Annotated in this window: 49 protein-coding genes and 2 pseudogenes (1 of these 51 running past the window's edge); 33 read left to right on the top strand and 18 right to left on the bottom strand. The window is 44.7% G+C overall.

Annotated features, from left to right (window positions below; translation table 11 throughout):
* The 4 genes from helD to C400_RS0101750 all read left to right on the top strand — a co-directional run.
* Positions 1-1,219, top strand: the 3' portion of a protein-coding gene (helD, locus tag C400_RS0101765; RefSeq protein WP_017425790.1) for an RNA polymerase recycling motor HelD. Its footprint begins 1,142 nt before the window's first position; the window shows 1,219 of its 2,361 coding nt (coding positions 1,143-2,361); its start codon lies beyond the left edge, outside the window; the stop codon is at positions 1,217-1,219.
* Positions 1,220-1,323: 104 nt separating this feature from the next.
* On the top strand, positions 1,324-3,165 hold the full coding sequence (locus C400_RS0101760) for an adenine deaminase (RefSeq protein WP_017425789.1): 1,842 nt from the start codon (positions 1,324-1,326) through the stop codon (positions 3,163-3,165).
* Between the two features lie 124 nt (positions 3,166-3,289).
* The gene (locus tag C400_RS0101755; protein ID WP_017425788.1) at positions 3,290-3,871 is read left to right on the top strand and encodes a Crp/Fnr family transcriptional regulator; all 582 of its coding nucleotides are present in this window, start codon (positions 3,290-3,292) and stop codon (positions 3,869-3,871) included.
* Between the two features lie 82 nt (positions 3,872-3,953).
* Positions 3,954-4,295: a darcynin family protein gene (locus C400_RS0101750; protein ID WP_013370578.1), complete on the top strand. Its 342-nt coding sequence runs from the start codon at positions 3,954-3,956 to the stop codon at positions 4,293-4,295.
* 130 nt (positions 4,296-4,425) lie between these two features.
* Here the strand turns inward: C400_RS0101750 and C400_RS0101745 are convergent, their stop codons facing one another.
* Positions 4,426-5,178 carry a copper amine oxidase N-terminal domain-containing protein gene (locus C400_RS0101745; RefSeq protein WP_332829168.1) on the bottom strand — a complete coding sequence of 251 codons (753 nt, stop codon included), beginning with the start codon at positions 5,176-5,178 and terminating at the stop codon, positions 4,426-4,428.
* Between the two features lie 340 nt (positions 5,179-5,518).
* Between C400_RS0101745 and C400_RS0101740 the strand changes: the two genes are divergently transcribed.
* Both C400_RS0101740 and C400_RS0101735 read left to right on the top strand, forming a co-directional pair.
* Positions 5,519-6,796: an ABC transporter substrate-binding protein gene (locus C400_RS0101740; protein WP_017425786.1), complete on the top strand. Its 1,278-nt coding sequence runs from the start codon at positions 5,519-5,521 to the stop codon at positions 6,794-6,796.
* Positions 6,797-6,827: 31 nt separating this feature from the next.
* A complete protein-coding gene (locus tag C400_RS0101735) occupies positions 6,828-8,531 on the top strand; it encodes a methyl-accepting chemotaxis protein (protein ID WP_017425785.1) in 1,704 nt (567 codons plus the stop codon).
* Between the two features lie 63 nt (positions 8,532-8,594).
* Here C400_RS0101735 and C400_RS0101730 read toward each other — a convergent pair whose 3' ends face one another.
* On the bottom strand, positions 8,595-9,869 hold the full coding sequence (locus tag C400_RS0101730) for an oligosaccharide MFS transporter (RefSeq protein ID WP_017425784.1): 1,275 nt from the start codon (positions 9,867-9,869) through the stop codon (positions 8,595-8,597).
* Between the two features lie 558 nt (positions 9,870-10,427).
* Between C400_RS0101730 and brnQ the strand changes: the two genes are divergently transcribed.
* Positions 10,428-11,780: a branched-chain amino acid transport system II carrier protein gene (gene brnQ / locus C400_RS0101725; protein WP_016819201.1), complete on the top strand. Its 1,353-nt coding sequence runs from the start codon at positions 10,428-10,430 to the stop codon at positions 11,778-11,780.
* Positions 11,781-11,898: 118 nt separating this feature from the next.
* On the opposite strand, the gene C400_RS0101720 is transcribed toward brnQ, so the two are convergent.
* Positions 11,899-12,828: a helix-turn-helix transcriptional regulator gene (locus C400_RS0101720; protein WP_017425783.1), complete on the bottom strand. Its 930-nt coding sequence runs from the start codon at positions 12,826-12,828 to the stop codon at positions 11,899-11,901.
* 181 nt (positions 12,829-13,009) lie between these two features.
* Here C400_RS0101720 and yicI point away from each other — a divergent pair, with 181 nt between their 5' ends.
* Complete coding sequence (gene yicI, locus C400_RS0101715) at positions 13,010-15,334, top strand: alpha-xylosidase (RefSeq protein ID WP_017425782.1); 2,325 nt, start codon at positions 13,010-13,012, stop codon at positions 15,332-15,334.
* Positions 15,335-15,476: 142 nt separating this feature from the next.
* On the opposite strand, the gene C400_RS0101710 is transcribed toward yicI, so the two are convergent.
* The gene (locus C400_RS0101710; RefSeq protein WP_017425781.1) at positions 15,477-16,427 is read right to left on the bottom strand and encodes a serine hydrolase domain-containing protein; all 951 of its coding nucleotides are present in this window, start codon (positions 16,425-16,427) and stop codon (positions 15,477-15,479) included.
* A gap of 277 nt (positions 16,428-16,704) precedes the next feature.
* Here C400_RS0101710 and C400_RS0101705 point away from each other — a divergent pair, with 277 nt between their 5' ends.
* Positions 16,705-18,423, top strand: a complete 1,719-nt coding sequence (locus tag C400_RS0101705) for a methyl-accepting chemotaxis protein (protein WP_017425780.1) — start codon at positions 16,705-16,707, stop codon at positions 18,421-18,423.
* Between the two features lie 90 nt (positions 18,424-18,513).
* Positions 18,514-19,830 (top strand): MFS transporter, encoded by a 1,317-nt coding sequence (locus tag C400_RS0101700; protein WP_016819206.1) that lies wholly within the window; start codon positions 18,514-18,516, stop codon positions 19,828-19,830.
* 119 nt (positions 19,831-19,949) lie between these two features.
* Here C400_RS0101700 and C400_RS0101695 read toward each other — a convergent pair whose 3' ends face one another.
* The 3 genes from C400_RS0101695 to fsa form a co-directional block, all read right to left on the bottom strand.
* Positions 19,950-21,149 (bottom strand): MFS transporter, encoded by a 1,200-nt coding sequence (locus C400_RS0101695; protein WP_016819207.1) that lies wholly within the window; start codon positions 21,147-21,149, stop codon positions 19,950-19,952.
* Position 21,150: 1 nt separating this feature from the next.
* Positions 21,151-21,606, bottom strand: coding sequence for a MarR family winged helix-turn-helix transcriptional regulator (locus C400_RS0101690; RefSeq protein WP_016819208.1), 456 nt, complete (start codon positions 21,604-21,606; stop codon positions 21,151-21,153).
* Between the two features lie 233 nt (positions 21,607-21,839).
* Complete coding sequence (fsa, locus tag C400_RS0101685) at positions 21,840-22,487, bottom strand: fructose-6-phosphate aldolase (RefSeq protein WP_013370592.1); 648 nt, start codon at positions 22,485-22,487, stop codon at positions 21,840-21,842.
* Positions 22,488-22,671: 184 nt separating this feature from the next.
* On the opposite strand from fsa, the gene C400_RS0101680 reads away from it, so the two are divergent.
* On the top strand, positions 22,672-23,382 hold the full coding sequence (locus C400_RS0101680) for a CBS domain-containing protein (RefSeq protein ID WP_017425779.1): 711 nt from the start codon (positions 22,672-22,674) through the stop codon (positions 23,380-23,382).
* Positions 23,383-23,404: 22 nt separating this feature from the next.
* Positions 23,405-24,025 (top strand): TraX family protein, encoded by a 621-nt coding sequence (locus tag C400_RS0101675; protein ID WP_017425778.1) that lies wholly within the window; start codon positions 23,405-23,407, stop codon positions 24,023-24,025.
* 87 nt (positions 24,026-24,112) lie between these two features.
* On the opposite strand, the gene C400_RS0101670 is transcribed toward C400_RS0101675, so the two are convergent.
* The 3 genes from C400_RS0101670 to C400_RS0101660 all read right to left on the bottom strand — a co-directional run bounded on the left by C400_RS0101670 (position 24,113) and on the right by C400_RS0101660 (position 30,839).
* The gene (locus tag C400_RS0101670; RefSeq protein WP_017425777.1) at positions 24,113-25,111 is read right to left on the bottom strand and encodes a polysaccharide deacetylase family protein; all 999 of its coding nucleotides are present in this window, start codon (positions 25,109-25,111) and stop codon (positions 24,113-24,115) included.
* 118 nt (positions 25,112-25,229) lie between these two features.
* A complete protein-coding gene (locus tag C400_RS0101665) occupies positions 25,230-28,925 on the bottom strand; it encodes a non-ribosomal peptide synthetase family protein (protein ID WP_017425776.1) in 3,696 nt (1,231 codons plus the stop codon).
* A 144-nt stretch (positions 28,926-29,069) separates the two neighbouring features.
* Entirely contained in the window at positions 29,070-30,839 is a 1,770-nt protein-coding gene (locus C400_RS0101660) for a methyl-accepting chemotaxis protein (RefSeq protein WP_016819213.1), read from the bottom strand.
* Positions 30,840-31,306: 467 nt separating this feature from the next.
* Here C400_RS0101660 and C400_RS0101655 point away from each other — a divergent pair, with 467 nt between their 5' ends.
* The 10 genes from C400_RS0101655 (at position 31,307) to C400_RS0101610 (ending at position 39,680) form a co-directional block, all read left to right on the top strand.
* A complete protein-coding gene (locus tag C400_RS0101655) occupies positions 31,307-31,777 on the top strand; it encodes a GNAT family N-acetyltransferase (RefSeq protein WP_017425775.1) in 471 nt (156 codons plus the stop codon).
* 60 nt (positions 31,778-31,837) lie between these two features.
* Positions 31,838-32,506, top strand: a complete 669-nt coding sequence (gene rpiA / locus C400_RS0101650; protein WP_016819237.1) for a ribose-5-phosphate isomerase RpiA — start codon at positions 31,838-31,840, stop codon at positions 32,504-32,506.
* On the top strand, positions 32,506-32,955 hold the full coding sequence (locus C400_RS0101645) for a VanZ family protein (protein WP_017425774.1): 450 nt from the start codon (positions 32,506-32,508) through the stop codon (positions 32,953-32,955). Before rpiA ends, C400_RS0101645 begins: the two co-directional genes overlap by 1 nt.
* A gap of 197 nt (positions 32,956-33,152) precedes the next feature.
* Positions 33,153-33,614, top strand: a complete 462-nt coding sequence (locus C400_RS0101640) for a MarR family winged helix-turn-helix transcriptional regulator (RefSeq protein WP_013309820.1) — start codon at positions 33,153-33,155, stop codon at positions 33,612-33,614.
* A 182-nt stretch (positions 33,615-33,796) separates the two neighbouring features.
* Positions 33,797-34,861 (top strand): cobalamin B12-binding domain-containing protein, encoded by a 1,065-nt coding sequence (locus tag C400_RS0101635; protein ID WP_017425773.1) that lies wholly within the window; start codon positions 33,797-33,799, stop codon positions 34,859-34,861.
* A gap of 49 nt (positions 34,862-34,910) precedes the next feature.
* Positions 34,911-36,644 (top strand): ATP-binding protein, encoded by a 1,734-nt coding sequence (locus C400_RS0101630; RefSeq protein WP_017425772.1) that lies wholly within the window; start codon positions 34,911-34,913, stop codon positions 36,642-36,644.
* Between the two features lie 34 nt (positions 36,645-36,678).
* On the top strand, positions 36,679-37,932 hold the full coding sequence (locus tag C400_RS0101625) for an MDR family MFS transporter (RefSeq protein WP_017425771.1): 1,254 nt from the start codon (positions 36,679-36,681) through the stop codon (positions 37,930-37,932).
* Positions 37,933-37,953: 21 nt separating this feature from the next.
* The gene (locus tag C400_RS0101620) at positions 37,954-38,508 is read left to right on the top strand and encodes a nucleotidyltransferase family protein (protein WP_017425770.1); all 555 of its coding nucleotides are present in this window, start codon (positions 37,954-37,956) and stop codon (positions 38,506-38,508) included.
* 41 nt (positions 38,509-38,549) lie between these two features.
* Positions 38,550-38,972 carry a GNAT family N-acetyltransferase gene (locus C400_RS0101615; RefSeq protein WP_017425769.1) on the top strand — a complete coding sequence of 141 codons (423 nt, stop codon included), beginning with the start codon at positions 38,550-38,552 and terminating at the stop codon, positions 38,970-38,972.
* A 69-nt stretch (positions 38,973-39,041) separates the two neighbouring features.
* Positions 39,042-39,680 (top strand): GDSL-type esterase/lipase family protein, encoded by a 639-nt coding sequence (locus C400_RS0101610; RefSeq protein ID WP_017425768.1) that lies wholly within the window; start codon positions 39,042-39,044, stop codon positions 39,678-39,680.
* A 108-nt stretch (positions 39,681-39,788) separates the two neighbouring features.
* Here C400_RS0101610 and C400_RS0101605 read toward each other — a convergent pair whose 3' ends face one another.
* The 4 genes from C400_RS0101605 to C400_RS0101590 form a co-directional block, all read right to left on the bottom strand.
* Positions 39,789-40,466: a tetratricopeptide repeat protein gene (locus C400_RS0101605; protein WP_017425767.1), complete on the bottom strand. Its 678-nt coding sequence runs from the start codon at positions 40,464-40,466 to the stop codon at positions 39,789-39,791.
* 287 nt (positions 40,467-40,753) lie between these two features.
* The gene (locus tag C400_RS0101600; RefSeq protein ID WP_016819247.1) at positions 40,754-41,125 is read right to left on the bottom strand and encodes an iron chaperone; all 372 of its coding nucleotides are present in this window, start codon (positions 41,123-41,125) and stop codon (positions 40,754-40,756) included.
* A 33-nt stretch (positions 41,126-41,158) separates the two neighbouring features.
* Positions 41,159-41,683: a GNAT family N-acetyltransferase gene (locus tag C400_RS0101595; protein ID WP_017425766.1), complete on the bottom strand. Its 525-nt coding sequence runs from the start codon at positions 41,681-41,683 to the stop codon at positions 41,159-41,161.
* Positions 41,684-41,948: 265 nt separating this feature from the next.
* Positions 41,949-42,983 (bottom strand): stalk domain-containing protein, encoded by a 1,035-nt coding sequence (locus C400_RS0101590; RefSeq protein WP_017425765.1) that lies wholly within the window; start codon positions 42,981-42,983, stop codon positions 41,949-41,951.
* A 246-nt stretch (positions 42,984-43,229) separates the two neighbouring features.
* On the opposite strand from C400_RS0101590, the gene C400_RS0101585 reads away from it, so the two are divergent.
* The 3 genes from C400_RS0101585 (at position 43,230) to C400_RS0101575 (ending at position 45,650) form a co-directional block, all read left to right on the top strand.
* Entirely contained in the window at positions 43,230-44,381 is a 1,152-nt protein-coding gene (locus C400_RS0101585) for an iron-containing alcohol dehydrogenase (RefSeq protein WP_017425764.1), read from the top strand.
* 192 nt (positions 44,382-44,573) lie between these two features.
* Positions 44,574-44,996 (top strand): MarR family winged helix-turn-helix transcriptional regulator, encoded by a 423-nt coding sequence (locus C400_RS0101580; RefSeq protein WP_016819252.1) that lies wholly within the window; start codon positions 44,574-44,576, stop codon positions 44,994-44,996.
* Positions 44,997-45,068: 72 nt separating this feature from the next.
* Complete coding sequence (locus C400_RS0101575) at positions 45,069-45,650, top strand: NAD(P)H-dependent oxidoreductase (protein WP_017425763.1); 582 nt, start codon at positions 45,069-45,071, stop codon at positions 45,648-45,650.
* Between the two features lie 88 nt (positions 45,651-45,738).
* Here C400_RS0101575 and C400_RS0101570 read toward each other — a convergent pair whose 3' ends face one another.
* A complete protein-coding gene (locus C400_RS0101570) occupies positions 45,739-46,260 on the bottom strand; it encodes a hypothetical protein (protein WP_016819254.1) in 522 nt (173 codons plus the stop codon).
* A 328-nt stretch (positions 46,261-46,588) separates the two neighbouring features.
* Here C400_RS0101570 and C400_RS0101565 point away from each other — a divergent pair, with 328 nt between their 5' ends.
* Positions 46,589-47,419 (top strand): DegV family protein, encoded by an 831-nt coding sequence (locus tag C400_RS0101565; RefSeq protein ID WP_019686966.1) that lies wholly within the window; start codon positions 46,589-46,591, stop codon positions 47,417-47,419.
* A gap of 73 nt (positions 47,420-47,492) precedes the next feature.
* Here the strand turns inward: C400_RS0101565 and C400_RS0101560 are convergent, their stop codons facing one another.
* The 3 genes from C400_RS0101560 to C400_RS0101550 all read right to left on the bottom strand — a co-directional run bounded on the left by C400_RS0101560 (position 47,493) and on the right by C400_RS0101550 (position 51,650).
* Positions 47,493-48,119, bottom strand: a complete 627-nt coding sequence (locus C400_RS0101560; RefSeq protein ID WP_017425761.1) for a BclA C-terminal domain-containing protein — start codon at positions 48,117-48,119, stop codon at positions 47,493-47,495.
* A gap of 209 nt (positions 48,120-48,328) precedes the next feature.
* Positions 48,329-49,555: an MFS transporter gene (locus tag C400_RS0101555; RefSeq protein ID WP_016819257.1), complete on the bottom strand. Its 1,227-nt coding sequence runs from the start codon at positions 49,553-49,555 to the stop codon at positions 48,329-48,331.
* A gap of 67 nt (positions 49,556-49,622) precedes the next feature.
* Complete coding sequence (locus C400_RS0101550; protein WP_017425760.1) at positions 49,623-51,650, bottom strand: beta-galactosidase; 2,028 nt, start codon at positions 51,648-51,650, stop codon at positions 49,623-49,625.
* Positions 51,651-51,787: 137 nt separating this feature from the next.
* On the opposite strand from C400_RS0101550, the pseudogene C400_RS0101545 reads away from it, so the two are divergent.
* From C400_RS0101545 to C400_RS26520, 7 genes and pseudogenes are all read left to right on the top strand, one after another.
* Positions 51,788-52,623 (top strand): annotated as a pseudogene (locus C400_RS0101545) (helix-turn-helix domain-containing protein).
* Positions 52,624-52,816: 193 nt separating this feature from the next.
* Positions 52,817-54,634 carry an APC family permease gene (locus C400_RS0101540; protein WP_013370622.1) on the top strand — a complete coding sequence of 606 codons (1,818 nt, stop codon included), beginning with the start codon at positions 52,817-52,819 and terminating at the stop codon, positions 54,632-54,634.
* A gap of 164 nt (positions 54,635-54,798) precedes the next feature.
* On the top strand, positions 54,799-55,917 hold the full coding sequence (locus C400_RS0101535; RefSeq protein ID WP_017425759.1) for an acyltransferase family protein: 1,119 nt from the start codon (positions 54,799-54,801) through the stop codon (positions 55,915-55,917).
* A gap of 170 nt (positions 55,918-56,087) precedes the next feature.
* Positions 56,088-56,720, top strand: a complete 633-nt coding sequence (locus C400_RS0101530; protein ID WP_016819261.1) for a hypothetical protein — start codon at positions 56,088-56,090, stop codon at positions 56,718-56,720.
* Positions 56,713-57,228, top strand: coding sequence for an accessory gene regulator ArgB-like protein (locus tag C400_RS0101525; protein WP_016819262.1), 516 nt, complete (start codon positions 56,713-56,715; stop codon positions 57,226-57,228). The genes C400_RS0101530 and C400_RS0101525 overlap by 8 nt, the downstream gene beginning before the upstream one ends.
* 5 nt (positions 57,229-57,233) lie before the next feature.
* Entirely contained in the window at positions 57,234-57,356 is a 123-nt protein-coding gene (locus C400_RS26525; RefSeq protein WP_013370626.1) for a cyclic lactone autoinducer peptide, read from the top strand.
* A gap of 166 nt (positions 57,357-57,522) precedes the next feature.
* Positions 57,523-57,671 (top strand): annotated as a pseudogene (locus tag C400_RS26520) (IS5/IS1182 family transposase); the annotation flags it as partial.

The following is a 57,671-nucleotide window of genomic DNA, read 5'->3' as shown; positions in this document are numbered from 1 at the left end:
ATTTGACTCGGCTGTGCGGCTGGCGAACAGATTGGAGCTGCTGCGTGATTGGATGCTCAAAGAACTGGCTCGCTTTGGTAAGGAAGAATGCTCCGCTCCTTGGGTGGACCAGCAGATGGATCTGATGGAGCCGGAGGATTATCAGCGTGCATATAACCGCATGCGCCGGAAATCCAAGAATAAAGGCGATACCTTCGACGACTTTACGCGTGAAAGAGAAATATTGGCGCGTATGGTGGTCAGTGATCGCTTAAAGCCCCTGCGCAAGTGGATTAAGGCACTTCGCTTCGTGGATACAACCCGTCTATACAGCGAGCTGTTTATGAACGAGACGTTATTAAGCGAACTGTCGAATCATGCAGAGCTGCCCGTCAACTGGAGTGAAATTAGTCGGCAAACTCTGAAACGCATTCAGGCTGGAGAACTAGCGTATGAGGATGTGACGCCCTTTTTATATTTGCGTGAGCTGATGCTGGGCTTCCGCTCCAATAGCAACATCCGTCATGTGTTTATTGATGAGGCACAGGACTATTCACCATTCCAGCTGGCGTTCTTCAAACGATTATTTCCACAGGCTAAAATGACAGCACTGGGCGATTTTAATCAGGCTATCTATGCCCATGCTTCGGTGCTTCAGGATGCAGAACCATTGTATGACCTGTATGGAGCAGAACAGACTGAGATGATTTCCCTGACACGCAGCTATCGTTCCACACAGGAGATTGTAGAGTTTACCCGGGGGATGGTAGCAGGAGGGGAGCATATTGTTCCGTTTAACCGTAAGGGTGAGAAGCCTCTGGTAACCGAGGTGAACTCGCGTGAAAAGCTGCATCAACTGATAACTGAGAATGTTACAAAATTGCTGGCAGAGGGTTATGAATCCATAGCGGTGATCTGTAAAAATGCTGATGAAAGCGCGGCAGCCTACGAAGCACTAGAAGGACAACTGCCAGTAAAGCCAAAATTAATTAAGAAAACAACTCCCGCTTTTGAAAAGGGGATTCATATTATTCCGGCCTATCTGGCGAAAGGCGTGGAGTTTGATGCGGTTCTCATTTATGACGGATCGGCCCAAGTATACCAGCGTGAGAGTGAGCGTAAATTGTTCTACACGGCCTGTACGCGAGCGATGCATTTGCTGCATATCTATAGCATAGGGGAGATTACGCCATTCGTGAGTTCGCAGGAATCGGAGACGTATATCCGTAAAGTGGAATAAAGTGACCAGGTTCTTTAGGGGCGGCTGGCAATATTGAGCGTATTCCAGTAACATAAGCAAATAAGCCAAACAGGTAAGAAGCATAAACGGAGGTTACAAACGTAATGGACATGAAAAGAGTATTTCAACGCCCACCGCTGGCGGACTGTGTGCCCGAGTTGGTAGCTACAGCTAGAGGGGAGCGCAAGGCATCGCTGGTGATCCGCGGAGGAACGCTGGTCAATGTGGTATCGGGCGAATTGTTACCGGGCATGTCTATTGCTGTGCAAGGCTCTCGTATCGCCTACGTCGGTAGAGACGTTAGCCATACGATTGGAGAGGACACCGTAATCATTGAAGCGGAAGGCCGCTATATGGCACCGGGTTTACTGGACGGACATTGTCATATCGAAAGTACGCAGCTCACCGTAACTGAATTTGCTTTGGCTGTACTGCCGCTGGGCGTGACGGGCGGTTTTTTTGACCCACATGAAATTTCCAATGTGCTCGGTCTAAAAGGGCTTCGTCTAATGCTGGACGAAGCCCGCACGACACCGCTGGCTGCTTACATGCAGGTAGCTTCCTGCGTGCCTTCCACAGGCCCAGAGCTGGAAACGACCGGTGCCTCTTTCGGTCCGGCGGAAGTCGCAGAGGCTCTAAGCTGGGGCCCAGATATGATTGGACTGGGCGAAGTAATGAATTTCCCTGGCGTCGTCTATGGTGACGACGTGATGATTGGGGAAATTCAGGCCACGCTGCGCGCCGGCAAGGTGGCGGACGGCCATTTTACATGGGCCTCCGATGATTGGCGGCTGCCGGTCTACGCAGCCGCAGGAATTACGGGCGATCACGAATGTGTCACGCCCGAGGATGTAGCCGAGCGCATCCGGCTCGGCATGTATGCCAAGATGCGGCAAGGCTCCGCATGGCATGATGTGGCCGAGACGATCCGTGCCAGCACGGAAATGGGTCTCGACACGCGCCGCATGATGCTGGTGACGGATGATCGCAGTGCGGAATCCCTGCTCCATGAAGGGCAGATGGACTTCGTGGTGCGTCATGCGATTGCGCAGGGCGTTAAACCCGTGACTGCCTTTCAAATGGCAACGCTGAATACGGCAGAGCGCTTCGGCGTAGCACGGGACATTGGCTCGATTATTCCCGGTGCGATTGCCGATATTATCCTGCTTGATGGCCGCTTAGCCGAAGTGAATGTGACGGCTACCATCGCAGCGGGCCAACTGGTGGCTGAGTACGGACAAATGGTCGCCGACTGGGAAGGCTTTGTTTATCCTGCGGAAGTGATGGACACGGTCCATTTGGGTCGAGAGCTGAGTGCTGCAGATTTTCGTATTGCGGCTCCAGTACAGGAAGGGAATGTACCTGTACGGGTAATTCGTGTCACGGAAAATCATGTGGATACGAAGGAAGTGCGGATGACCGTTCCGGTGCGTGATGGTGAAGTTGCATCAGATCCTGCGCAGGATTTGTGCAAAATCGCCGTTTTCGAGCGGCATCATGCCAGTGGCAGCCACGCGGTGGCGCTTGTGACAGGCGTCGGCTTCACCGAGCCGGCTGCAATTGCCATGACCGTAGCGCATGACAGCCACAACCTGCTTGTCATTGGTAATGATGACGAGCTCATGACCCAGGCGGCGAAGCAGGCCGTTGCTCTGCGTGGCGGCGTGGTGGTTGTATCCGCCTCGGGTGATACGCGCTTCCCGCTCCCAATCGCTGGGCTGATGTCCCCAGCTCCGTTTGCAGAGGTGGCTGCGCAGTCCGAAAGTATCAGCCGGGCACTTCAGCAATCCGGCTGCATGCTGAACAACGCGCTGATGACACTGTCGTTGCTCGCACTGGTCGTAATCCCTGAAATCCGCCTGTCGGATCAGGGACTTGTCGTGATCGGAGCCGACGGTATACGCAAGGTGTCTCTTTTCGTGGAAGAGGATGCTACGGAAGCCTGATAGAATACGTCGCTGGGGGTTGTCCTGCAGGTCTACCCAGACCTGAGGGATAGCCCCTGTTTTCTTATATAGTCCGAAAGGTATCTTTAATTCCTTAATCAACGTTTTGTGGGGTGGTGAGCAGATGCAATTATATTATCGTTCATTAGAAAAAATGGCTCATCAAGCCTCAATTATAGATCAGGATTGGAACAGGTTTGTAGAGCAAACCCGTGTGAGGCATGTTCAGCAGGGTACATATCTTATTGAAACAGGGGAACCTGTGAAACATGCTTATTTTTGTTCGGAGGGATTATTCCGGTTGTTTTATACTTTGGCAGATGGTAGAGAATATAATGTTGGTTTTTCACCAGAAAATGATTATGTAACCTCTTATGGCGCTATGGTTCAAGGTAAACCATCCACTTTTACGATTGAGGCCATGGAAGATTCGGTTGTTATTGAAATTCCATATCATGTCCTGAAGGAGCTTATGGATACAAGCCATATGTGGGAAAGATTCGTGCGTAACAGCGTGGAGAGACTATACATTCGCAAAGAGGAACGGGAACGTGAATTGTTGTATCTTTCAGCTAGGGAACGTTATAACGCCTTTCTTCTCAAGTACCCCGGATTGGATAAACGAGTTGCACAATACCATATAGCTTCGTACATAGGCGTATCCCCCGTCTCACTTAGTCGTTTGCTGCGCAGCGATCCGCATTAACCTATGTTAATGCGGTTTGGCAGACAAGTGGCGTACAATAACGGTAAATCCATTCAAGCTTCACAAAAAAGGAGATAGGCATATGCGTTATATGATGATTGTATTGTTGGAATTCTACCCTTCCTGGTTGGCTCTACCCAGGGAAGAACGCCGAAAACATGCGGGGGCCTTGCAGGCTCGCATTCAGAAATATAGTGAGCATGTACAGGTTCGTTTTTTTGATGCAGAAGCGCTGCCTGGAAAGGACTATACAGATTTCGTTGTATGCGAAACAGAGGATATGAAGCAATATCACTATATGTGGGAAGAAATTCGTGATTCGGAGCCGTATACTAAAGGGTACATGAAGATTAAAGATGTAGTAATGGGGATGGAAAATGCATTTCAGTCCTATGAGTCCGAAATGCTACAGATGGACAAATAACCCATCATACTCCCTTACTATGTAAAAAAGTTCAGCTTGTATAGGATTTATACAAGGCGAGTTCCCAGGCTTTTCTATTAGCTGGGAATTCGCCTTTTTCTATTAAAGACGCTAATAAGACAAAATCGCATTATACAACGGTATCACTTATAACCTTCAGAAATCCATTATTTGTTGCATTATTAATTAACTGATTAATAGATTTTGCTGCGCTATCGCTAAACAAGTACCACTCATCTTTGGATACGTCATGAATCAAAAACTTGGGATACCCGACTAAAACTTCGGATGGAAAGGACTGGATTAAAGAATACACGTCAAAACGAGCTAAGCTTTTCCCCTTTTGGTCTAAGAAATCGTATTGTGCATTTTTATAATAAGACCCAAGAGTGTCAATAGTGAAGCTCCAAGAATAGTTTTCAGGTGCTTCAACCTTTTCACCTTTGTTTTTTGCAAACATATTATAAATGGTTTTGTTATATGCATTGCCGTGAATTTGCTGAACTACGCCGCCCATGATCATATGGTACTCCTGTTGAACTGCCTTTACTTGTACACCGTTTATGAACAATGGTTCAGTAGTAATAGTCACTATAAGGTTGCTGTAATTGACTTTACATCCGAACGCCTCTGCAATAAAACGAAGTGGAACATATATGCGATTATTTTTCACGTATGGTTTTACATCAAGCAGTATCTTTTTACCGTTTTTCTCCGCTATGCTTCTGTTTATTGCTAATTTTACTTTCATATCGCTCTTAGCGAGAATAACCCCGGAATCGGACCACTCGACGCTAGCCCCCAAACTTTCGCTAATAACACGTAAAGGTACCATTGTACGTTTGTTCTTCATTTCTGGCTTCGCATCGGTTGCAATAGCCACACCGTCAATTTTGATTTGATTTTGTGCTGCATATGTAGTGGACGATGAAATACATAAAAAGATAGCAAGAAAAAAAAACAAAGAATGCTTTGTTCATAAATGACTTCTCCTTTTTTAAATAAATTTGTTGCGTAGCAACTTTTCACCATATTCAGACGCGACTGGATAAAATTCGTTGCGCTTTCCTATTCATTAACTGAACGTAACAACCAGTTTGTACTATTCAATCTGATTTCCGATATTTACCAACTAAAAACTTCTAATCTCCCTGGGGAATTATGTCGATAACATTGAATATTGTTCATAAAATTTACAAAGTAAATCTTTAGGGGGAAAGTTAATGAGAAAACAGCTAAAAGTTGCGATTTCTCTAGCATGTTTATTGATGTTTATAGGTTGTTCAGCATCACCAGTATCAGAGCAGACGACTAAGATTACATTTTTGAATTCCAAATCTGAAATAAAAACCCAATTGGAAGAAGTGGCAAAACAATACAATCAAGAGCATCCGGAAGTATCTTTAGAAATTATTACTGCTCCAGAGGGAACGTCTGCATATCAAAAGCTGATGTCGATGTACGGCTCAGGAAGTCCAGCAACGATGTCGATGCTTGACCCGGGAGACACGCAGACATTCCTGGATAAAGCCGTTGATTTAAGTAAAGAGAAGTGGGTAGCCGATACGATAGAAAATGGACTTGACGCTGTTAAGAAAAACGATGCTGTGCTGGGATTTCCATTTGCAGTGGAAGGCTATGGATTAATCTATAACAAAAAAGTATTGGACAAGGCAACAGGGGGTTCTTTTGATCCTTCTTCGGTGCAAAGTAGAAGCAGCCTTAACTCATTAATGGCTAAGATTCAGCAGTCGGGAGTAGCACCGGTCATGCTTTCACCAATGGACTGGTCTCTCGGCTCTCATCTTTTAGCTCTGTCTTATTCTGTTCAACCCGAAGGTTTTCCAGAGTTTGTTAAAGGTATGCAGAACAACTCCATCGATTTGTCCCAAAACAGTGTAATGTCTGGATGGGTACAAACTTTAGACCTGCTCAAGGATAACAGCATCAATAAGCACTCGCCTTTGGACAGTACGTATGACGATGGAGCCAAAGCTTTGGGAGAGGGCAAGGTAGGGCTTTGGTTTATGGGTAACTGGGCTTGGAATGGAATAAAGAGCAATGATACGGCAAATGAGGAATACGGTTTTTTGCCTCTTCCGTTAAATGATAATACGAATGATCCAAACAATTCAAAGATCACAGTTGGTGTGACAAAGTATGTATTCATCGACTCCACAGCTACCACGCCTCAGCAGCAAGAGGAAGCCAAGAAATTTTTAAACTGGCTGGTATACGAAAAGTCCGGTCAGGAACTTTTGGTCAACAAGGCCAATGTTATACCGGCCTTCAAGAGTATTGACTTGGTGCCTACCGATCCCTTGAGTAAATCGATCAAGTCATATTTGTCGAGCGGAAAGACGCTGCCGTTTATGGCAACACTTCCACCTGATCATGGGGCCATCACAGGAGCATCTATCCAAAGCTACATTAGTGGAAAGATAGATAAGACTGAGCTGTTGCGCCAAATACGCATATACTGGAAAGCTCAGCGGGGATGATATGAGACCAGTCACGGGAAGGAAGATAAGGATGTTTAAATTAACGTTAAAGAAAAAAATAATTAGTGCAGCTCTCATACTGGTTGTCGTACTGTCCCTTTCAAGTGTTATAGGCGTCATTAAGATGTCGGAAATGGGAGAGGCTTCTGATAAGGTAAATAACAGGTCTTTACCTGCGGTTATTCTTCTTCAGGGTATGGATAAGCAGATTACAGAAATCGATAGACTAACTGTTCGATTGATACTCGAAGAGGATGAGGCTATTCGCACCACTTATCAAGAAGAACTAACCAAAGCTACAGCTTCAATGGATAAGAGTGTAAATAAATATCAAAGTTTAGCCTCTACAGCGGAGGAAAAAGAACTGTTCACCAACTTTTATGGTCAGTGGGCAATGTATCTTCGCCATCTAAAGGTGGTTTCCGCTGCCATGGAAGAAAACGACAAAGTGATGGCCTACATGATCGTTCATGGAAATTCTTCTATTTATAAGGCGGCATTAGACGATGTAAATAAACTGAAGGTGCTTAATGAGCAGTATGCCACTGAGGCAGCTAATCAATCGAGTCAATCTTACCATTCAGGTAGACTTTTGATGATTTCTTTGACTATCATATGTACGATCCTGGGAATTATCGGTTCTTTTTTACTGGCTCAATCGTTCACTAAGCCCATATTAAGGATAGCGGAACAGATAAAGCTGGTAACGAGGGGGAACCTGCAAGTGGAACCTCTTAGGGTCCGATCCAAAGATGAGGTCGGGGAATTGGCATCCGATTTTAATGAAATGTGCGATTCACTGCGCAACCTTTTAAAGGAAGTTGTGGATAATTCCTTACTGGTTGCTTCTACGGCTGAACAGCTAACAGCCAGTGCAGAACAGACAAGCATTGCTACCGAGCAGATAGCTATAAGTGCCACTCAAGTCGCAGAGGGATCTCAGACACAGCTTGCAGATATTGCTGAAACGCTGAATTACACGGTAGGTGTTTCTAAAAGTGTAGAGAACATAACCAATCGCTTTGTGAATGTAGCTAATCTCACAATCCAAGCACAAGAAAAAGCAAACAACGGGAAAACCCAAATGTCTTCCACTGTCTCTCAAATAAGAGATGTGCATACCAAGGTAACTCAATCCGCTGAAGTAGTAAATATTCTAGGAGAAAAGTCAGCGGAGATTAGACAGATCACAGCTATGATCAGTGATATAGCAGCCCGAACCAACTTGCTTTCACTCAATGCGAGTATAGAAGCTGCAAGAGCGGGAGAGCAGGGAAAAGGATTTGCGGTTGTCGCTTATGAAGTACGCAATTTGTCGGCACAAGCAAGTGAAGCAACCGGTAAGATTTCCTCTCTGGTCAACGAAATCGCATTAAGAACAGACGAAGTTGTCATCTCGATGAATGAAGGTGTTCAATCACTAAATGAAGGTATGATGCTTGTCGAAGGTGTCGGTAACGTCTTTTCTGAAATTGTCGGTGCCGTTGAAGAAGTGAGCGGTGAGGTAGACACTGCGGCTGTAGAAGCAAGATCCGTAAATGAAGGAACCGTTTCTATGGTGGAATCTATGAAGAAAATTGCCGAAATCTCCGAACGTGCAGCCGATTCTACTCAAACAGTCGCAAGCGTAGTCGAGGAAACTACTGCTTCCATGCAGGAAGTGTCTGCAGGTGCTAACATGCTTGCCAAGCGGGCGGAAGAGATGAATCAAACGGTGTCTGTATTCAAAATTTAAAGTAAGTTGGCGGTAGCCTTGGACGAGAAAAACAAGTCCTAGACTACCGCTGTTACCATTAGATTACGAGTGAACGGCTTCAGCTTTTTTAGCAGATCTTTTCAGATCCTGTTTACGGCGTTCCTCTAGGTACCGTTCTCCATTTTTCTTGTCAGCTGTCAGCGTAAAGCAGGAAATGATGGTGAACAGACCGGCAATGGAACCCAAAATAACATAAGTGATCGGGAAATTCAGAACTTCATACATATGTCCGACAATAGGTGAGAACACAGATACCACCAGGGAGCCCATAAACAAATAGAGCAGGTACATGGTGGACGATAAGCGCTGGTCAAAGTTGACGGTAATGTACTTGAAGATGGCGACCAGAATCAGCGGTTTCTCCAGAGAGTGAATCATTTTCATCGCAGCCACCCATATGGAACCGAACGGCAGTGAAGAACCGATAATACGCAACGACATGATCGTCCCGGCAATAATCAATGCCCATTTGGCAGTCGTTTTGTTCACAAACCATGGGGTAACAAACAGGAACACAAATTCCAGGAATACTTGCACAGCACTTAAGTCGCCAAGGAATTGATTTCCTTCTGCTTTAGAACTGAACTGAGATACGAAATAGGTGGCAAATTGCTGGTCATATACCTCATAAATTTGGGTCACGCCAACCATGAATAGCATTAGAAACCAGAACTTTGTGGTGCGTACGAGATGCAGTACGTCAATGAGCTTCAACGATTCAGTTTTCTGCTGCTCCTGTCCGGAAATTTCGACTTTGGTCAGGAAGATGCAGATCATGGCAACAACGGCAGATACGGAGGCAATCCAGAAGGTCAGATTTACATTAATATTGATGACCCGTCCCGCAACAAAGGTAGCAGCTGCCCATCCGAGTGAGCCCCACATACGAACTCGTCCGTATTCAAACCCATATTTGCGTGACACTTTGTCCATATAGGAATCGACGACACCGTTACCTGCATTAAACACCAGGCCGATAAATAGGGCGCCGACAATGGCACCAATGACGAACTGTGTTTGAAGCAATGGACCGTACACATAGATAAAGAAGGGTCCGACGAGCAAAAGAATCGTAAAAAGTATGTACAGCAGATGTTTTCTCAAGCCCAGCTTGTCGGATAAGTACCCAAACAGGGGTTGCATGATCAAGGCGACGATAGAGTTTGCCGCGTATAAAAACCCTGTGTAGGTTTCTGAAATCCCCAGGCTTTGTCCTAGCCAAATGACAAAAAAAGACATGGCGGCAGACCATGTAAACAGATAAGCGAAGTTAAAAACGCTCAAAGACCAGTAGTTGCGTTTTGCCAAATTCCTCATGTATAAGCACCCCTTCAAATTGTAGCTGCTCAATGTGTTGACAACGTCATTAAGCATTGTCTGTACTATTAATTGTAAGGAGGATTGAATTGAATCCATAGGGCATTTTCCCAAGATTTCCTGTGCTTATTGCAATCAATTGCCAGGTTGGGTTGTACATAACTTTTCTCATCTTGTAAGAAATAAGTCCTACGTGTAAAATTCTTTATAGTTCATTGAGCTCATTTAGTAGGAGGAGAAACACGGCAAGAAGTAGAATTGTTCTAAGGTCTGGCTGACATGGTCATACTGATAGCACAATAAATTGCTAAAGCAAGGGGATGAAGTGGTTCTTTCGCAAGTACAAAGTTACTTGATACCGTGAACGTATATAGAGTATTGTGTAATGATGAGTTATCGAACCCCACATCTTGAATAACGTTTCACACCGATCGCGAAGGGTTAGCGGATGGCTATCCCTACTTGGTGCTGCTATAACCCTATGAGCATGTACTACACAAAATAAAAAGAAAATGAATGATAACAAACTGTTGTGATTTCATGGTTGGAGGATTTATTATGTCAAAAAGTGTTTCTTCGTCCTTTATTATTATTATAGGATCGATGCTATTTGCCTTATTTTTTGGTGCAGGGAATCTAATCTTCCCACCTATGCTTGGTCAAATGGCTGGAAAGAATGTGTGGATAGCCAATGCGGGTTTCTTGGTTACCGGAGTTGGCTTACCGTTACTAGCCATCACTGCCTTTGTTTTTTCAGGCAAAAGCAATTTACAAACTTTAGCGAGTCGTGTACATCCTGTATTCGGGATTGTCTTTACAACGATTCTTTATCTAGCCATTGGCCCGTTATATGCAATTCCAAGAACCGGTAGTGTGTCGTTTGAAATTGGAGTCAAGCCTTTTTTTTCAAACCATACAGATCATCCTGTCGCACTTTTTGTATTTACCATTCTTTTTTTTGGGGTTGCATGCTTGTTATCACTTAACCCTACAAAAATTATTGATGTGATCGGAAAGTTTTTAACACCCATTAAATTGACATTCATTGGGATTCTGGTGGTCGTAGCCCTTATTCACCCCATAGGAGCCTTCCAAGCACCTGCCGAAGGCTATACTTCGCACGTCTTTTTCAAAGGCTTTCAAGAAGGTTATTTAACATTGGATGCTCTTGTAGCCTTTATTTTTGGAATTATTATTGTGAATGCAATTAAGGAAAGAGGAGTTACTGCCAAAAAAGAGCTGATGATTATTTGTGCCAAATCGATAACCATTGCGGTTGTCCTCTTAGCATTTATCTATACGTCTCTTGCCTACATGGGAGCTTCTAGCGTTGAAAAACTGGGTGTTTTAGAAAATGGTGCTGAGGTGTTAGCCAAGGTTTCATCCTATTATTTTGGATCTTACGGCTCCATTTTATTAGGCTTAATGATTACAGTAGCGTGTTTAACGACAAGCGTAGGGCTTATTACGTCCTGTTCTTCCTTTTTTCATACCTTGTTTCCGAAAGTTTCTTATAAAAGAATTGCTCTCATGTTATCCATATTTAGTACCATTGTAGCCAATATAGGTTTAACACAGCTCATTAAGGTTTCAACACCAGTGTTAATTGCAATATATCCTATTGCGATTTCTCTAATATTTTTAACATTTTTACATTCCGTGTTTAAAGGAAAATCAGAAGTATATCAAGGCAGTTTAATATTAACCTTCATTGTTAGTCTATTTGACGGCTTGAATGCTGCTGGAATAAAAATTAAAGTAATTAATGACTTTTTTACTCAAATTCTTCCGTTATATGATGTAGGATTAGGCTGGTTAATTCCCTCTGTTTTAGGAGGAGTAGGGGGGTATATATTCTACTATATTAAACGAAGAAAAATTGTCCTTATACTTATGAAGCCCAAAAAATAAATGATTTGCTTATTCGGTGAATTGGACATGTATAACCAAAAGAAAGAACGAACGGAGAACTTGATCTTCTGTTCGTTCTTTCTTTTTGTAACTTTACGCGCAGCTATTCAAAACAAAATCATAAATTTCCGTCTGTTATAGAAAGGACAGCAAGCGCCTGATCTGCTTCGTGCTGCTTGCGGTATAGCGAAGGAGTCAGACCGTTCCATTTTTTAAAGGTTGCAATAAAATAGCTTAGATTTTCAAATCCCACATCCAGCGCAATATCAACTACTTTGCGGTCACTTTGCTCTAGCAACCTGCAAGCCTTCTGAATCCGCTGATAGTTGATATATTCAACCGGACTTTTCTGCACCATCTGCTTGAAGAAACGACAGAAATGTCCCTCACTCATCCCAACCTCATCTGAGATCTCTCGCAAACGAATGGGCTCATGCGCATGGCTGTTGATGTACGCCAGTGCTTTTTTGATCCGTTCGACCTTGTTGCGTTGACTCGCCATAACCACGTCCTCTCCGCTAGCCGGAGTCATGTGCGGGAACAGGCAGGCAATTATGCTATAGAGCTGCGCCTTGGTCGCCAGTTCACGGGCAGGCGCATTCTGTTCATGGCTAGTGATAATACGTTTCAACGCGGTCAATAGCTCCTGCTCCCAAGGCTGCACACCGCGAATGTGAGGGGGAGGGACGAGTTTTTTATTGATAAATGGTTCAATAAACTGCGTCTGAACTGTATCTTGCGTGCGGCTGTGCAGCATATCCGGGTGAAACACCACCGCAGAAAATACACAGCGAGGACTTTTTTGTAAATAACCAGCGTGAAGCTCGCCACTGTGTACAAAAAGGGCTTCACCTTCGCTAACCTCCGTATAGACCATATCCGTCTGAAATATAGCGCTCCCCTGTTCTACTACGATAAACTCCATTTCCTCATGCCAATGGGACTCCAATATACTATTTCCGTTCAATTGCTCTACGCTCGGATATACGCTGACTGGATACATGGGATTGCCGTGAATACGGTTTTCTCTTAACATTTTCCTTTGCATTTCACTGATTCCTTTCGGCACACTGATTTATATAGAAAACATCAAAATATTGATACTAAACGTCAAAATAAAAGAAGTAAACCCTTACATAAATCAATATTATTATAGTAAGGATTTCGAAAAAATCCAATCAGCGATTTGGGAACAAGGAATATAAAAGTCGAGATGGAGGAAGAGACAGATGAAATTTACTGATGGCTATTGGTTGGTTCGCAAGGGCTATGAAATACAAAATCCTGCTGACATCCGTGATATCGTGACGGACGATGCTTCCATGACGGTATATGCAGCAACCCACCGGATCGAGCACAAAGGGGATACGCTAAATGGAGCGTTACTGAAAGCGACCTACAGCTCTCCCATGCCGAATGTTATTCGGGTGCGTCTGAACCACCATAAGGGACGGGTGCATCATGGACCAGATTTTGAAATTCACACCTTGCCGACAGAGGTGGATATTACGGTGGGTGAGGACGTAGCAGTACTGAAGAGCGGCGATCTGAGTGTGCGAGTCGGTCGTGGAAAGAGCTGGGACGTAGGCTTCTATGTCAAGGATCGTAAAGTCACGGGCAGTGGGCATCGGGGACCCGGCTATATTACAGACCCGCAGGACCAGCCATTTTTCCGGGAGCAGCTGGAGCTGGGTATGGGGGAGTACGTATACGGCCTTGGAGAGCGTTTCACTCCATTTGTGAAAAATGGTCAGGTCGTTGATATTTGGAATGAAGATGGCGGGACCAGCAGTGAACAAGCATACAAAAACATTCCATTTTATTTATCCAATAAAGGGTACGGTGTATTCGTCAATCATCCGGAAAAGGTATCTTACGAGATTGCATCGGAAAACGTTTCGAAGGTACAGTTTAGCGTTGCTGGCGAATCGTTAGAGTATTTTATTATTGGTGGAGCTAATCCTAAGGAGGTACTGGACAATTATACCAAGCTGACAGGCAAACCTGCATTGCCACCGGCCTGGACCTTTGGTTTGTGGCTGACCACTTCGTTTACGACCGATTATGATGAAGCGACAGTAAACCATTTTGTCGACGGGATGGCTGAACGGGATCTGCCACTCTCGGTATTCCATTTTGACTGCTTCTGGATGAAGGAATACCAATGGTGCGATTTCCAGTGGGATCAAGATATGTTCCCAGACCCAGAAGGTATGTTGCAGAGATTGAAGGCTAAGGGACTCAAAATTTGCGCATGGATCAATCCGTATATTGCAGAAAAGTCCATTTTGTTCGATGAAGGTATGGAGAATGGCTATTTGGTCAAAACAGCTGATGGCAGCGTGTGGCAATGGGACATGTGGCAGGCGGGGATGGGGCTGGTTGACTTCACGAACCCGGCTGCAGTTGCCTGGTATCAGGATAAGCTGAAGGTGCTGATCGATCAAGGCGTGGATTGCTTCAAAACCGACTTTGGTGAGCGTATTCCAACAGATGTAGTTTATTATGATGGCTCTGATCCAATGAAAATGCACAATTACTATACGCATTTGTACAACAAAGCTGTGTTTGATGTGCTGGAGGAAAAGCTGGGCAAAAATGAAGCCGCATTATTTGCACGTTCTGCCACAGCCGGGGGACAACAGTTCCCAGTTCACTGGGGCGGAGACTGCTCGTCCACGTATGAGTCGATGGCAGAGTCCTTGCGGGGCGGATTATCGCTTGGTTTGAGTGGCTTTGGCTTTTGGAGCCATGATATTAGCGGCTTTGAACTAACGGCTGCGCCGGACTTATACAAACGGTGGGTACAGTTTGGATTGTTATCCTCCCATAGCCGTCTACACGGAAATGTGTCATACCGTGTTCCTTGGCTGTTTGACGAAGAGTCAGTCGACGTGGTGCGCAGCTTTACCAAACTCAAATGCTCACTGATGCCACACCTGTATGCTTCTGCTGTGGAATCCTCGGTGAGGGGACTGCCGATGATGCGGGCTATGGTATTGGAATTCCCGCAGGACCCAACCTGTGCAACGCTGGATTTACAATACATGCTGGGGGATTCCATTTTGGTAGCCCCGATCTTTAATAAAGAAGGCAATGTAACCTATTATGTACCCGAGGGACAATGGACGAATTTGTTAACGAATGAAATCGTGTCTGGTGGTCGTTGGGTCAACGAGCATCATGATTTTACAACCTTACCTGTGCTCGTGAAGCCAAACACATTGTTGGCCATCGGTCATGAGGATCGTCGTCCGGATTATGATTATGCAGATCAAGTGACGCTTCATTTGTTTGAGCTCGGCGAAGGGCAACAGGCTCGTTCGGTTATCGTGAATACATCAGGCGAAGAAGAGCTCACGGTTACTGCCAGCCGTAAGGATTCTGTCATTACGGTGAAGGCAGAAGGTGCCGTTAAACCGTGGTCGTTAGTACTGCGCGGTATCCATAAGGATGTTCAAGTGGAGGAAGGCAGCAGTCTGGCAGGAGAACAGGGGGTAATCATTACACCAGCCTCCAGCGGACAACAAGAGCTTACTATTCACTTGGGCTAGATCAGGAGTCCATCTGTAGATGGATAGATTATAATATAGCGATTATATTGCGAAAAAAAAGGCTTGCCTGATACAAACCAGGCAGGCCCTTTTTGATGTGTCATTCCGATAATATCTTCAACTTTAGCTTTGATATCAAACCCTATGCATTCTGCGGAAGTAGTAGTGGTATAAGGTACTGCCGGAAAATATCCACAGGAGTCCGCTTCTTTTTAAATGTATCAGCCGTGAGGACAACTACCAAGTCATAGGACGGGACGACAATAATATATTGCCCACCAAAGCCTAGTGCGTAAAAATAGTCTATTTCCGTTCCAGTCTCTTCATCAGAAAAGGAAGAAGCCCACCAGTGACAGCCATAATATGCTTTTTGTGGTTTGGAGGCTGGAAGAAATGGACGAGTCGAATATCGGACGGTCTCCGTCTGGATGATCTGCCGTCCTTCCCAGCTTCCTTCGTTCAGATAAAGGCGTCCGAATTTGAGCATGTCCAGCGGTCTGAGATGCAGCCCGAAGCCTCCGGTGTGAGTGCCTTGCGGATCGGTTTCCCAATGATAGTTATCGATACCGAGCGGCTGGAATAATTGCTCCTCGGCAAATTCAGCAACGGCTTGTCCAGAGGCAGAACGCAGCAAGGTGGCCAAAAGTTGAGAACAGCCAGAGCTGTACTCCATTCGCGTACCTGGTAAATCCGATAATGGCTGTGAAAGCACAAATTGCACCCAATCGGACGTTTTGCTCATGGTAGGAAAAGAATTTTGTCCCCCAAATTCCGTCCAGTTAAAGCCAGCAGACATCGTCAGCAGGTGTTCAATCGTAATATCACGCTTTCGAGGGTCACTATCTTTGGCCAGCCGGGGGAAAAATTCGAGGATCGGTGTCTCTGGTTTGGGTACCAGTCGTTGATCCATAGCAATACTAACTAATGCGGAAATCACACTCTTGGTACAGGAATTTATTTTATAGAGTTGGTTGGCAATTTGAGGTTCACGGTAGTAATCCATGATCATGTTTCCCTGCTGCTCAATAAGACAGCTGCGGGTTTCCAACTCGTTAAGTACGTGAATAAGCGGTTTGAGCTCCAGACTTTTCATGCAGTTCCTCCTTGAGGCTTTTAGCATACCATTACATAGTATATCATTTTTAATCTTCCGAATCCGACAAGTACAAACGGATAATAGTTCTTATCTTTTACCTAATTTTTAATTTTTTTTGTTTTTTGATATTAAAAAACATATATATGTTCACTTAATAGACACAAATACATTTAAAAATCTATACACTTTTCCGCTTTCATTTAAAAAAACAGACCAATAAAACGATATATAGTAAGTTGAACATTTTATTTTGAAACAACTGGGGGACCAATTCATGAACTTAACAATTAAGGCCAAAATGATTCTCAGCGCGATACTGATCCCAAGTGTGATTGCTGCCATGCTGCTGACCAATTACATTTTAAGTATACATAGTGAGAACGAGTACAAAGATATTATGAATCGTGAAGAGACGATTGCGTATAACTCCAAGTCTCTTCAATTTTTATTAAACGGGATATCCAATGATGAGCGGGCATATTTGCTGACTCGTGACGAACAGTATGGGAACGAGATCGGAAACAAGCAGAGTGAAGTTGCAAAGTTGCTACAGGAGACAGAAGCTCTACTCAATACAGGTAATGAGGATACAAAGAAGAAGATGACTGATCTCAAAACAGGGATTAATACCTATATGAATCAGGTTCATAGTCTACTGACTACAGCGGGGTATAAGAGTACAAGAGATGATGCTTTCCCTCCATTTTCTGAATTGCTCGATGATTTTGAAAACGAACGGGTTTTGCGTAAGCAACTGGATACCAAGGTGGTAGCATTTGTCAAGGCGCAGGAAGATATGGTAACGGTGAAAATACAGCAGGCGCACCAAACGATGACGAATACAACTTTGATTACGAGCATTGTAGGGCTTTTGGTTATTATTTACAGCATTGCTCAATCTATCGTTTTGATTCGTTCGATTCGTCCATTACACCATATGAATGAGCAGTTGTTGCAAATGTCTCAAGGTGGAGGAGATTTGCGAAGTCGACTGGATATTACGTCCAAAGACGAAATCGGTATGATTGCGAGCTCCTACAACAAGCTTATTGAAGGGTTCCGCAGTATCATTGTGGATGCTCAGGATACGGCTCGTACATTAACGGTAACCGCAGAGCGTGTTAACGTCAGTACTGAGGAAATGAATCAGGCCAATCGTCATACCTCCGGTGTAATGGAAGAGCTTGCGACGGGCATGGAGCATCAGGTCGATGATATTACACAAACTACAGATACCATGAAAGAACTTGCCTACGAGCTGGAACAGATTGCTGCCACAAGCGAGCAGGTATATGAATTGTCTGATACCGCCGCTAAAGATGCAGAAGCAGGGGAACAATCGATAGGTCAGGCTATGCGTCAGATGGAGAAGGTAAGCGAAAGTGTAGACAGCTCTGCACGTGCTGTACGTTCACTTAGTGAACAGGCGGAGCAGATTGGCATGATCGGATCTGTTATTACCGGATTTGCCAAACAGACTGGAATGCTGGCGCTTAACGCATCCATTGAAGCGGCAAGAGCGGGAGAACAGGGCAAAGGATTTGCTGTTGTGGCCTCTGAGGTAAAAAGATTGTCCGAGCAGGTATCGGTTTCAGCAGCAGAAATCACACAGTTTGTGCAAAACATTCAGGAGCATGTTGGGCATGTCGCTTCCACCATGCAGTCTGGAACAGTTGAAGTGCAATCTGGCGTAAAGGTCATGCAATCCGCTGAAACTGCATTTCGCCAGATTGGAAGTTCCATTCAACAGGTCAGCGAGCAGATTCACAGTGTTAATCGGTCTGTAGAACAAATGTCCGATGGATCAGAGCGAATGGTGAAGGCGGCGGAACGCATACGTGAAGTAGCGGAGCAGACGGCAGGAGGAACCCAAAGCGTCAGTGCGGCGGCTGAAGAGCAACTGGCTTCTATGGAGGAAATTGCATCGTCCATTCACACTCTGGCGGATATGTCGCAATTGCTGAACGCAAGGGTCGGTGGTTTTAAAGTATAGTCGTATAAATTCCCACCAATGTAAACACAATAACATCTGTTGAACGAATCTGGACAGCTGTGTTATTACTTTTGCAAAGGTGGTAACGGGATGCAACAAAATAAAGGGAATCTGGTTGCATTAGGTTCCATCCCGCTGATGATGACGCTGGGTAATTCCATGCTGATTCCGGTTTTACCGGAAATCGGACGTAAGCTACATGTAAGCTCCTTTCGGATTAGCATGTTGATTACAGTGTATGCGGTGGTGGCCATTTTACTGATACCGATTGCTGGCTATCTATCCGACCGTTTTGGCCGTAAAGCGGTGATTGTTCCCTGTCTGATTCTGACTGTGATTGGAGGGGGCATTTCTGCGGTTGGAGCATGGCTGCTACATGACCTGGCAGCTTACTGGACCATTATTGCAGGTCGTCTACTTCAGGGCGCGGGAGCGGCGGGGGCTTTTCCTATAGTCATTCCACTTGTGGGCGATCTGTATGAGAACGAGGATGAAGCCAGCAAGAACCTGGGGGTAGTCGAGACCTACAACACATTCGGTAAAGTATTAAGTCCGATTCTTGGTGCTGCGCTGGGAGCTGTACTATGGTTTTTGCCATTGGCAGTGATTCCGGGCCTCTGTCTGATTTCGCTTATTTTGGTCATTTGGCTGATCCATGTACCCAAGCGTAAAAACCAACCGATTAGGTTTCGAGAATTTGTGGGGAATGTGAAGCAGGTGCTTGCCGAAAAGGGACGCTGGCTCTATGCTATTTTTGCTATGGGCGGTATTTGTATGTTCGTCATTTTTGGCGTCTTGTTCTACTTATCCGACATACTGGAAAGTCGTTACAACCTCCATGGCGTCTGGAAGGGCTTTGTGCTAGCCATACCGCTTATTTCCCTCTGTCTGTGCTCTTATTTAGGTGGCAAGGTTATTGGCAAGCACAAAAAGCGTATGAAATGGATCGGTTTCGGTGGTTTGGCCATATTGACGATCAGCTTTGCTATTCTCGGATTTTTTCAACATATTTATGCTGTGATTGGCCTGTTTACGCTAGGGGGCGGTGGTATTGGGCTCGCACTCCCTTGTTTGGATGCACTGATTACTAAGGGAATTGAAAAAGAAGAGCGCGGAACCATCACTTCCTTGTACAGCAGTATGCGCTTTGTCGGAGTATCTTTAGGCCCTCCGGTTGTATCCTTGCTGATCGGCAGCAGTGGGCATGGTCTGCTTTTTGGCGTCATGGCCGCAGTGGGGGGGATTGCGGCTCTGCTTATGCTATTTGCGGTCAAGCCAGAGCAGGATGAACCCGCAGGGGGCAAATCCAGTGATCGTAGCCATAAGACTGAGGGAATGACATACGTGTCTCGAGAAAAGCCTCTTTCTTCTAAGCTAAGACACAAAACTCCTGCGAAATATAAATAAATTGCAATTGAAAAAGCTTTGAAATAAAAAAAAGCACCCGTTTTCCATGTAAAGCCATGGTAACGGGTGCTTTTGATATTTGAGCAAATATAGATGGATACTCATTTTAAAGAATAGTCTTACCCCTCCAGAGGGACATTTGTTTTAGGCTTGCGGCTTGCGATAATCTGAATGACGTAAATCAGCAAGAACAGCACAACAAACAGCGACGAAAGACGATACATCCATGCATAATCACTGGCTTTGGCGATAACGCCAAGTATAAGTGCTCCGGCTGCGACTCCAAAATCGAGGGAATTGAGAAACATACCGTTTGCCATGCCCCTCTGTTTAGGTGACACGACCTGAATCATCCAGGTTTGCAAGGTTGGCTGCATAACACCAAACCCGATACCGTAGCAAAGAGCAGACAGATACATAAAGGCGTCACTGTGTGCGTAAGAAAGCAGAATCAGACCACCAATGAGAAACAGGGAACCAGGGATGAGCAGTGCCTTTGCCCCTTTTTTGTCATAAATACGGCCCGAGAAGGGGCGCACGATCAGTACAGATACCGCATTAAACAGGAAAAAGTAAGCCGGGTGCGCCAGATTAGCTTCATCTCCATAGAGCGCCATAAAACCGAGCAACCCGCCATATGTGATAGACATCAACATGTTCAACAAGGCGGGAATCCACAATTTACGGTTGAATGCCGGTTTGCGCCCTTCCTCCAAAGGGACCATAGGTGGTTCGACATGCCCCTTAGGCAGTGTGCGAATGAGCCAGTAGGCTAGAGGGAAAATGACAACAATGACAGCAGATGTCGAATAGGCAAGCAGGTTAAAACTGCCGTATTGCAGCATCGAAATACCGATGGTTGGCCCAATAGACATGGCTAAACTAGTGGACAGACTAAAAAATCCCATTCCTTCACCGAGACGTTTGGGAGGGATGACGTCAGTGACCATTGTTGGAAAGGCAGTGCTGCTCATACCAAAGCCAATCCCAAACAGCATACGCATGAGCAGGAGTACCGCAATTGTCGGTGAAACACTGTATCCCAGCGTTCCTGCTAATGCAAACAGCAGTCCAACGAAGATCAGGGCGCTGCGATGTCCTTTTTCCAGCATACGGGCAGAAAAAAGTCTTGCGACAATTGCACTTAATGCGAACAAAGTCGTAACAAGACTGACCTGCACGGAGGTAGCATGGAATGCATTTTTCACATAGGAAGGAATGGAAGATACAATCATCTGTAGTTCCAGAAACAAAAATAAATTGGAAACCGTAAGAACGATAAATTCCTTGGTCCAAAGAGGTTGCTTGCCTTGTTGCATATTAATCGTTCTCTCCTTGTTTTTCTGATTCAGTCATGTTGGTATGAATTTGTAAAAGCGTTTGGCGGAATTGCTTCAGATCTGCAGAGGAAATACCTTTTACAAAATCGTGGTTGGCATCTCGTTCGACGGGGAGAGTCTCCTTCACAAGCTGTCGGCCTGCTTCAGTCAAATGAAGCAAATAAGCCCGGCGATCCTGTGGGCTGTTCACACGCTGTACCCAGCCCTTCTTGTCCAACAAATCAATAATACGAGTCGTGGTGGGCTGGTCCTTTACAGCCTTAGCTGCAATTTCTTTCTGATTTAAACCCTCGGCCTGATAGATTTGGTACAGAACCGACCATTGCTCTGGGGAAATATCATAAGGTTTAAGCCGATGCGAGAGCTGTTGACTCATTTTGCGATGGGTGATTCCAAGCAACATCCCAATAGAGCAATCGGGAGGCAAATTATTCATATGACACTCCTTTCTAATTTTCCGCACAGGATACTTTGAAATTAATTAGTTGTTATAACAATTATATGGACAACAAGTTGTTTTGTCAAAAGAAGTTGTGCAGCGTTTTGTAAACATACATTCCTTTTCCACTTTACTTTTACTTGTCTATGCGGGAAAAAGAGCAAAAAAACAGCCCGTAAAAAACGGGCTGTTCGGGTTTTAGTACAATATAGTTTGCCATGACTGGCGAATTAAGCTTTAGGTACGGTTTCCCAATCCTTAAGGAAACGTTCGATACCGCTGTCTGTCAGTGGGTGTTTCCACAGGGAAGGAAGCAGGGAACCCGGAATGGTGGCGATATGTGCACCAGACAGAGCAGCATCTTCTACATGCTTAATGTTGCGGATGGAAGCAGCGATGATTTCGGATTTCAAACCATGAATGTCCAAAATTTGTCTCAGATCACGGATCAGCTTCATGCCGTCAACGGCGATATCATCCAGACGTCCCACAAACGGGCTGATAAAAGTAGCACCAGCTTTGGCTGCCATCAAACCTTGAGCTGCGGAGAAAATCAATGTTACATTCGTTTTGATTCCGTTCTTGGTCAGCTCGTTACAAGCGTACAAACCGTCTTCGGTCATAGGAAGCTTGATCACCACGTTAGGTGCCCACTTTGCGATGTCATAAGCTTCTGCGAGCATATCTTCAGCTTTCAGGCCAATTACCTCAGCACTTACGGGACCCTCAACGATACTGCAAATCTCCTGAATGACTTCCTTGAACACTCGACCTTCCTTAGCGATCAGGGAAGGGTTCGTTGTTACACCATCAACCAGACCCAAACGTTCAATACGTTTGATTTCTTCAATGTTACCAGTATCCAAGAAAAATTTCATTTGATTTTCCTCCTCAGGGTTATATAGTACATAATACATATCATATGGCGTACATTAGCTCATTTAAATGTAGCATATTGCACACGTTAAACTTATAATTAGTATGTATTACATTTTTAATTGTGACACATTTTAAATTTGAAAACAAGCGGTCTTTGATTAAAATTTGATGAATTGTCGAAACATGCTGAAATTGACCGACCTAAGCTCATTAATAATGTATACTACCCCATTCCATAAGGAGGTAATCATTATTCAACTGTCAGAAAGACAGCGGGAAATTGTAGATATTGTCCAGCGTCTGGCGCCTGTTACAGGGGATAAAATTGCTGAAGAGCTGGGACTATCGCGGCCGACTTTGCGTTCTGACCTTGCTTTGCTCGTTATGCTCGGGCTTGTAGATGCCAAACCAAAGGTGGGTTACTTGCCAGGGCGTTATCCAAACTATGATAGCCATATTGGCAGTATGCTCAAAAAGCTGACTGTGGCAGATATACTGAGTGACCCGATTTTGATATCAGGTGATGCTACCGCCTATGATGCGGTGTTAATGCTATTTCAGCAAAATACAGGCACGCTGATGGTCACGGGGGAGGAGCAGGAGCTCATTGGTATTGTTACCCGCAAGGATTTGCTGAAGGTCATGCTGGGACATACTGATCTTCACACTGTCCCGGTGACCATGGCTATGACTCGCCGGGCCCAAATGACGACGCTTGCTCCAGGAGATTCTTTACTGGAAGCAATATCGAGACTGATCCGGCATCAGATTAATTGTCTTCCTGTTTTGGACGAGCCATGTACCTCCTCGGCTCCAATTCAGGGGCTAGTAGGGCGGGTTACGAAAACGGATATTATGAACGCCATTCTGAATTTGACGGAAGAAAAGACCTAAAACATGAATAAGGGGGCCTTATATGTACTGGTTGGCCATGCTGACGATGCTGATTGACCATGTCGGACTTGTGTTTTTTCCGACAGATCCGGCTTGGAGAATTGCCGGCAGGCTTGCTTTTCCAATCTACGCGTACGCCCTCTATATGGGCTATACCCGTACCCGAAATATGCGGAGTTACATGCTTCGCCTGCTAGGGCTGGCCTTGATCTCCCAGGTGCCCTATATGCTGGCGTTTGATGTGTATAGACCCAATGTGATCTGGACGCTACTGGCGTCGTTACTCGCGCTGGCTGCTGCATCTCGCATGAAGCATTGGGTGGCTGTATCGGGTCTGTACGTCCTCACAGCCCTGTTCATGGAGCTCAGCCAGATGGATTACGGAGCCTATGGTCTGCTGCTTGTTCTCATCTATCGATACACCCGTTCATATCTGATGATTGCTGCCCATTTTGTTTTGAATGTTGTGTATGATATGGTACACCATGCGAATATTCAGCACTTTAGTCTGCTGTCCAGTATTCTGATTGTATGTTTTGCCACAGGGGAGAGCGGATTTTATCGTCGGGTACCGCGTTGGTTGTGGTGCAGCTTTTATCCCGTACATCTGGCTGTTATTGCGCTAATTCGTATCTGGCCCTGAACTCGAATCCATACAACAAAAGAACCTTTACAACCACGACTTATAGTGGTTGTAAAGGTTCTTTTTATCCTAAATATACTATGCTGTTCAGGATACTTTGTTGGGACCTTGGGCAAAAGGAAGTGGGCGAAGTGGAGCCCCTTCTTTCATATATTGCACCAATACTTCGGGAATATTGTGTATTCCTCCTGCATTGACGCGATAGCCGTTCGTTTGCCCTGGTGAGTTAATTCCTCGTTTCACCGTAAACGTAACGTCAATTCCCAAGGAGCGGCAAATTTCCAACGTCTCCTTGGTATACCCACCATAAGGGAAGGCCAGCACATTCTGATCATTGTGTAGATGTTTAAACAGCTTCTTGTCAGCCATGTCCAAATCGGTATAAACCCGCTGTTTGAACTCGTCCTCGGTTTCCATTCGCCCCAGCTTTTTCGAATACACCGGACCCATCAGAAGTGGTTTTTGTTTGGTGCGCTTTGTGTTGGAGTATCCGTAAGCATGCTGGTCATTGGTATGATTGTAAAAATCAATGCCCTCTGCATGCATCTGATGAATTTGATCCCATGTCAGCTTTGGTATACCAATATGTTTAGGATTGCTGATTGTGGATGTAATGAGAAAATTGGTAGCCGGAACATGATACTTCTTCAACACGGGAAAAGTATCCGTATAAAAGGATTCATATCCGTCGTCAAATGTCATAAGGACCGCATTAGCGGGAACCTTGCCTTTATGTAAAATAAAATCCGTATACTCTTTCATGGTGATCCAATGGAAGCCATTTGCTTTCATTTCGTCCAATTGTTTCGTTAAATTACTAAGCTTGAGAGCACCGGGATCAGGTGGAGTCTTGGTTACTTCATGATACATCAGGACAATTACTTTGTTTTGGTAATATACCTTATCTGGCGTAGGCGTCAGTGAAAATAAATGGCGTACCAGTCGATCTGCATTAGCAGTGCGTGTACGATGAGTTCCTTTGACTACAGGTGTGTGATAAATGTTACGTGCTTCATGCACCAAAATCCCGAGAATAGCTACCAAGCTTATGATGAGCAATGTTCTTTTTAAAAAAGTGTGTTTCATTGAATGACATCCCCCGCATGCAAAAAATTCTGAAAGTATAGAGGTTTATACTAAATATGAAACTAGCAAAATCTAGTCTATCATACCGAAAACACGCGGGGGAAATATCACAACTTTGTTACCTCTGTGTTGCTTGTACAGATACCGAAGATGAGGCCGGGAAGTAACCGATCTCGACCGCATGCTGGATCATATTGCGAATAAACTCCAGGTTGGTTACCGGACACTGTACGCCAGCTTGTTCCAGCAGAGCTGTGGTTACAGAGCAGCCGTAACGGTAAGCTGAATCCTTGGCACCATCACCTTCGAGTTGTCCCATAGCAAGGTGAAGTGCATCTTCCTGAATGCCAGAAGACGGATTCAGCAGCCAAGCGCTGTAATCGTCAAAAGGCAGCGTTTCTACTGCGTAACCAAGCTGGTTTACCATAGCGATCAGTTCATCATATGGCAGTGGGTTCGGATTACAGATATGGAAAATGCGGTTCGCACTTTTTTGTTTGACGGACAGTTCTACGATAGCACGGCTGGCGTAATCAATTGGTGTAAAGTCTGTATGCCAATCGGCTTGTGGAGCTTTGCCCAGCAGCAGCATCGCCTTCATCATACGATAATAAGCATTGCTATCGATATTACGTTGGAAGCGTCCGTTGGCCGAATGGGCTGTCAAATTACCCGCACGGTAGATCGAGACAGGTGTACCTGCTTGAGCTGCTTGGAACAATAACTTCTCTGCCGCAAGTTTACTGTTCGTGTACAGGTTGTCCACGTTCAGTTCATCTGGGAAGGCAGAGAACTCTAATGTCGATTCCCATTTTCCTTCGTTTGCAAGATCCTCAGGTATTCCCATGGTGGAAACATGATGGAAGGAGACTCCTGGCTTAGCTTGAGCGATTTTTAGCAGTTCCAGTGTTCCGGTCACATTCGTGCGATCGAAGGTTGCCGAATCACCAAAATGGCGAACGTCAGCGGCGCTGTGAATGATACCGTCGATGTGGTGCTCTAGCATATGGCGATCGACAGAAGAGAGACCCAGATCCGCTTGCTCTAAATCGCCATAGACAGCCTTGACCCGTCCTTCCATCAAGCTGGAGATATCTTGACCAAAATATCCTGTCAATACGGATTGAATACGCTCAAAGCCAGATGGACCGTCCTGAGAAGGGCGTACCATTGCGTATACTTTGGCTTCTGTCTGGTGGAGCAGGTCATACAGAATGTGTGAACCCAGATATCCTGTGGCTCCGGTTAACAAAATCACGCGCAAGTCGCGGATTTCAGCTAAATCTGAAGCGCCAGGCAACTCAATAGGATGTTCATTCAAATCTGTTTTTTCCCGAGAAATCGCGAGTGACTTGCGCTGCGGCGCTTGTTCTGTACCTAATTGCTCCACGTATTCAGCAAGCTCACGAACAGTTTTGTAGCGGAAGAAGTCTCCAATACGCAGCGCGCCATAACGCGGCTTCAAAATAGCCAGCACATGAATGACACGAAGCGAATCGCCTCCGATCAGGAAGAAATCATCAGTCGCGCCAATGTTATGTTTACCAAGCACTTGTGTCCATGCTTCGGCAATGAGTGTTTCAGTTCCTTCACGGAGAGGTTCTCCGCCGGACGTAAGATCAGACACTTCAGGAAGTGGGCGCAGAGCCAACTTTTTACGATCGATCTTGCCAGTTGGTGAAATAGGCATAGCTTCCAGGTGAATGACATGGGTTGGTACAAAATAGGAAGGCAGCTTGCCTCCAATATAAGACTGTATAACGTCCTGTGGAATGGACTGTCCGTCCGAAGTGGTGAAATAGCCCACTAACATGTTCTGATCTGTGTGATCCTTGACGGCGACAACAGCTACGTCCTGAACACCTGGATGTTTGGAGAAATGGTCTTCAATTTCTCCTATTTCAATCCGGTTCCCCCGAATTTTGAGCTGCGAGTCCTTCCGGCTTACGTATTCAATCGTACCGTCTGGCAGCAGCTTGGCAATATCACCTGAACGGTACATTTTTTCACCTGGGACAAAAGGATTGTCCACGAACGATTGGGCTGTACGCTCCGGCTGATGGAGATAGCCGTGGGCCAACGCAGGCGTAGCAATACATACTTCACCCGGAATATTGACTGGGCAAAGCTTGTTATCGTCGTTAACGATGTACACTTTGTAATTGTAAATCGGCTTGCCGATCGGGATATTAACGACATGTTCAGGGACGGCACCGCGGACCCGATGGGTCGTCGTCGCTACGGTGCATTCGGTTGGTCCGTATACGTTGACGATGTCTGTGTCTGTACCGAATTTGCTTTGGAACGCCCGAACTTGTGAGCCATACAGCGCTTCGCCTGCCACGGTAACAATCCGAACATTTGCGAGCTTGCGATAACCTTCGTCTGACAAGTACGTCGATAGCTGATTAAAGAATACAGTTGGCAAAATGGTAATAATCGTCGTGCCCGTACGTTCGATGGCTTCAGCGAATTCTTCCACAGATACGCGCTCTTCGGAAGACAGCAAGTACAATTTTGCACCGTAAAACAAGGCTCCAATCGTATCCCATACAGAAGCATCGAAGCTATAGGTGGCGAATTGGGTCAATACATCCTGAGGCGTAATGTCACAATCGCGTTGTACGACAGCTCCTAGGTTAACGACACCGCGGTGAGCGATCAGGGCACCTTTTGGTTTGCCTGTAGAACCGGAGGTGTAGATGACATAAGCTAGATCATCTGGACTTACTTCAATGTTTGGATTGCTTGCTGCATAACCTGCCAGTGGTCCGTCAATAGCTAATATTTCTTTTACGGTTTCAATGGACCCGCATAGTTCAGCCGCTTGTTGGGTGAGTGCGGAAGTTGTTAAGACAAATGGAGAACGCGTGTCCTCGACAATGTAGCTACTCCGGTCAGCAGGGTGAGCGGGATCAACAGGAACGTACACGCCTCCGGCTTTTAGGATGCCGAGCAGGGAAATAACGGTCTCCAAGCTTCGTTCCATGAAGATGGTCACGAATTCACCTTTGGTGAGACCTTTGGATAACAAAACACGTGCGACTTGGTTAGCACGCTCGTTCAATTCACGGTACGTATACTCCCCAGTATGGGAAGCAATAGCTGGACGATCAGGGTACTGGGAAGCCGCTTCTTCAAACATTCCGTGAATCGTCTGATGCTCAGGATATTTTACGACGGTATCATTTAAAGCTTCGTGAGCAGCTCGATCTGCGTCCGATAATATGTCAATGGAATTTACAAGTGCATGGCTGTTGTTGAGCGCGCCTCGCAGAAGGGTTGCAAAGTATTCTGCGTAGCGAATCACCGTTGTTTCCAGCAAGAGTGATTGATCATACCGAATCTGTAATTGATAAGTGCCATTGTTATCACGAACAGCCCAGTCCATAATACGGGATTCTACACCGCTGTCTGTAGGAAGTGTTGTTGAAAATGAAGTATCAGCTTGCGGTTCTGCCAGGAATGCATTAGGCTCACGGAGCATCTCCTGAAATAAGCTTGCCAGTTCATGAAAAGTCGTTTCCTTTTCAACTGTCAACGATGCTGTAAGCAGACCGGATTGAGGCACAAAAGTAGAGAAAGAAACTTCTTCCTCTGCGGATAGACGATATAACCATGCAGTATACGCTGATAAGAGCACTGCTTGTTTGTCTTCCGCAGTGTTTTGTTGATTCAGTTGTTCCGAGATGGATGTTTCTAACTCTACTTGATAAGTAGAGGATGTATACTTGCGCTGTATACGTGCAAAATCCAAGGGAACTAGGAATGGGGATGGAGCTGTCTGTGTGCTGTTTTGTAGTAATGAAGCCATTACGCTAACCTCCTGAATGTTTGATGTTTCAATATAAGTGATGAAGCTAATAAATGCCTCCGATCCCTTCAAATGGATGAACAGGAGGGAGGCATCACCGAACGACTTACTTATGAAATATGCATTGAAATCGATAAATGGATATTATGATTTGGTACGGTTTGTGTCTGCAATTTTGAAATAAGATGTAATTTCTTGAAGCTCTTCAGACATGGACGTCAACTTATGGGATGACTCAATGATAGAATCCAAAGAGGCTTTTTGTTCCTCTACCGTTTGCATAATGTGAACACTGTTATTGGCTGTTTTGGTTACGGTGGAGGAAAGATCGTCTGCTGTCGCGGTCATTTCCTGTGTCCCCGCAGATATTTGCTCAGTAGCACTGGATACTTCTTGGATTTGCCATGCTAGATTTTTAGTTGCTTGAAGAATATCATTGAACAACTCGCCTGCTTGTCCAGCAACGACGATACCGTTTTGAACTTCAACGTTCCCTTGCTCCATCGAATTCACAGCTTGTCCGATTTCACTTTGAATTTCTTCAATCAGAGACGTAATTTGTTTAGTTGCCTCCGCAGATTGTTCTGCCAGCTTACGTACTTCATTGGCCACAACGGCAAAGCCTTTACCTTCTTCACCGACACGCGCAGCTTCAATAGAAGCGTTCAGGGCGAGCAGGTTCGTTTGGCTAGAAATTCCTGAAATGGTGCTAATGATATTGCCAATTTCCTGTGAACGGCTGTCCAGCAACTTGATGATACGGGAAGTATTCGTTACTGAATCGGTAATCAAATGCATTTGGGATGATACCTTATCTACAATCTCGTTACCTTCATTCGAACGCTTCTCTACCGAATTGGCTTCTTCCGCCACATTGGAAGAACTTGTAGCAATATTTTGAATGACTGATGCCATTTCAGCCATAGCTCGTGCACTATCGCCTGTCGCTTTTTCCTGTGAACGGATATTATCCGTAATTTCATTGATATTTTGGTTGATGATGTTGGAATTGATTCCGTTTTGCTCACAGATTGCGAGTAATTCCTTCGCAGATTCATTGACTTCATCAGTAGTCTGCTTCACTTTGGTCATAATGCTGTTAATATGGCTTACCATATCGTTGAAGTTCTGATTCACGAGCCCCAAGTCATCTTGGCCAGCATGAATTTGAACATCCAGATTTCCTCTGCTTACTTCACTGATACCGTACATCAGTTGCTTAATCGGAGATAGTGTGCGTTTTACTACCCAATATTGAAGCGCCAGGCAGATCAGTAGGAATATCACCAAAATGGTGGCGCCGCTAATGAGCAGCTTGGTCAATCCGGCAGGTACAGCACCGGCATCAGCATCGACAGCAAAATAGGCAAAGATTTTGCCACTAGGATCTTTAATCGGCGTCATCAAAGTCGTCCATGTACCAAAAGAGTCATCGTAAAAACTGGTGAATGTAGGTTTGCCGGAGTCCAGCATGCTAGTTACGCCTACAGCTACGACATTGGGTTGCTCGTACATAGCGCCGACACCCATTTTATCTTTCTCAAATGATTCTCTCAGATCTGTTGGCATGGCGACAATGGATGTCTGATTGCCATTTTCCAGCTCTGTTCCGAAAATATAGGCGTGAGAGATATTCGGGTTCGTTGCCATGATGTTATCTAGATAGGTACGAAGTTTAGTTTGAATGGGTCCATCATAATTTTTTTCTTGAACCGCTTGGGATACTTCATCGGAATTAATGCCCTGCGCCCACTTCAATGTGATTTTTTCCACTTGCCCATGCAATTGGTCAATCAAAATCGTACGTTGGATCAAATAGCTAGACACAATAAGGACTAGCCCGATCAATACGATATTGAAGAAGGATAATAATAAGTTTTTGGTGAAGAATGATAAGCTACTCCACTTTTTCAAAATGTTCCACTCCCTGGTAGTATTTTTGTATATGGTGTTGAACCGCTTATCGAATGAGATAATCAAGTCCCCCTTACAAACACAATAAATAGAGATAATTGACCCTTGATTTTTTAGAAATAGGTCTTAAGTCTTTTTCAGACAAGTATGATATCCCTATATATATGTCGTACAAAAAGCTCATGAAATGAATACCTAACGCAATAAAAAATTAATTTTTAATAGGTAAAGGTTGTGTGTATTTCAGTATTTTCCAATTTATACTCCTGCTTGAAATTCGAGTTCATTTCAGTCCATAAGCAACTATTCAACAGAAACCATCATACTTTATAATAGAGTCAAATGCACTTATCAATTTGGGACATTTTTCATATTTGAAGCCGCGAATGCTTGATTTATCGCGGTTTTCGTGATTTGTTCGCGAAATGAGTCCATGTATCTATGTATAGAGAAGAGGGATGAGAAAAGTGTCGAGGTTTACGATTTTAAAGGTTGAGAGCGATCATGCGGATCTGCATCATTTGATTCGCAGGCTGGATGAAGACTTGTTGGAGAGGTATCCTGCCGATCAAATTTACTTGGTTGATTTTTCCAACCCGAAAGTTAAAAATATGATTTTCGCTGTTGTGTATATGGATGAAAAACCAGTTGCTTGCGGAGGGCTTAGGCCTATAGATGCGGAAGAGATGGAGCTTAAAAGATTTTATGTTGATTCCTCTTATCGCAGACAAGGAATTGCAGTTAGCCTATTATCTTTTCTGGAAGAGGAAGCCAGAAAGCGGGGAGTAGTAAGGATTAATCTAGAGACTGGAGCAGCTCAACCTGAAGCAATTGCCTTCTATACCAAGCAGGGATACGAACCTATTGAACGATTTGGGGAGTATGAACACGATGAAAATAGTCTTTGTTATGGTAAAAAGCTGTCTCTGTCTTTATAAAGCGTTCTCATATAAAATAGATGTTGATCAACACTAGCCTATATAGCGGGAGAGATGATAATGAATTTGAAGCAAAAAGCGGCCGAAAAAGCAGTTGAGGCGATTCAGGAAGGTATGAAAGTAGGACTTGGTACAGGCTCGACAGCCTATTGGGCTATTCAAAAAATCGGAGAGCGTGTGGCACAAGGATTACATATACAGGCTGTAGCTACATCCCAAGCCTCGGAGGATCAGGCCAGGGAGCTGGGAATTCCCATCATTCCGTTTGATCAGATTGGGAGGCTTGACGTTACCATTGACGGTGCAGATGAGGTGAATGAGCAACTGGTATTGGTAAAAGGTGGAGGCGGTGCTCTGCTGAGAGAGAAAATTGTGGAAAGCAATACCGATCGATTAATCATTATTGTGGATGAGTCCAAGGATGTGAAGGTACTGGGCGCATTCCCTTTGCCGGTCGAGGTGGTGCCTTTTGCCAGTGAATGGACGTTAGAGGCTCTGCGGCAGACAGGCTGTAAAGCGGAATGGCGTATGAAAGACGGCGAGCGCTTCCTTACGGATAACGGAAATTATATTGCCGATTGCCGCTATGGTACAATCGAGAACCCGCAGGAACTGGAAATTCGCTTGAATCAGATTCCGGGTGTAGTCGATAATGGACTGTTCATTAACATGGCGGATCAAGTTATTATCGCACGAGCTAATGGACAAATTGACGTACGGAATAAATAATGTCTGGTAACCGTCTGTTTTATAATGTAGCATTCGTGTTATTGATATTATATACAGGGCTTCTATTATATTGGATGTTTCTCGGTTTTGGTCGCACGCTGCGTCCAGGACCTCCGTATTCATATAATGTTGTTCCCTTGGATACGATCGGGCGATACTGGCGGGCCATGCATTCTTCCCCTTTTCGGGTATGGGGTGTTAATTTGCTTGGGAATATTGGTGTGTTCATTCCCTTCGGTATTCTTTTGCCGATCATTTGGGTATCTATGCGAAGGGTAGGCAGGCTGCTGTTAGTGGTGGTGGCCGCATTGGTCATTCTCGAAGTAACCCAAATGCTGCTGGGCGCAGGTACGATGGATGTGGATGACATCATACTGAATGTACTGGGAGTATTATGCGGACGTGTTGCCTACGTATTTTTACGTAAGAAATTAAGAATTGAATCATAATCGCCCTGCTCTCGATATCAGTATTTAATGACTGGTCGAGGGCAGGCTTTTTTACATAATGAACGGCAACTTTCGCATAATAGATGGTAATTCCTTCAATACAGACTGTAAAAGCAGGAAGGGAAGCGCTTAAACTTGACAAAAGTACGCAATTAAGATATCTTGGAATAAAGATATGAGTAACGGAGGCTGTTAATATGTCTGTAAAACCAGATGATCAGGACTTAGCGCTTAATTTGTTCGTTGTTCTGGCTCGTGCCTATAATTCGGTCACGTCTCGCACGAATCGGGACATTCATAGTCATGGATTAAATACAACTGAATTTGGTGTGCTTGACCTTTTGTATTATCGCGGACCGCAGCCTTTGCAGAAGATTGGAGAAAAGGTACTGATCTCCAGCGGGAATATTACGTATGTGGTGGATAAACTCCAGAAAAAAAACCTGCTTACCCGCCGTGCGTCACAAGATGATCGGCGTGTAATTTATGCAGAATTAACTGATGATGGACGTCATTTTTTTGAGCAAATATTCCCGCAGCATCATCGTGTTATTATGGAGACTGTGGATGGCTTATCCGTGGAAGAGAAGGAGCAGGCTATTCATCTGCTAAAAAAGCTTGGACTAACAGCTGAGGGACAGAAGAGTAACGGATCATAAGTGTTGCATTTTCTGGTTAAATCAGCTTTAAGATAAAATACCGACTTTTCGGTATTTTATTTTTTTGTCTAATTTTGGGCAGTGGGGACGCAAATCAGGTATAATTGTCTAATAGTCTCGATCTGAGGTCATCCCTAGAACCTGTTTCATATACAAATACCTTGTCGGGGAAGGAGCTGTACATGAGTATACAGCAATATACCGCAGGTGAGTCGCTATTGATGCAAGCAGGAGATTTGGCTGAGCTAGTTACCCACAAACAATACGAATTACAGCCAGATCTTTTGGAGCGCTTTGGGGACAACGGTAAAATAAAGACAAAACAGGACTCTTTATATAGTTTGAACTATTTAGCTGAAAGTGTAATCGTGAGCAGTCCTATTTTATTTACGTATTATGTTTCCTGGTTAAAGAGACTTTTAGAAGGTTTCGGCATAACCCAAGAAGATTTGATCATCAATTTTCAATTAATTCGGGAGACATTGGTAGAGCACTTTCATCACAGGGAAAAAACGGTGGTGCTGGAGCATTTGGAATTGGGGATACAGCAAATTGGGAAGAAAGAGGAGTACGCCTCTTTTATTACAGATGATAATCCCTATGCTGCCGATGTGGCTCAATATTTGGAATATTTACTGTTTGGTAATCGCAGACAGGCTTTGGATTGGATCATCCATTTGCTAGATGAAGGTATGTCTATTCAACATACTTATAAATATATTTTTCAAATTTCGCAATATGAAATAGGTCGTCTGTGGCATGAAGGCAAAATTACGGTTGGTCAAGAACATTTTTGTACTGCCGCGACTCAGTTTATTATTTCCAGTCTGTATCCCAGATGGATAGGTGCTGGAAATAAGGGACGCAGCCTCGTAGCAGCATGTGTAGGCAGCGAGCAGCATGAAATAGGTCTGCGTATGCTGGCTGATATCTTCGAGATGGATGGCTGGGATACGTACTATTTAGGTGCCAATGTACCTGATCGGAGTCTGCTTCAGGCCATTGTGAGCTACAACGCAGATGTGGTGGCTATCTCAGCTACCATGGCTTACCATGTCCATCTGGTGAAAAAGCTGATTACTGTGATCCGCCAAAATACAACTACAAGTCATGTGAAAATTATGGTCGGTGGATTGCCCTTTAATCTTGATTCACACTTATGGCAGGAAGTGGGAGCCGATGGATATGCACCAGGTGCGGAGGAAGCGCTGGAGGTAGCAGAGGACATACTTTCGCTCAAGAGATAATGTTAGTGTTGGCAACCCGTAAGTCATTTTGTAAAGGGGGCCTTTTAATATGAAGGAACCGACAGCAGAAATGGCTGTCCTGCGGAGAACGGTCGAACAATTAACGGATGAGGTTCTGAAAAGCAAGGCTGAGGAAGAAAAGCTGCTGAATGAATTTTCAGCAATGAACAACGAACTGGTCAATCTGCAGCGTCAGCTTGCCAAAAGCAATGCGGAATTAAAGCGGACAAAGGAAGAAGCGATAAGGGCTAATGACCTGAAGAGCACTTTTCTCGCCGTGGTTAGTCATGAATTTAGAACGCCAATGAACGGAATTTTGGGGATGATCGAAATGTTAGCTTCATCCAAACTATCTCCAGATCAGCGGCAGGCCATCGGTGTGATACGTGAGTCGGCCTCTCTGCTACTAAACATGATTAATAATCTGCTCGATATATCCAAAGTAGAAGCAGGACAGATGGAGTTAGAGATCGGAAATGTCAGAGTTCAGGCGATTATGAGCCATGTTGCCCAGTTGTTGGAGCCGCAAATTTATCAGATGGGCAACCAGTTGAGTATAGAGACTGATCGAGCCGTGGCAGAGCATCTCGAAGGAGATTCGGCAAGGATTATGCAGATCTTGCTTAATCTGTTGAACAATGCAAATAAATTTACAAGCGAAGGGAACCTTGTTGTTCGGACAAAATTGGTTGAGGAAACTAAAGATTCCCAACGTGTTCGTTTTGAGGTGCAGGATTCGGGCATCGGGATTTCAGCGGAGGATCAGGACAAGCTGTTTCAGCCTTATGTGCAAGCTGGTGAAGGCAGCGCCTCCCAATATGGAGGAACGGGACTGGGGCTGTGGATATGCAGCTCATTTGTGAAACTTATGCAGGGAGAGATTGGGGTCGTTAGCGAAGAAGGCCAAGGCTCCACGTTCTGGTTTGAAATTCCCTTCAGGAAGGTATCAGGACAGGCAGTTGAAATAGAAGAACATGAAAATGGTGAATTGACGGTACGTAGCGAGTTGCTTCGTGAGCATAGTCATTCTCAAGCTATTTTGGTAGCAGAGGATAATCGGGTGAATCGTCAAGTAGTGCAATTACAGCTTAACCACCTGGGATTTCAGCATATTGACTTTGTCGAGGATGGACAAGCTGCAGTAAGAGCGGCCTCCGAACGATCCTACGCCTGCATTCTAATGGATCATCATATGCCTTTGCTAAATGGTCATGATGCGGCGAAAGCGATCCGCCAGTGGGAAGCAGAAAACCAACAGCCGCCTGTGCCGATCATTTCTTTGACCGGAAATGTGTCCGAGGAAGACCAGGCTCGTGGGCGGGTGATTGGTGTGAACGATTACTTGATGAAGCCAGTGACGATTGAAAATCTCTCAGAAAAGCTGGCCAAATGGCTACCCATTCCGGAATCTGAGCCTATTTTGGATGAGGATGTTATTCGTGAGATCATGCTGCTGGACGAGGATGGTAGCACGGGATTACTTGAGTCATTGGTCGAAATGTATACCAGTGATACACCTGCCAAAATCAACAAGTTAAAAGAACTGGTTGCTGCGGGCGAAGCCACAAAAGTAGTAGAGGCTGCTCATGAGTTGAAATCAGGCAGCGTGAGTCTGGGTGTCGGGCGTTTGTCCAAATTGCTGTCTGATATTGAACAGCTTGCACGGGAGAACCGACTTGAGAATGTACAAGGGAAGTTGTCTGCGCTCCAGTCTGTCTATCAGACAACGTGTTTAGAACTGGAACGTTATATTCACCAGTCGAGACTGTCTCCCCCTTGTTAGACTTGTACCTAGAAGGAGGACCTAAAATATATATATGAAAGAACAGCTGCGTTCCATTCACCCGCTGGCCTGGACAATTATAGCGGGTACGATTTTTGGTCGGATGGCGACCTCTATGAGCATCCCATTTTTGTCTATTTATCTGACCACCCGTCTGGGGGTCACCCCCTTTCATACGGGGGTGATCGTATCGGTCAGCTCGCTGGTTGGCATTTTTGCCAGCTTTTACGGTGGATATATTTCAGATCGGATCGGACGACGTAAGGTCATGCTGGTATCCATTGCGAGTTGGGCGCTTGTATTTGTCGCTTTTGCGTTGGCAGAAGCGGCTTGGGCCTTTTTTGTCATTAATGCTCTGAATGGACTGTGCAGATCCTTGTTCGAGCCAACTTCGCGGGCGCTATTATCCGATGTAACCCCCAAGGAGAAGAGATTGCTTGTCTATAACATGAGATATGCGGCGATTAATGTTGGTGTGGTGGCAGGACCGCTGCTTGGTTTGATGTTGGGATCGGCATCTACAGGTACGCCGTTCATGGTAGCCGCTGGTGTGTATGCTCTGTACGGGGTACTGCTGTTGATCCAGTTTACTCGGTATGCATCGGATCTGCATGTAGGCACAACAGCGGGAGAGGCTCCGCTGCGGATAGGCGAGGCGTTCCGAACAGCCAGTAGGGATCCCATATTTATGCCGATTCTGTTGGGAACTGTATTCTGCGTAATGGGCTATGCCCATTCCAATTCGACAATGCCTCAATTTTTATCGTTGTCCTTCGAGGAAGGTACCCGGTGGTTTACATACATGCTAACGGTCAACGCGGTTTGCGTATTGGCTTTTCAGTATCCACTGGTGCGGCTGGCAAGCCGCTTTTCTCCAGTGAATTCCTTAATAGCAGGGAATATATGTATTGCGGTCAGCTTGCTGCTGTGCGGTATGCTAAACTCAGGCTGGATGTTTATACTGGATATGGTGCTGTTTACAATAGGCGAAGTATTATTGTTCACGATGCTGGACGTACTGATTGATCAAATTGCTGATGCTCAATATAAAGGGACCTACTTCGGTACGATCGGCTTTAATAATTTGGGTAGTGTACTGGCTCCTTTATTTGGTGGCTGGTTGCTGGATGTCTATGGTCAAACGGCACCGCTTGCCGTGTTTGTTCCGGTTGCACTGTCGGTTGTGATCGGTATTCCCTTCCTGCTGGTCGCACGCCGCCGTTTGGCGCAGCGTACAGCCCGATTCGCGGCTCAAGGAGCAGAGTCTGTGCAGCAACTGTCATCATAAAAAAAGGGGGCTGAGTACAGGATGAAGTCGGAAGAAAATGTGCTACGAATCATACAATATATGAATGATCCACAGGTCTTGGAAGACTTGCGCTATGTGCGAGAGCTGAAGCTTCCGCAAGGTTGTATAGCCGCGGGCTATGTACGCAACCGTGTGTGGGACAAGCTACATGGTTATACAACAGCTACACCACTAAACGATATCGATGTTATTTATTTTGACCCCAAAAATACGCTAGAGGAACGAGATGAATTTCTGGAGCAGTCCTTGAATCGTAAACAGGCGGGACGCAACTGGTCTGTCAAAAATCAAGCTCGGATGCATATTCGCAATGGGGAAGCTCCGTATTCCTCGATAGAGGATGCGATGAGTCGCTGGCCAGAGACGGCAACTGCTGTAGCCATTCGATTGAATGCCAAGGATCAAATGGAGGTCATTTGTCCGCATGGGCTGGAAGATCTGCTGGATATGCGGGTACGTCAAAGCCCATTGTTCCGTCACACTACGGCTTTTCGTCAGCGTGTATTTGAAAAACAGTGGCTAGATAACTGGCCGTTGCTTATTGTGGAAAATTAAAGTGTAATCTCATTTCAGATTGTAAGGAGAGACGACTAACGATGTTTAAAAATATAAAACCAGATTCAGCTCGTGAGGAGGTGCTGGAGCTGCTTACCTACGCCGTGCTAGATCATCCTGAACGCGGAGAGGCAGCTTTGCGTGCTTATCAAGCCTCGGATGAATGGAAGTTGTTCGGTGTGGAAGATGAAGGACTTATTGTAGGTGTTGTCGGTTTTGAGGAGCGGGAGGATGGAACGATTGTGCTCCATCATCTGGCTGTATTGCCTGAAAATCGTCATAGAGGCTACGGCAGAGGGATGTTGCTTACACTTATTAAGGAGCGTAGCCCGAAGCGACTTATGGTGGATACAGATGCGGAGGGGGCAGATTTCTTCCGCAACGTGGGGTTTGCTGTATATGGATCAGAGGATTTGCCAGATGGTGGGCAATTTCATTGTGTATATGAAATAGACGAAGAATAAGCGAATCTCCGGGTCCCGCTTCCTTTTTTTCTACATAATATATGTTATGTCGGAGGGAGGTGGGGTTCATTGGCGTATCACTACACAGCGATTGGAGATTCTTTAACGACAGGTGCAGGGACGTTGCTAGGTGGCGGCTTTGTACCTGTCTATCGGCAAATGGCAGAAAGATATCTCCGTACACCAGTCAGTTACGAGAATCTGGGAATCAACGGACTGACATCGCAGGAGCTGCTGTCTATGGTTCGCAACAATCCGCTTTTTCGGTCAGCAATCAATCGGGCTGAACTCATAACGGTGACGATCGGCGGCAATGATCTACGTCCATATATCAGTACACTTGCTGGAGGCCCAGGCTCTTCAGGTTCTTCCATTCCACAAGCACTGAATCATACCAAAGAACATGTACGCCAAATTGTACATGCCCTGTATCAAATAAAGTCCGGTCAGCGTGAGCCATTTATCATCCGAATGGTGGGATTATATAATCCTTTTCCAGGGATAAGAGAGGCGGGAGTATATGTACGCCAATTCAACTCGTTTCTCTATACATTGGGTGGACCCAATTACCGGGTAGCGAACATTTATCCCGCGTTCGAAGGCAATGAACGGGCATTGCTTTCGCTGGACCGGATACATCCGAATAGCCGTGGTTATCGTGTGATTGCGGAAGAACTGAGTCGACTTGGTTATGCGCCGTTACGATGAGTGTGAGCGGATGCTTCGGATCGGACAAAGTATATGAAAGAAAGAGGCTTATGATGGCAGTAGGAACTGACCATCATAAGCCTCTTTTTTTGCGTTTCAGTGTGCGGTTTAGCCGATTAATTTACGGAATAAGCTACGAGCAGCCCACTTGCGCTCACTTCGTTTGCGGTATTTGGGCAGAGAACGATAGACAGCAATGGATTGGTTAAATGCAGCGCTGGCTTCATCCTTGCGTCCCAGCATACGGTACATTAGGCCTGTCAGATAATAGCCCTCACTAGAAGAAGATTGGATCTCCTGAAATTGCTGTAGATAGTGTAGTGACTTATTTACGTCACGTTCCTTGAAAGCAGCGGCTAAATGCAAATAGGGTTCACCGTATTGCACTCGCGGGTTAATGTCCAGTGCCTTGAGTAAATGCTGTTCTCCATCCTCCAGATGGGTTGTGTGTACCTCAGCCGTACCCCGCGCGTTCCAATAGTCTGCTGAATCTTCATATCGGGATTGAATTTCCAATAGTAGCTCCAAAGCCTGCGAGTATTTCTTGCTTTCGAGCCAAATTCGAGCCAAATCAAACTTGGCAGCCACATTGTTAGTGTTTAACGCAATCTGTTGACGCAATCGTGCTGCATTGCGTCTTCTTTTCCACGGTTTGCTGATGCTGGGCAATACACCGACAAAGTTGCGATCCAATATATAGATCAAGATTAAGAGTACGAGCATTGCCAAAAACGGGTTACCGAGCAAACTCCACAGTAGAGAGAAAATCAAAAATTTCCCAATCATTCTGCTCCAATCCTCCTGTATATGTAGCTATCCATACTTTCCATATTATAGCATAGGTGCGCTTTAAGGGGCATTAGCATGATGAGATTTCGAAGAATGATAGCTTTCTATGTGGGTGGGGGAATGGTAGAGTATACATCGTTTAGATTGATGCTTGTGAAAATTCGTATGTACAAAAACTCCTCCTTGTATGGAGGAGCATGAGAAATATCAGTATTACATTGAGTCACTGAAGACAACTTGGGAATATGCAGATGAGTTAGTTGCATTGGCCCATCCTATTTTTTTTATTCCCGCCAAAAGGTTGAACAGTCGGCCTTATCCAAAATATTAAACTCGATCATTTTCTCAAGTAATGCGAAATCAACTGGACTATCCCACTGGATACGTACCAACTGCTTGGTGTGATTATAGCCAGCCTGCACAATTAACTCAGAAAAATGATGAATCCCTGCCTTTTCAGGGGCAACGGCTAGATGATGTTTGGCTACGCTAAAGCCAATAATAAATGTGCCGTGATCCGTAAACATAGGCTGTTTCCACGCAATTTTTGGCCTTAAATTTGGAAACTTCTTGATTACCCAAGCTAAAACCTCTTCCGTTCGGGCTTGATGTTGCGGGTTATCAATATGCGCTAAATATTCTGCAAAAGCTTCCATGTAAGTTCCCTCCTAAAATCAAAATTGTATCGTTCAGAGGAATTCCTCAACAAGAATAGAGTACAAATATGAATCATGAAACTCGCCTTTGTAGTACCAGTGTTCTCGCATTATACCTTCACGTTGCATTCCGATCTGTTGCATAACCTTCTCAGAAGCTTTATTTTCTGGACGACATGTTGCATAAATACGATGGACATCAAGTGTACTAAATCCAAATCCTAGCAGGGTTCGTGCTGCTTCTGTTGCATAACCCTTTCCTTGATAATCTGGGTTTAAAATATAACCCACTTCTGCATTAGTATCTTTGACATGAATACCAACACCGCCGATCAGAATTCCAGTGTTTTTCAGACATATAGCTAGTTCGTAGTCTTGTCGTGGCTTTTCCTGCTGTGAGACTAGAACTTGTTCTATATATGCCTTTGTATCTTCTTCTGTATTGGGTCCCCATGCTGTGTGCCTAGTAACTTGGGGCAATGACGTGTAGGTATGTATACTTCCCCAATCGGATCTGCAAATATCACGAATGATGAGCCGATCTGTTTCAAATTGCATAACGATTCCTCCTGTCCATCATTAGCATACATATTCGTGTTTTCTGCACAAGCTATTAAACCTATTTAAGCAGATCTGATGGAATATTCAAGATTTTGAGAGAAAGTGTTAAAGAAGAGGATCGAATTACGTGTTGAACAAGGGGAACGAATCAATCCTTTTGCCGCCTGAACGCAAACCGCAAGGGAGGCGTCCGGCAAAAGGCAAACAGAAAAAATTGAGTGTGGTACTGGATTAGCTGCTGTTATTGGCTATCCAGTCCGTCTTAAAACAGTCTACGGGCTGTTACGAAACGTTTCTTCCATTTATCGTCAAACGTATCAAAATGAACGCCGCGCTCTTTGGAGAAAGTATGCAGCAATTTGTTGTTCCCTGCATAGATCGCCACATGGCCGATCTCCAGCCCACGCGCACTGAAGAACAGCAGGTCACCTTTGCGCAGTTCGTTCAGCCCCACCTCCCGGCCTTCTTTTGCCTGATCGTAAGAGACACGGGGGAGGTCGATAGAGAGCGTATGTCGGAACACTTCCCCTACAAATGAGGAACAATCAAAGGTCGCTGTCTGTCCGGTTGCTGCGCCGAATTCATAAGGGGTACCAAGGAATTTTTGCCCGTAGGCGATCAGTTCATCACCCTGCCGTTCTGCTAGAGAAGTGCTGGTGTAATCACTGTATTTTGGTTTAGCCGATATGTATCCGGTCAGGTTGTTTTTAGTGCGCACTTCCAGCCAGAGAGCATTAACCTCGCGGATGACATGAACCTTTTCACCGGTTGGAATAAGCCGCAGGGAAGGGGAAGCTTCTGATGAATCTGGTTTGCTGCGCAAGTTGACTCCAGAAAGAATCGTTGTGAAAAAGTCTTCTTTAGAGGCAATTCGGATCGTCCGGGTTAGAGCGTCCCATTTCACTGTGCTCCCGAGTGCTTCGCTCACAAAACGCAGTGGAATCATTGTGTTGCCCTTAATAATCTGTCCGGGAACGTTCAGGGACAGCGTTTTGTCATTGAGGGTGGCAGCAACTTCTCCAATACGATAGGTCAGCGTCGTGTCGTTTTTGGTTGCTGTTACGGTTTTGCTGGCTCCGTTCCAGGAAAGCACAGCTCCTTGCGCCTCAAACAACTGACGCATAGGGACGAGCGTTGTCCCGTCTAGCAGTAGCGGTTGGGCAGTAAGCTCAAGCGGGCGGTCATCCACATAAACGGTTGTTACTGGAGTTAGCGGCGCCGACTTGGCGTAAGATGGGGTTGCTTGCAGCAGTGATACGGCCAGCAGAGCCAGCCCTACTTTCTTGTTGATTGTCATGCTGTCATCACCTCGTTGTTAAGTTGTTCATCTAAGTTGTACGAGACTGCCTCCGATTAGTTGTGTACCAATTATTGGATTAACTCAAAAACCAAAATAAACAAAAATAAAACAAAGTTATATCTGTGTTTTTATATTGACATCAAAATTAAATAAAGATAGAATTACAAATGTGAAATGTTTCACTTTATAGTAGTTCTGTATTTAGCGAGGGATCAAAAGTGAATCCTTAGGAGGCAGATTTTTATGAGCGCACATGTATTTTTTGTACCATCTATCAATCTGATGGGAAAAGGCTGTTTGCATGAAGTTGGACCCTATATAAAAGAACTACATTTAAGCAAAGCACTGGTCGTGACCGATAAGTTTCTGATGAAGAGTGGAATTGCAGGCAAGGTCACATCCTTGCTGAATGATATTGGCTTGAACTATGTAGTATACGATGAGGTCAAGCCCAATCCAACCTGTAAAAACGTACATGATGGCGTTCAATTTCTACAGGACAACGGCTGCGACTTTTTAATTTCTATTGGTGGAGGATCCCCACAGGATACGGCCAAGGGAATTGGCATTATTGCTACCAACGGGGGACATATAACGGAGTATGAGGGCGTTCATCAATCTAAGCATAAATCGCTGCCCATTGTCGCCATTAATACAACGGCAGGAACATCCGCAGAAATTACAATCAATTATGTCATTACGGACGAAGAGCGCAAAGTCAAAATGGTTATGGTTGACAAGAATAGCGTAGCTACGATTTCAGTCAACGACCCTGAACTGATGGTAGACAAACCCGCCGCATTAACGGCAGCTACAGGACTAGATGCTTTGACTCATGCCATTGAAGCTTTGGTTACTCCGGGTTCCTATCCTGTTACAAATGCGACCGCGTTGGCAGCAGTAGAACTTATTTTTAACAACTTGGCCCGTACAGTGAGCGACGGTCATGATATAGAAGCACGTGAACAAATGGTTTACGCTATTTTCTTGGGAGGACTTGCATTTAATAATGCCGGGTTGGGTTACGTCCATGCTATGGCCCATCAGCTAGGCGGCGTATACGATTTGCCTCATGGGGTTTGCAATGCCATGCTGCTGCCGATTGTGGAGGAGGAGAATGCCAAGCATGTACCAGAGAAGTTTCGTGCCATCGCTAAGGTAATCGGTTTTGAAGATAAGGGGAAAACGGATAAAGAATGCGCGGACTATGTAATTCAAAGAATCAAAGACCTGTCGAAGGAAGTAGGGATTCCTGCCAAACTTTCTGAACTAGGTGTAAATGAGGTGGATTTAGATTTGCTTGCCGAAAACTCAATGAAGGATGCTTGTGCTCCGGGCAATCCGTTCATACCTAGCAAAGAACAAGTTATCGAAATGTTTAAGAAAATTCTATAAATCATACTGCTATTATTTTTGTTATATACTTTAAGGGCTGTCCCAGGAACTGATTAAGAACACCAGGGACGGCCCTTTGCATTCTCATTATAACAGACTTAAATCTTATTCATTGAAGCAGTTCATACGTGAAAATCCGATCAGACTGACTGAATACTTGATTTATATAGATATCTATGCAATAATGCTTGTATGTTAAAAAATAATGCAGCTGCACTTGTAGGAACCATTAGGGACTCGATCAATAAATTAATTGTATCTGAGCTCGAATCCTATGGAGTTGAAGGAATTGTACCTACCCATGGTGGAATACTGATGTTTCTGTATCAAACGGATGGACTTTCGATTAAGGAATTGACGCAAAAAATTGCTCGTCAGCAGCCCACAGTCACTGTTCTGATCGACAAGCTAGTAAAATTGGGGTATGTGGAAAGGAAAAAAGAAAGGGAGGATAGCCGGCTTACTCTGATCTATCTTACCGAAAAGGGAAAAGAGCTGGAGCCTATATTTGAGACGATCTCCTATAAATTAAAAGAAACCATCTATGGGGGTCTCAAAGACGAGGAACAAAAACAACTGGAATATCTGCTGGAGCATGTAAAAAACAGGTTTTAAATTTTTTTAAACAAATGTATAGATATCTATACAAATGCCAAAATAACAATAAAACATCTGGAGGTCATGAAAATGAAACATCTTATCATCTATGCTCACTCTAACGCTGAAAGCTTTAATCACGCGATACTGGAAACGGTTGTAACCACCTTGAAGGAAAAAGGTGACGAAGTCGTTGTACGCGATCTATACGCTCTTAATTTTCAACCGGTATTAAAGCCTGAGGATACTGCTGCGATGAGAGCTGGACAAACACCGGCTGATATCAAAGTAGAGCAGGAGTATATCACGCAGTCCGATACGATTACGTTTATTTCGCCCATTTGGTGGACAGGACTTCCTGCGATCTTGAAAGGTTATGTTGATCGTGTATTTGCATACGGCTTTGCCTATACGGCTGGTACAGAAGGGATTAATAAGCTGCTTACAGGTAAAAAAGGGTTTATCGTGAATACACATGGTACTCCCAACGCAATCTACGATGAAATCGGTATGACCACAGGATTGAAGCTCACATCAGATACAGGAATTTTTGATTTCGTTGGAATTGAATCGGTTGGCCACTTGCTGCTTGGAAGTATCGGCTACCTTGATGAAGACGGTTATAAAGGATTGTTGAAACAAGTACAAGACACGGTTAAAACAGTGCTGTAAAGTTAGTTCATATTCGTTCAGAAGCGTAGGACATTCTTTAAACGACAAGGTCAACCAGCATTTGAGGGTTGGCCTTTTCTTATAAATGTTAATACTTTTCTAATATAGTCCAGACAACGATCTGATCCTGCTTGTTATTATGGGGATATACAAAACTAGCCTTTGTATGATTTGTTTTGTCATAATATACTAAGGCGTTTAGGCTTTGGGCGGAGTCGTAGCTTTGATCCACGAAATGGTTACCCAATTTATTTTTTACATCATCAAGTTTCTGAAGCTTGTGACCATCGATGCTGGAAAATTCACTCTCGGACAAGGTTTGCAATTTCATAATCTCTCCACTAGAGCTATAGACAATCAAGAAATTTTCAAAATATCTGTGATCGGCATCTTTCGTGTGTTTATCGTTAAAATCCGGATTCTTTCTATAAGCAGTCAAATCAATCTCCGCAATATTCTTGCTTAGTGGAATATGGTTTATTGTCAATTCCGATAGATCCGTTGATTTTACCGACATCTCCGTCCATAGATCTTTTGTGAAATATGCCGTTAAAGCGATCAGGATAACAATACATATAATGAAGCTTTTTTTGGAGATTAGCTTAAGCATAGTTTGAAGACTCCTTACTATCACAGAGGTTAGCATGGTTTATTTTATCGCAAATATTGGAGTATACTATTTAATTGTAACGAGTCGATGAATGAGATTAAAGAATTTTTTTTGTTTTGGGCTAAGAGACCTCTGAAGGTGTAGGGGGAAAGTATAATAATTCACAAATATTTCATTGTTATTATCGTTGGCAATTCTTTATAGTACATAGTATCCATATTTAGTTTAACGTCGAGATAATGAAATTAATTTTCCTTACTTAGTGATCATCTGCATGTATTCAGAACAAGAATTACGGGAAAAATAACATAATGTGAGGGTGTACTGGGTGAGATATAAAATCATAGCAGATAGTTGCTGCGACTTAACGACAGAGCTTAAAGAAGAGATGCAAGTAACTACGATTCCATTAAACATGACATTGGGTGAAAAATGCTTCATAGATGATGACACATTGGACTTGCCTCAGTTTATGGAAGAAATGAAAGCCTGTACAACCAAGATTGGTTCCGCATCACCATCACCTATGCTGTATAAGGAAGCCTTTCAAGGCGCGCATACTTCTTTTGCCATTACATTATCCAGCAACCTGTCCAGCTCGTATTCCAGTGCATTGGTAGCAAAGGATATGGCGGAAGAAGAGGGAGCGGATGTTCATGTATTCGATTCGAAAAGCGCATCGGCTGGGCAAATCTTGTTAGCTTTAAAACTACGCAAGCTGATTGACGAAGGATATCATAAAAGCGAAATTATCTCTTCCCTAGAGAGCTTTATCAGCAAGATGAAAACCTATTTTGTTTTAGAGAATTTGGATAATTTGGTCAAGAACGGACGAATGAATAAAATTACTGGAAAGATACTCTCATTCTTGCATATCAGACCCATTTTAGGTTCAGATGGTGACGGAAACATCGCATTATTTACTCAAGCCCGTGGTCAAAATCAAATCATTGAAAAGTTGGCAGATACCATTGAAAAAAGTGGTCGAAGTACCGAAGGAGAAAGCATCGTTATTACTCATTGCAATAATCCCGGACTGGCGCAAAAGTTAATGAATACCTTGAAGAACCGCTATCAATTTAAAGATATTCATATTGTGCCCACCAGGGGAATTAGTTCAATGTATGCCAATGACAAAGGGATCATTATCGCCTTTTAAAAAGTATTCAGGGTTTATCCTCGTGCGATGGATAAACCCTTTTAGTATATTGGGGCTTTGCATGAGTCTAAGCCTATCCCAATTTTCTAATGAGAACAGAGGCGTTTATGCTGGCTTGAGTTCCTCCGGCCTGTGTTTGCAGGGTAACAGCAGCAGTAGAGCTGTGGTTACGCAGAGTAAGGACATCACCGCATGCCAGAGCGAGGATGGCTTGCCCGGTGTTCTGTTGTGTTCCCGCTCCTGAGCCGTACACGGTTCCCTCAGCCAGTACGCCATTAATAAAGATGGCGAATTGGTTAGGTTCTACACCCGACACCGAAAAGCGGACTTCATACTTTCCTGCATCGGCTACAGCAATTTGTGTAGTCCCTGGAAGGTGAGCAATCCCAGGTGTAAGTATGCCGTTCGTATCGAACATGACCTCCCCTTCAATCGAAACGAGTTGGGGCCTCACATTATAAATGTAACCGAACTGCGCTATATCACCTGTGGTTCTGGAATCCCCTTCAGCATCATGATTAATGTTCACACGTACAACTTGCTTTTTGACAATGATGTCTTTACCAAACGATTTCCGTTTCGAGCGGCTTCTTTTTTTGGGGGGCATTTCCTCAAACTTTTTTTCTAGCTTATCAAACCAGGCACGAACAAAGACATCTTTTTTACGGCCTTTTTTTTGGTTCAATTTTGGACGACCCAATACAAACACCTCCATATGGTTTGTTGTATAGTACTCCATTCATCTAGAGGAGGCATAGATATCTGTCCTGTGTTTCATAGGAAACGATCTATTTTGACTAAAAACAGGCTTCTGTACAAGGTACATTCGTCTAGTATGTAAAAAGCACCTCCAAAAGTATCCTTGGTTGTCAACTAAGGATACTTTTGGGGTGCCAGTAGTAGCTTATATCATGATGAAGCGGTTTGAAGCCGCTTTTTTCGCACATATAGGGCGTACAGGATACCGCCAAGCAGGCACAGGATACAAGCAAATACTGCCAGTAACCAAGCTGAAGCAACTGCCCCTCCACGATCCATACTGTTTCCAAGCCATAGGGGCAGCAGGGCCCCTCCGACTCCACCTGCACCGATAAGCAGGCTGGTCGTCGATTCTTCTGTACCTGGCATCATTTTGCTGGCAAAAACAAGAGCGATGGAAAAGATGCCTGACATGCCGAGTCCCAGCAGTACGATAAGGACAAAGGCACCAGCAGTGCCTTGGATCAACGGGAACACACACAGCAGCAGAGTCGCTGCCAGTGAGCTCAGAGCGACAAAGACACCGTAGCCGTATCGATCGGCAATGTAGCCTGTGAACAACCGTCCAAAGGCCATTGCCAACCAAAAGCAGGTGACGCTGAGTGCTGCTTCGGCTTGTGTGAGACCGAGTCGCTCGATGAACATGGAGGGCAGGAAATTGGCCAGACTCATCTCTGTTCCTACGTAGATAAAGAAAAAAACGATAAATAATGCAAGGAGCCTCCAATTGCCTATAGGGCTGCTTTTAGAAGCCTTTACGGTAGGTGACTCCAGTGAATTAGTGGCACGCTTATGGTAGTCACCTCGGTGTTCTTGTTCGTCCAATAGAGCGTCCATTGTGCCAAAGGACCCGCGCAGCCAGGCTATAGTGGCTACGGCTGCAAACAAGGAGATGATGGGGAATGCCAGTCGCCACCAACCTAGAGCAATGAATTGGCTGGCGATAGCCGGCATTGCTAAGGCGCCGATCCCGAAAAAGACTTCCAGACGGCTCATAGCCGCGCCCGTTCCTTGGGTAATACCCCCAATAACAATAGTACCTATGACTGCTTCTACCATGCCGAAGCCAAATCCGGCTACTGCCCCGACGGCATATAGCCAGCCCCAAGGCGGCAGTAGTGAATATAGCACTTCAGCCGCACATAGCAGGAGGAGGGCAAATATCAGGCTTCGGCGTTTGCCAAAAGTCCGGGCAAGCCACGGTGACAGTAGGACTCCAGCCAGAAAGCCGGAAAATTGAGCGAATATCAGGCTTCCGCCATCCGTATAGTTTCTACCGTAATGCTCTAGCAACACGGGCAGTAGGGAGCCTACAACCACATGGGCTAGACCAATTAAAAAATAAGACAAGCTGCCGATCCATAGCAGTCGTTTCATGATTAACTCCTTTGGTACTAATTACCTTCATGCAGTAAAGTGAATGGTATAAGTCAGATTTGAATCATTAGGATAGCTCCAGTACTTGAAAGCCATAGCCTTCAATAGAAATATCCCCTTCCAGGAATTTCCCACTGATTAGCTCTTTTCCTTTTTGGTCATCCAGATGATATTGCTGTGTCTGGGCATTATGGTTCAGAACAAATAGATAAGACTTTCCATCTTTGGACCGCATAGTGGCTTCTATGCCCGCAGGAGCACGCAGCAGGGATGAAATCCCTTTTTGCTCACAAATGTAGCCCAGCAGACCATCAAGGAAAGGTTCCTCAGGGTCGGAAGCGACGTACCACGCCTCCCCTTGACCAAAACGATTGCGTGTCAGCACTGGCTTGCCCTGATAGAAATCATCGCCGTATTCCGCCAGCACCTCGGCTCCTTCGCTATGCAGCAAGTCGCAGAGCAACCCACATTTATATTCACCTTCTAATACGCCCACTTTTTCTTTCAATATAATGCGATTGTGTGATTCAGGCAGAAGCGCATCAATTTCCTCCACCCAGATCCCGAGCAGATTACGCAGCTTACCAGGATATCCTCCGGTTGTGACCAGATCGTTTTCATTTACAATGCCGCTGAAAAAGGTCGTTAGGAAGGTGCCGCCACGCTCTGTGAATTGTTCCAGCTTCTCAGCAGTACCCGGCTTGACCATGTAGAGTACAGGCGCGATAATGAGATCATATTTTTGGAAATCTGTATCCACAGAAATCATGTCTACCTGTACGTTGCGCCGGAAGAAGGTAGCATAATACTTATGCACCTGATCTAAGTATTTCAAGGCGACAGAAGGGCCGCTTGATTTTTCCAAAGCCCACCAATTATCCCAATCAAACAAAATAGCTACTTTGGTATGAACAGTTGCGTCAAGCAGCGTGTTGTCTAAAGCACCAAGCTCGCTGCCAAGCTGTGCCACCTCGCGAAATACACGTGTGTTCTCATGCCCGGCATGCTCAATTACAGCCCCGTGGAATTTCTCACAAGCACCGATCGAGCGGCGAAGCTGGAAAAACATGACCGTATCCGCGCCATGTGCTACAGCCTGATAACTCCATAAACGCATAACACCAGGCCGTTTAAGTGAATTATACGCCTGCCAATTCTGCTGGCTCGGTGTTTGCTCCATCAGCATAAAGGGCTGCCCATCCTTCAAGCCGCGCATCAGATCATGCGCCATCGCCGTATAGCTTATCGGGGTATTAGCTCCGGGATAGCTATCCCAAGATACTATATCCATGTGCTTAGCCCATTTAAAATAATCCAGTTGCTTAAAAAATCCCATCAGATTGGTTGTTACCACGGCATCGGGAATATGTTTTTTAATCGCGTTATATTCCAGCAGGTAGCAATCCAGAATACTGTCTGAATTGAAGCGCGCATAATCGAGGGATATACCCTGGAATGTGGAGTGATTTTCTCCCCAATGTTCGCTTAGATTATTTGGAGGTACAATTTCATCCCAATCATAGAAGGTGTGACCCCAGAAGGAAGTATTCCACACCCGGTTTAGCTCTTCCAGTGATCCGTATTTTTGTTTGAGCCACACTCGGAACGCTGCGGCACAATTGTCACAATAGCAATCCCCGCCATACTCATTGGAAACATGCCACACGAGGATCGCGGGATGGTCTTTGTATCGCTCTGCAAGTCGGTCAGCCATCTGCTCGGCGTATTTCCGATAGGTTGGACTGTTCGGACAAGAGTTATGGCGTCCACCGAATTTTCGCTTACGCCCGTCAGCATCGACCCGAAGAATGTCGGGATAACGGGTAGCCATCCAAGCAGGGTGCGCTGCCGTACTAGTAGCTAGACAAACGAAGATATCGCTTTCATAAAGATTATCAATTAGCTGATCTAGCCACTCAAAATGATATGTGATTTCATCAGACTGAATTTTAGCCCATGAGAAAACGTTGAGTGTGGCGATATCAATGCCGGCCTGACTGAACATCCGTAAATCCTCCTGATGCGTGGCCTCATCCCATTGCTCAGGATTGTAATCCCCACCGTAAAATACTTTAGGAAGTTTGCTGCTTATCATGCCAATCACCTCTGTATATAAGAATAATCCTATCTTATAATACAAATTAATGCTTTTAAATATAATAAAATGAACATGTATATAACAATATGGATCTACATGAGACATAAATACCGCATACGCCGGAGGTGCTTTTTATGATTTTGACTCCCCATCATTTGCGATTTTTCCTGACTACTCGTGAGCACTCTTTACCTCTTTTTATTGAAAGTATCGGATTTAATAGCAGACAGGAGGATGTGTCCCGTCCAGAGGGCTATCCATGTTTTCACTGGATTCAGACGGTGTCTGGTGAGGGGATGTTTACATATAAAGGGGGGACCTTCCGTTTGGGCGAGCAGTCCGGGGTCCTGCTGCTGCCAGGCGAAGCCCATGCATACAGACGGGCGACCAAGGTATGGCGAACGTTATACATCACATTTGACGGACCCATCGCCGCTGCTGTATTGACTGTACTCGGATTGAAGCATACGCGAGGGTATCATTGGGATCCGGATAGCGAGCTGCACAGCTTTGGGGAAAACATGCTACACTCCATGGTTAGTGAACGTGATTTGTCTGGATTAGATGCTTCGGCCAATATGTACCGTTTTCTGACTCTGCTGCGTAAACATGGACAACATAGCTCGATGCCTTCCCTTTCTCATAATGTGGAACGTTTAACCCCTGTACTGACCTTTATGGAGCAAAATTATGCCAGCCAGATGTGGGTTTAAGGGATATGGCCGTGATGATGAATGTCAGCGCTCGTCATTTAAATACATTGTTTAAGCAAGCGTTCGGTGTGACTTCGTATGCTTATCTGATTGTAATTCGGTTGCGGAAGGCGAAGGAAATGATGACGGAGTATCCGCAATTAACGGTGAAGGAGATTTCGGAGCGCGTAGGCTTCCGAGATGTCAGTCATTTTGTGGCAACATTCCGCCGAGCGGAAGGAATTACGCCTGAAAGGTTCAAAATACTGTATACATAAGGGTATTTTATCAAAATACTCTTTCTTACTCGGGAATGCTCTTTTTAGGGAGCATTCCTTATTGTTTTTTTCTGGATGAGGGAGTATAAAATAATAGTTCATTTGTTTCATCAATCTGATGTGCAGGTGACATAATAAATATACGATTCATAGTTCTTTTGCAAAACCCTCATCCAAAGAAGGAGTCAACGAAATGCTGAGTAAAGTCAAAAGGTTATTAATCGGTCGTCCGCGAAAGTCGACGGCCCTTGAAGATGAGAAACTGAATAAGCTCAAGGCACTGGCCATTCTGTCCTCAGATGCATTGTCCTCTGTAGCTTACGGCACGGAGCAAATTCTGCTGGTTTTAATTACAGCGGGCTTCGCTGCCCTATGGTATTCCATCCCTATATCCATTGCGGTGTTGGGTTTGCTTATCATCCTGATCCTGTCGTATAGACAGACCATTTTTTCCTACCCTGGTGGTGGGGGAGCCTACATTGTCGCACAGGACAATTTGGGAAAGAGTCCAAGTCTGATTGCAGGCGGCTCTCTGCTGGTCGATTATATTCTAACGGTAGCTGTTAGCTCATCGGCAGGTACAGATGCCATTACATCGGCGTTCCCATCGTTACATGATCATCGGATCGCAATTGCTTTGGTGATGATTATCTTTTTGACTATTATGAATTTGCGCGGGGTGACGGAATCTGCCTCGGTGCTGGCGATACCGATTTACTTATTTGTTGTTGCCATTTTTGTTTTGATTATTAGTGGTATCATTCACTATCTGGCAGGAGGAGCCCATGCGGCGGCGCCGCAATTTGGAGCTACGGTATCCAACGTCAGTCTGTTTCTCTTACTGAAAGCATTCAGCTCGGGCTGTTCGGCGCTAACCGGTGTAGAAGCTGTCTCCAATGCCATTCCGAACTTCCGCAAGCCTGCTGCCAAAAATGCGGCAACTACATTGATGATGATGGGCTTGATTCTCGGCTGTATGTTTATCGGAATTAGTTTGCTGGCTTATTGGTACGGTGTTCGTCCTAATCCGCAAGAAACAGTCATTTCGCAAATTGCGAATGCCACTTTTGGGCGCGGTGTGATGTACTACATCATTCAAGGTGTGACGGCGCTTATCTTGTTTTTGGCGGCCAACACAGCCTATTCAGCCTTTCCGTTGCTCGCTTTTATGCTCGCTAAGGACAAATATATGCCGCATATGTTTATGGTTCGTGGAGATCGACTCGGTTATTCTAACGGTATCCTGTTTTTGAGTATCTTCTCGGCATTGCTGGTCATCGTTTTTGGTGGCAATACCGAAAATCTCATTCCGCTTTATGCTGTAGGGGTATTTATCCCGTTTACCCTGTCGCAGCTTGGTATGATGATTCGATGGATTCGGCTCAAACCTGCTGGCTGGGTCGTCAAGCTGGCTATTAATACGGTTGGGATGCTAACCACGCTGTCGATTACGCTCATCTTTATCTTCACTAAGTTTAGCCAGGTGTGGGTAGTCTTTATCTTCCTGCCTTTGGTACTGTATTTCTTTATGAAGATCAACAAACATTACAAAAATACGGCTGAACAACTGCGCATTGATATCACGAAGGACAAACCTATGGTCAAAGGCAATACGATTATTATTCCGGTGGCAGGCATTACACGAGTCGTTATGAATACCATCAGCTATGCCAAAACCTTGTCGGACAATGTGGTTGCTGTATATGTGGGTGTGGATGATGAAGCGATTCAAAAAATGGAACAGAAGTGGGAAGAGTGGGATGTGGGTATACGTTTAGTAGTGCTGAGATCCCGTTATCGCAGCATCATTAATCCGCTCCGCAAGTTCATCGATACAGTAGAGTGGAAAAAGGCAGACGAGGACCATATCACAGTTCTCATTCCACAATTTATCACTAAACACTGGTGGGAAAATATACTGCACAATCAGACCAGTTTGCTGATGAGAGCTTATTTAATCAATTACAAAGACGTCATCGTAACGACCGTACCTTTTCATTTAAACAAATAAAGCCATATTAATACTCATTAGTATGATAAAATCAACACTTTTTGATCGCATCTTGGTGCGGTCGGAGGGTGTTTTTTTACATAGTGGGGATATTTACTTGGGTGATACATTTTGTGTATTATGGATACAAAATGTATCATTAAGAATTGTTATGGAGGGATACGATGCCCGAAGACAAGGGGAAGATAGAACAAGATAAGTTGCAATTTGTAGATACGCTAAGGGCGCTGGCGATTATCGGAGTGTTACTTGTGCATGTCAGTCAGTATGTGGACGGATTAAACGGTTGGTTGCAAAAAGGCTTGAGCATAGGAGCCAAAGGAGTCGCTTTATTTTATATGGCTAGCGCTTTTACGCTGTTTTTATCCCTGAGCAGGCGTTCGAGTGACAAGAGAGAAGGAATGGTGGCCTACCTGTTGCGTCGTTTTTTTCGGATTGCACCCTTGTATTACATAATGTTAGGAATCTATTTAGTTGTAAATGGGACAGGTCCGCGATTTTGGCTTGGAGATCAGGAGGGAGTTACTGTCACTAATATTGCAGCCCATGCTCTGTTTTTGAATGGTCTCAATCCGTATTGGATCAACAGCATTATCGGTGTGGAATGGTCCATTGCGGTGGAATGTATGTTTTATCTATTTATCCCCCTCTTATTTAAGTTGATTCAATCGGTTCGCCATGCGACTTGGTTTGTCGTGATGGTGCTTGTGGCAAGCTTCGGGTTAAATACGGTGTTTGCTCAATATCCATTGATTAGTGATCAATCTTTATGGGGGCATTATTTGTATTTATGGTTTCCGAATCAGTTGCCTGTCTTTGGGCTGGGGATATTGTTGTTTTTCATTTGGAAAGACGAGCGTCATTGGAAAAGTGTAGACCCGCTCAGTGGGGGGCTTCTGCTTGTTACTGTGCTGTTTGCGTTTTTTGGAGGTATGACGGATTATCTCATAGGTGTTGGCTTGCTGTTAGGGGCGTATGCTTTGTATCATTGGCAGCCGAAATGGCTACTTAATCGCGTGTGGTCATGGATCGGCCGCCTCAGCTACAGCATGTATTTGACGCATATGCTGGTCCTGGGACTAATCGTACAGATTAAATTACCGTTTGCTCCCTTAGTCAGCCTCTCACTTCTGTTCATCATGACGTTGCTATTCACCGTCGGACTTTCCTGGTTTACCTACACGTGGATAGAACAGCCCGGCATCCGATTGGGGAAAAAGCTTATATCACGTATAAAATCTGTACGCGAGCAGGAAGATTCGGTCAAAGAAAGTGTTGCCTAGTTGCAACTTGAAGCAGCATCAGATAACATTTGGTTGAAGTGCTTGAATAAATCTACGAAATTATTGAAAAGACCTCTTGAAAAGTAGCTCCCAGCCCTTTATATTCGATGTACATCCAAGTTTTTGAATACACCGATGAGGTTTGTTGGAATTGTAAAGGAGATGCACGTATGCTTTTGGAGCCACTTGGCTTTTTACTTTTCTCTACACTGGAAGGAGTAGCTGTTTTTGCGCTGATTCTCAGTATCTTTAAAGTTAGAATGACTCCTTATCTATGGCAGGCTATTTTTGTGAATTTGATTATGAACCTGCAAAGCTATTTGCTCCGAGAGGAATTTTCACTCTCCTATTTAGTACCTGTCATTAATATGCTGCTTTTTATTTTTTTACTTGCTACAGTGGTGAAGATTCCGATTGTTTGGTCAGGTATTATGACAGTTACCGGTTATTTTGCATATGCCGTTATTCAGTCGGTACTCCTGAAAGCTATGTTCGGTAACCTACCGGTTGCTGAGCTGCAGAACGGATCCTTGAAGGGCTATCTGTTACAAGTGGTTAGCGCAGCGACAGGACTACTAATTTCATTTATATTGTATCGAAAAGAGATCGGCTTTTCCCCAAATTTCAAAAAGCTTAAGTTCAAAGAGGAATATGGCATTGTCATCACACTGATCATTCTGTCTCTCATTTCAACCTCTATTGTGCTTTACTATAGCGAGGTATGGTTGAGTATGATATTTTTTGCACTGGTATCGGGATTTTTTATCTACTATGCAGTCGGAAAGGAATACCGAGATGATTGAAACGATGGCTTTCAAACTTGCTAACCAGATTAAACGTACTGTGCCTGATCATCCGGCTTCCGTCCCAGTACTTAAATACGCACTTGCTCTCATTCTGAATGCGTCTATGATCATCGTGTTGACACTATTCGCCTCATTCTTCACGGGGCGGATGGTCGAAGCTGTAACGATTCTCGTCGCTTTTGCCTTGCTGCGCCAAGTATCTGGTGGTATTCACTTGAAAACGGGTATGGCATGTGTGCTGGTGACCTCTGTAGCTTTTACATACATATCTTGCATTTCCTTAAATAATGGGTTGACAAACCTGTTTACCGGAATCGCTCTCATTCTTGTTTTATGCTTTGCCCCGTCCAGAATTGAAAAGCAGTCGCGCATTCCAGTGCGATTTTATCCCCTCTTGCGATTGTTATCTTCCTTGCTTGTATGTACTAACTTTGTAATAGGTTCTTCTGTAGTGGCTGTTGCTTTTTTGGTTCAAAGCCTAACATTAATCCGGGGAAGGAGGTGAGTGGAATGATGAAAAAAGTAGTATACGGGTTAGCCACATCGTTGTCTATGTTCGCGACTTTTGCTGTATCAGTGGCAAGTTATGTGTATGTTTATCAAGGAGATACACCCGAGGAACTGCTGAAATAAGCAAAATGCAGAATAGAAAAAAATAATACATAGAGCTGCTATAAAGCAGCTTCAGGCTGTCGAGAAAGTTTCGACAGCCTATTTTTATGTTAAATTTGTTTAAGACGACACCGCGTTAATGTTATATAATATAGGCAACTATTGTATAGAAACGGACGGTGTTGGTATGCTGCGATCTCATCGAGACAAACAACAATCCTTTGAATTGGTTTCCTTGGAAGAACTGGTGCCCCAAGATCATTTGCTTCGCAAAGTGGATACCTATATCGACTTCTCCTTTATTCATGAGAAGGTAAGCCCGCTGTATTGTGCAGA

The organism is Paenibacillus sp. ICGEB2008, assembly GCF_000307675.1.
Classification (GTDB): Bacteria; Bacillota; Bacilli; order Paenibacillales; family Paenibacillaceae; genus Paenibacillus; species Paenibacillus polymyxa.
This window is presented reverse-complemented; position numbering and strand designations above follow the sequence as displayed.

Excerpts from the sequence above, each read along its gene's own strand:
- C400_RS0101760 (WP_017425789.1), top strand. The coding sequence starts at position 1,324 with ATGGACATGAAAAGAGTATTTCAACGCCCACCGCTGGCGGACTGTGTG.
- C400_RS0101755 (WP_017425788.1), top strand. The coding sequence starts at position 3,290 with ATGCAATTATATTATCGTTCATTAGAAAAAATGGCTCATCAAGCCTCA.
- C400_RS0101750 (WP_013370578.1), top strand. The coding sequence starts at position 3,954 with ATGCGTTATATGATGATTGTATTGTTGGAATTCTACCCTTCCTGGTTG.
- C400_RS0101740 (WP_017425786.1), top strand. The coding sequence starts at position 5,519 with ATGAGAAAACAGCTAAAAGTTGCGATTTCTCTAGCATGTTTATTGATG.
- C400_RS0101735 (WP_017425785.1), top strand. The coding sequence starts at position 6,828 with ATGTTTAAATTAACGTTAAAGAAAAAAATAATTAGTGCAGCTCTCATA.
- C400_RS0101730 (WP_017425784.1), bottom strand. The coding sequence starts at position 9,869 with ATGAGGAATTTGGCAAAACGCAACTACTGGTCTTTGAGCGTTTTTAAC.
- brnQ (WP_016819201.1), top strand. The coding sequence starts at position 10,428 with ATGTCAAAAAGTGTTTCTTCGTCCTTTATTATTATTATAGGATCGATG.
- C400_RS0101720 (WP_017425783.1), bottom strand. The coding sequence starts at position 12,828 with ATGCAAAGGAAAATGTTAAGAGAAAACCGTATTCACGGCAATCCCATG.
- yicI (WP_017425782.1), top strand. The coding sequence starts at position 13,010 with ATGAAATTTACTGATGGCTATTGGTTGGTTCGCAAGGGCTATGAAATA.
- C400_RS0101710 (WP_017425781.1), bottom strand. The coding sequence starts at position 16,427 with ATGAAAAGTCTGGAGCTCAAACCGCTTATTCACGTACTTAACGAGTTG.
- C400_RS0101705 (WP_017425780.1), top strand. The coding sequence starts at position 16,705 with ATGAACTTAACAATTAAGGCCAAAATGATTCTCAGCGCGATACTGATC.
- C400_RS0101700 (WP_016819206.1), top strand. The coding sequence starts at position 18,514 with ATGCAACAAAATAAAGGGAATCTGGTTGCATTAGGTTCCATCCCGCTG.
- C400_RS0101695 (WP_016819207.1), bottom strand. The coding sequence starts at position 21,149 with ATGCAACAAGGCAAGCAACCTCTTTGGACCAAGGAATTTATCGTTCTT.
- C400_RS0101690 (WP_016819208.1), bottom strand. The coding sequence starts at position 21,606 with ATGAATAATTTGCCTCCCGATTGCTCTATTGGGATGTTGCTTGGAATC.
- fsa (WP_013370592.1), bottom strand. The coding sequence starts at position 22,487 with ATGAAATTTTTCTTGGATACTGGTAACATTGAAGAAATCAAACGTATT.
- C400_RS0101680 (WP_017425779.1), top strand. The coding sequence starts at position 22,672 with ATGCTGAAATTGACCGACCTAAGCTCATTAATAATGTATACTACCCCA.
- C400_RS0101675 (WP_017425778.1), top strand. The coding sequence starts at position 23,405 with ATGTACTGGTTGGCCATGCTGACGATGCTGATTGACCATGTCGGACTT.
- C400_RS0101670 (WP_017425777.1), bottom strand. The coding sequence starts at position 25,111 with ATGAAACACACTTTTTTAAAAAGAACATTGCTCATCATAAGCTTGGTA.
- C400_RS0101665 (WP_017425776.1), bottom strand. The coding sequence starts at position 28,925 with ATGGCTTCATTACTACAAAACAGCACACAGACAGCTCCATCCCCATTC.
- rpiA (WP_016819237.1), top strand. The coding sequence starts at position 31,838 with ATGAATTTGAAGCAAAAAGCGGCCGAAAAAGCAGTTGAGGCGATTCAG.
- C400_RS0101645 (WP_017425774.1), top strand. The coding sequence starts at position 32,506 with ATGTCTGGTAACCGTCTGTTTTATAATGTAGCATTCGTGTTATTGATA.
- C400_RS0101640 (WP_013309820.1), top strand. The coding sequence starts at position 33,153 with ATGTCTGTAAAACCAGATGATCAGGACTTAGCGCTTAATTTGTTCGTT.
- C400_RS0101635 (WP_017425773.1), top strand. The coding sequence starts at position 33,797 with ATGAGTATACAGCAATATACCGCAGGTGAGTCGCTATTGATGCAAGCA.
- C400_RS0101630 (WP_017425772.1), top strand. The coding sequence starts at position 34,911 with ATGAAGGAACCGACAGCAGAAATGGCTGTCCTGCGGAGAACGGTCGAA.
- C400_RS0101625 (WP_017425771.1), top strand. The coding sequence starts at position 36,679 with ATGAAAGAACAGCTGCGTTCCATTCACCCGCTGGCCTGGACAATTATA.
- C400_RS0101620 (WP_017425770.1), top strand. The coding sequence starts at position 37,954 with ATGAAGTCGGAAGAAAATGTGCTACGAATCATACAATATATGAATGAT.
- C400_RS0101615 (WP_017425769.1), top strand. The coding sequence starts at position 38,550 with ATGTTTAAAAATATAAAACCAGATTCAGCTCGTGAGGAGGTGCTGGAG.
- C400_RS0101605 (WP_017425767.1), bottom strand. The coding sequence starts at position 40,466 with ATGATTGGGAAATTTTTGATTTTCTCTCTACTGTGGAGTTTGCTCGGT.
- C400_RS0101600 (WP_016819247.1), bottom strand. The coding sequence starts at position 41,125 with ATGGAAGCTTTTGCAGAATATTTAGCGCATATTGATAACCCGCAACAT.
- C400_RS0101595 (WP_017425766.1), bottom strand. The coding sequence starts at position 41,683 with ATGCAATTTGAAACAGATCGGCTCATCATTCGTGATATTTGCAGATCC.
- C400_RS0101590 (WP_017425765.1), bottom strand. The coding sequence starts at position 42,983 with ATGACAATCAACAAGAAAGTAGGGCTGGCTCTGCTGGCCGTATCACTG.
- C400_RS0101585 (WP_017425764.1), top strand. The coding sequence starts at position 43,230 with ATGAGCGCACATGTATTTTTTGTACCATCTATCAATCTGATGGGAAAA.
- C400_RS0101580 (WP_016819252.1), top strand. The coding sequence starts at position 44,574 with ATGTTAAAAAATAATGCAGCTGCACTTGTAGGAACCATTAGGGACTCG.
- C400_RS0101575 (WP_017425763.1), top strand. The coding sequence starts at position 45,069 with ATGAAACATCTTATCATCTATGCTCACTCTAACGCTGAAAGCTTTAAT.
- C400_RS0101570 (WP_016819254.1), bottom strand. The coding sequence starts at position 46,260 with ATGCTTAAGCTAATCTCCAAAAAAAGCTTCATTATATGTATTGTTATC.
- C400_RS0101555 (WP_016819257.1), bottom strand. The coding sequence starts at position 49,555 with ATGAAACGACTGCTATGGATCGGCAGCTTGTCTTATTTTTTAATTGGT.
- C400_RS0101550 (WP_017425760.1), bottom strand. The coding sequence starts at position 51,650 with ATGATAAGCAGCAAACTTCCTAAAGTATTTTACGGTGGGGATTACAAT.
- C400_RS0101540 (WP_013370622.1), top strand. The coding sequence starts at position 52,817 with ATGCTGAGTAAAGTCAAAAGGTTATTAATCGGTCGTCCGCGAAAGTCG.
- C400_RS0101535 (WP_017425759.1), top strand. The coding sequence starts at position 54,799 with ATGCCCGAAGACAAGGGGAAGATAGAACAAGATAAGTTGCAATTTGTA.
- C400_RS0101530 (WP_016819261.1), top strand. The coding sequence starts at position 56,088 with ATGCTTTTGGAGCCACTTGGCTTTTTACTTTTCTCTACACTGGAAGGA.
- C400_RS0101525 (WP_016819262.1), top strand. The coding sequence starts at position 56,713 with ATGATTGAAACGATGGCTTTCAAACTTGCTAACCAGATTAAACGTACT.
- C400_RS26525 (WP_013370626.1), top strand. The coding sequence starts at position 57,234 with ATGATGAAAAAAGTAGTATACGGGTTAGCCACATCGTTGTCTATGTTC.